Raw genomic sequence first — 50581 nt, 5'->3', positions numbered from 1 at the left:
CCTTTTAGCCTCAACCCCCGGACTCTGTCCGGGGGTTGAGGCATTTTTGCGTTCAGCCCCATTCCCTGAGGCCCGGTTCTCAGACCGGCAGATCGTCATGTGGCCAGCGGGCGCGGGCCTGTTCGCGGGAGCGGAGCAGGGCGAGCGTGGGCAGGCCCGACTCGGTGCCCATGGCGAGGAGTTCGGGCAGCTGGGGCAGCGGGGCGACGGCGGCGACATCGTCGAGGATCAGCGAGAGTGGTGGGTCGAGCCGACCGGAGGATGACCGTGCGGCCACGCGCCGGCCGTGCTCGACCACGCTTGATGCGAGCGCCGTGAGGAGCGGCATGGCTCCCGGCGCCGACTTCGGATCCTCGATGGGTTCACCCACCACGTACAGAGTGCCCCCCTCGGCGATGAAGGAATCCAGGGCGAGCGTGTCCGTGCGGTGCGGGGTGCAGGCCTCGCGGATGTGCACCGAGAACAGGGCGGAGAGGGCGCGGGCCGTCAATTCCTGGGCCATGTCCCGGCGTTCGGGGTACGCGGTGAGAGCCGCCTCCAGCTCGCCGCCGGACCCTGAGGCCGCCTTGCCGCTGGTCCTCAGGACGCGTACCGCCTCCTGGACCTGGCTGCCCTGGGACCAGCGGTGCACATGCTTGAAGGGGCGGCCGTCGACCGCGGCGGCGTGCAGGTAGCTGCGCAGCAGCGTCTCGGCGGTGCTTGCGGTGACCGCGTCGAGTCTGGCGGTGGGGCGTACGGGGGCGAGCAGGGCCCTGGCGCGGGCGGCGGCGGTGTCCCGGTCCTCGCAGCCGGTGGTGGGGGACCAGTGCAGGCGGGCGGGAGTGTCGCAGCGGTGCTCGGGATCGTAGAGGAGTACGGGGCCGAGCTTGGCCCGTGCGTCCTTCGTGTCCTGCCACAGGGTGGGGTCCGAGGTGAGGACCAGGGCTGGGCCCTCGGACTCCTGGACGGCCTGTACGGCGGGGGGTTTTCTGGAAGCTGCGGGGGCGAAGAGCAGGGGCGTACGGGGAGTGGGCACGGCGGGTGTTGACAGCGCCGCCGACTCGGTGGACGTGCTTCGCACCTCCGGTGCGGGGGCGTCGACCGGGCCGGGCCCTTCCTCCACCGCACCCGGCGCCGGGGGCTGTGCCCACCCCTTCCGCCCCGCGGAACGATTGCCCCCAGCGGGGACGGGGTGAGCGGGATCCGCCGGCAGCGCAGCCGCGGTCCGGGCGCGCTGGGACTTTCGTACCGCCCGCCACCGCGCCACCGTCCCCATCACGAACACCACCAGCACCGTCAGCACCATCAACTGCCCGATGAACAGCCCCCAGAAGAGGCCGTAGCCGGAGAAGGACGCGGCGGGGGAGTCGGGCCAGGCGCCGGGGATGTCGTGGGGCTGGGAGATGAGGTGCCGTAGGGCGAGGGGGGTGCGGGTGAAGGTGACGCCGGCAGGCCAGGCGCCCTTGGCCAGGAGGGCGGAGAGGCCGGTCGCGGTCCAGACGAGGAGGGTGAGGCCGAGGAGGAAGGCGAGCAGGGCGACGAGGAGGCCGTCGGGGATGCCGCCGTCCTCCCGGCGCTCGGGGTGCGGGTCGCGCATGTCAGGCCACCGTTGCGTCCGGGTCGCCGAGTTCCGCGTGGGCCGCGTACCGCTCCATGCGGGCCGCGCGTTCCTCCGCCTCCTGCTCCGCCGCGGCCATGAGGGAGTCCTCCTCGGTGGGGGACGACTCGGTCATGGCGCGGTCGGTGTAGACGAGGGGGCGTTCCATCTCGGTGATGAGGTGTTTGACGACCTGGACGTTGCCGTTGACGTCCCAGACGGCGATGCCGGGGGTGAGGGTCGGGATGATCTCGACGGCCCAGCGGGGCAGGCCGAGTACGTGGCCGGTGGCGCGGGCCTCGTCGGTCTTCTGGGCGTAGATCGTTCTGGTGGAGGCCATCTTGAGGATCGCGGCGGCTTCCTTGGCGGCGGCCCCGTCCACCACGTCGCTCAGGTGGTGGACGACGGCGACGAAGGAGAGGCCGAGGCGGCGGCCGAACTTCAGGAGGCGCTGGAAGAGCTGGGCGACGAAGGGGGAGTTGATGATGTGCCACGCCTCCTCCACCAGAAAGATGCGCTTCTTGCGGTCGGGGCGGATCCAGGTGTGCTCCAGCCACACACCGACGATCGCCATGAGGATGGGCATGGCGATGGAGTTGCGGTCGATGTGGGAGAGGTCGAAGACGATGAGCGGGGCGTCCAGGTCGATGCCGACGGTCGTCGGGCCGTCGAACATGCCGCGCAGGTCGCCGTCGACCAGGCGGTCCAGGACGAGGGCGACGTCCAGGCCCCAGGCCCGTACGTCCTCTAGGGCCACGTTCATGGCCTCCGCCGACTCCGGTTCGGGGTGACGGAGTTGCTCGACGATGTCGGTGAGGACGGGCTGGCGGTCGACGATGGACTCGTTGACGTAGGCGTGGGCGACCTTCAGGGCGAAGCCGGAGCGTTCGTCCAGGCCGTGGCCCATCGCCACCTCGATGATCGTGCGGAGCAGCGCCAGCTGGCCCGTCGTCGTGATCGACGGGTCGAGGGGGTTGAGGCGGATGCCGGTGTCCAGGGCTACGGTCGGGTCCAGGCGGATGGGCGTTATGCCGAGCTCCTGGGCGATCAGGTTCCACTCGCCGACGCCGTCCTCGCCCTGGGCGTCCAGGACGACGACCTGGCGGTCGCGGAACCTCAACTGGCGTAGGACGTACGTCTTCTCCAGCGCCGACTTGCCGTTGCCGGACTCGCCGAGGACGAGCCAGTGGGGGGCGGGGAGCTGCTGGCCGTACAGCTGGAAGGGGTCGTAGATGTAGCCCTTGCCGCTGTAGACCTCGCGGCCGATGATCACGCCGGAGTCGCCGAGGCCGGGGGCGGCGGTCGGCAGGTAGACCGCCTGGGCCTGGCCGGTGGAGGTGCGCACCGGGAGGCGGGTCGTCTCCACCTTTCCGAACAGGAAGGAGGTGAAGGCGTCGGTCAGCGTGGTCAGCGGATCTCGCATGGGCTTGGCGCCTCTACCTTCTCTGTCATCGCCGTCGTCGGGTGGCCGGGGCTAGCGTCGGATGCCGGTCGCGAACGGCAGCGTGTTCACGAACGCCCGATGGTGCTCGCGGTCGCACCACTCCAGCTTGAGGTACGACTTGCCCGCAGAGGCCCTGATTGTCCGCTTGTCGCGGGCGAGTGCTTCGGGGGTACGGGCGGACACCGTGATGTATCCGACGAGGTTGACGCCGGCCGCGCCGCTCGCCAGGTCTTCGCCGCGCTGGTCGAGGCGGGAGTGGGCGGCGGCGTCGCGGGGGTCGACGGTGCGGTTCATCTTGGCCTGGCGGCTGGCCTCCGCGTCGTCGTTGGTCTTCTCGGTGAGCATCCGCTCGATGGCGACCTCGGTCGGTTCGAGGTCCATGGTGACGGCGACGGTACGGATCACGTCCGGGGTGTGGACGAGCAGCGGCGCGAGGAAGTTGACGCCCACGGGGGTCAGCGGCCACTCCTTCACCCAGGCCGTGGAGTGGCACCAGGGGGCGCGGGTGGAGGACTCGCGGGTCTTGGCCTGGAGGAACGTGGGCTCCATGGCGTCGAGTTCGGCGGGCCAGGCGTTGCGCTGGGTCATGGCCTGGATGTGGTCGATGGGGTGGTCCGGGTCGTACATGGAGTGCACGAGCGAGGCGAGCCGGCCCTGGCCGAGCGGCTGGCGTACGCGGATGTCGGCCTCCTGGAGGCGCGAGCAGATGTCGGTCAGCTCGCGGGCCATGACGACCGCGATCCCGGCGTCCTTGTCGAGCCTGCGGCTGCCCTGCGGACGGGCGGCGCGGGCCACGGCCTGGGCCTCGGCGGCGAGTTCGCGGGTGTAGTGCATGCAGGCGACGAGGTACGCGCGGTGCTGCTCGCTGCTGGTCGACACCATCGACTGGAGTTGGTCGTACGAGCTCTGCAGCCAGGCCGGTGCCTTGTCGTCGCCGCGGGCCGTGACGTCCTTGGCGTGTGCGTCGGGGTCGGCGGGGAGGGTGCGGGCGAGCATCTGGAGGCGGGTGACGAAGCCGTCGCCGTTCGCGACGTGCTTGAGGAGGGTGCCGAAGCGGTCGACGAGGGCTTCCTGGTCCTCGCTGTCGCGCAGGCCGACGCCCGGGCCTTCGATCTCGATGGCGGCGGTGACGGTGCGGCGGTCGGCGTGCAGGAGCACGGCGATCTCGTCGGGGCCGAAGGGCGCGGCCAGCCAGGCGATACGGCCGATGCCGGGCGGCGGCCCGACCTCGACCTCGCGCCCGTCGAGCCGCACTCCGGCCTCGGGGACGGCGGAGCGGTACGCGGTTCCTTGGCGGAGGCTGCGCTTGTAGCTGCGGTTGACCTCGTACCAGCGGTAGAACGTACGGCCCTTGTACGGCACGTACACCGCGGCGAGGGCCAGCATCGGGAAGCCGGTGAGCAGCACGATGCGCAGGGAGAGGACGGGGACGAGCAGGCCGCACATCATGCCGAGGAAGGCTCCGGCGATGATCAGGGCGATCTCGCCGGTCTCGCGGTTCTTGCCGACGATCGCGTTCGGCCTGGCCCGGCCGATCAGATATGTGCGGCGGGGCGCGACCTGGTGGGACTGGGTCGTCAACGCCTCTCACCTCCCGTGCGGTTGGTCGTGCCTCTGCTGCTGTGGGTTCCGGTGCGGGGCGCGGGGGTGGCGCCGGCCGTGCTCGTACTGCTGCGGTTGGCGTGTGCGGCGACGCCGCCGCTGGCCGGGTTGGCGGGGCGGGGGCTGCTGCCGCCGCTGTCGTCGCCGCCGCGGCCGCGGGTGCTGTGGGTCTTGATGCCCTGCGAGACGAGGGCGGCGGGCGAGGAGATGACGGCGGCGGCCTTGCCCTCGGCGCTCTGCATGATGCGGTTGCTGCGGCCGGCGGCGATCTCGTCGCCGAATCCCGGTACGAAGCGGTAGATCATCGCCGACGCGAAGATGGCCAGCAGGATGATGGCGAGGCCGGAGACGACGGCGGAGAACGCGTCCGGCCCGTCGTCGCCGGAGAGCGCGCCGGCGAGCCCGAGCACGATGACGATCACGGGCTTCACGAGGATCACCGCGATCATGATCCCGGCCCAGCGGCGTACGTGCGACCAGAGGTTCTTGTCGACGAGTCCCGCGTACACGACGGTGCCGAGCAGGGCCCCTACGTACAGCAGGGCGGCGCGGATGACGAGCTCCAGCCAGAGGACGCCGGCGGCGAGGATCGACACGAGCGAGACGACGATCAGCATGATCGGCCCGCCGCCGATGTCCTCGCCCTTCTTGAGCGCTTCGGAGAACGAGCCGAAGAAGACGTCGGTCTGGCCGCCGGTGGTCTTGGCGAGGACTTCGGAGACGCCGTCGGTCGCGGAGACGACGGTGTAGAGGATCAGCGGCGTGAACGCGGAGGCGAGCACGGTGAGCCACAGGAACCCGATGGCCTCCCCGACGGCGGTACTGAGCGGCACGCCCCGCACGGCCCGCTTGGCCACGGCGAGCAGCCAGAGGAGGAGGGTGAGGATGGTCGACGCGGCGAAGACGACGGCGTACTGCTGCAGGAACGTCGGGTTGGTGAAGTCGACGTTCGCGGTGTCCTTCACGGCGGCGCTGAGTTTGTCGACGGTCCAGGAGGCGGCGTCGGCACAGCCCTTGGCGAGGGAGGAGAGGGGGTCGAGGGTGTTGAGGGCGTCGTCGGCGGGGGGGGTGGGGGTGGCGTTTTCCTTGCCGTTCTCGCAGTACTTCTTGGCGGGGCCCGCGATGAGTTCGCAGGGGTCGTCCTTGGGTTCGGGAGCTGCGGCAGCACGGCCGGCGAGCCCGATGAACGATGCCTGTACGGCGACGACGGCTGCGGTCAGGGAGAGCGTGCGGCGGGCGTGGCTAGCGGGCATAGGTGAACCCTCCGTACTGCTTGACCGCGTCGGCGATCTCGTCGGCGCCGGAGACCGGGTTGTCTCCGGTGACAGGAGTTGGTCCGGTCTTCTGCCGCGTCTCCAGCACCTTCCAGTCGCCGTTCCACTTCAGCTTTAGCGTCACGGTGAACCAGTTGCTGGTAACAGGGTTGGTGGTGTCCTCTCCGGTGAGGCCGAAGAGCCCGTTGCACCAGACCTCTACGGTCGCCTCACTGTCCGAGTACGACGTGACCTTGGTCCCGGCAGGCATGGTGCGATTGACGAACGTGGAGTCTTTTGGAGCGGAGCCGTCCTCGTTCAGGCCGATCTTCCCCAAGAGGTCCTTGGAGTAGTCCGCGTCGAAACCGGACTGCAGCCGCTGTTGCGCACTGGGGTGGGCCACCGCCTTGACGATCGCGTGCCGACGCCCGGTGTTGAACATCCCGTCCGACCCCAAAGCGGCAGCGTAATTCGCGGCAGCGCTCTGCACACCCTCCCGATCCCGCCCGAACCCCGAAGACACCGGCTTCTGTCCGGACGGGGCCGTCGGGGCCGCGGCCGGGCCCGCGCCCTCCGAGGACGCGGAGTCCGAAGTCCCCTCGCCCCCACCTCTGTTCGCGAACGCGATCGCCGCGACGAGCAGGACGACGACCGACACGACCGTGACGAGGTTGCGCGTGGAGCGGGGCGTGGTGCGGCGGGCCTCGCCGTCCGGGAGGCGGGTGCGGGTGTGGCCGGAGCCGCCGTAGTCGCCGTCGTCGTCGAGGCTCATGCCGCGTACGCCCCCTCAAGGAAGTGCGGAACCACGGTGTACGACGGTAGCCGTGCTGGTTTCCGTGCGGGCGCGGTGTGGTGACTGGACATCAGGGGGACGCAACCTCAGGGGGGCAGGGGTGGAAGCGGGGCTCCCGGGCGGTGGGAACGCCCGGGCCGCGGCCGCGGGACTCGTGCGGGTGGGTCAGACGGCCATCCCGTACACGATGGTGAAGAGCGTGCCGAGGGAGCCGATGATGAAGACTCCCGTCAGGCCCGCGATGATCAGGCCCTTGCCCTGCTCGGCGCTGAAGGTGTCGCGCAGGGCTGTCGCACCGATGCGCTGCTTGGCCGCGCCCCAGATCGCGATGCCGAGACAGAGGAGGATGGCGATGGCCATCACGACCTCGATCATTACGCGTGCTTCGTTGCCCAGGCTTCCGAAGGGGCCCCAGTCCGGGGCGATCCCGCCGATGATGGTCGTGATGTCGCCCTTTTCGGCTGCCAGAAGCATGTAACTCACCGCCCCTATTGGGTAGTTCTGCACCCCCTGCCCGTGTGCAGAGGTCACGCCTATTCTCGCTGAGAATGCCGCTGTCGCATGTCGACTTGGAGTCATTCGTCGGCGGACTTCGTGCGAACTTCGTACGGAGTCTGTACGCGTCGCAGTTGACCGCCCCGCGCGAGTGTGCGGAGCGGTCAACAGAGGCGCGTATGGTCACTCTGTGTATCACGCGGGGTGACGACGGGCAATGAACGGCCGGTGCTCGTTACGGCGCGTATGCCCTGGTCGGAGCTGGGGCCCGGTGGGATTGGCCGGTTCTTTGCGGCGGCTCGCGCGGGGTGCGTGCAAGTGCTGTGCGCATATGGGAGGGGGTTCGCCGGAACGCGGGCCAAGTGGCTTTTGCCCTGGCTTGGGTGGTTCGGGGTTATTTGTCGCCCGTGGCGGGCATGCGGGTCAGTTGTCCACAGGGTGTGGACAGTTGCAGTGTGCGTACGGAATGGACGCCGTTCCGCAAGATCCTTCGCGGGCGCACTACCAGGTCACCGGGGAGGAGAGCCCCAACGCGCTGGTCCGCAAGGCGATTTCATCCGGTTCGCCCATTGGCGGTAACCCAATGGCCTAAGGGTTCAGTCGCCGCGTACACGAGCCGACAACCGGACCATGATGACCACGCAGCCCCTGATCGCCCCCTCCGCCGTCACCGCCCTGCGGGACGCGCTGACCTCGCACGGCTACACGCGCGACGCCATCGTCACGCGCGTCGGCATCGAGGCCGCACAGGGCCTCAACCGCTACGACCCCACCCTGACCCTGCAACTGCTCGGCGAGGACGACCCGTTGGCCGTCCTCATCCAGCTCTTCATGTGCGGGCGCACGGTCCCCCTCGACCGCGCGGAGCCCGCGGTCGTGCCCCTGCTCGAATCCGCGGGCGAGGGCACCGTGCGGGCAGCAGTCCACCTCCATCCGTACGAGAATTGGTGGGCCATCTCCGACTTCCCGCGGTTTCTGCGCCCGGCGCCGCAGGACCGGCGGGCCGAGGCCGTCGTGCCCATCGGCCTCGACGCGTCGCTGCTGCGCCGGGCCACGCTCACGCACCACGTCGGGTCCGCGCTCGACCTCGGCACCGGCGGCGGCGTGCAGGCCCTGCACCTGAGCGCGCAGGCCGACAAGGTCACCGCCACCGACCTGTCGCCGCGCGCCGCCCGGTTCGCCGCCACCACGGCCGCGCTCAACGGGCTCGACTGGGAGATCCTCCAGGGCGACATGGCCCAGCCCGTCGCCGGGCGCCGCTTCGACCTCGTCGTGAGCAACCCGCCGTACGCCGTCGGGCCCGGCACCGTGCACAGCGTGCACCGGGACTCCGGGCGCCCCGGCGACGCGCTCTGCGCCGAACTCGCGGGCGCCGCGCCGGAACTGCTCACCGAGGGCGGGTATCTGCAGTTCCGGTCGAACTGGGTGCACCGCGCGGGCGAGGACTGGCGCGAGCGGCTGGCCGGGTGGATCCCGCGCGGCGCCGGGCTCGACGCGTGGATCGTGCAGCGGTCGGTCACCGGGGTGGTGCCGTACGTCGACCACTGGCTGGAGCTGGCCGGGGGCGAGGAGGCGCTGGGGCAGCGGGAGGCCTGGCTGCGCTGGTTCGAGACGCAGAAGGTGGAGGCCGTCGGCGTGGGCACGGTCGTCGTGCGCCGCTCCGGCCACCAGCAGTCCGTCGTACGGGTGGAGGAAATGTCGTCCGAGGCGGGCGAGTTGACCGGGGCGCAGGTCGCCGGGTGGTTCGGGCGGCGGGACTGGCTGCGCGCGCACGACCCGCTGCGAACCCGCTTCCTGCCCGGCCGGGGCCTGAGCCTGTGGCAGCAGGCCGACCAGCGGGGCGGCACCGGCTGGGAGCTGACGCAGCAGGTGCTCAAGGTCCCCGGGGACGGCCTCAACTGGAGCGACCGGATCTCCCCGCTCGCCGTCGCCCTGCTCGGCGGCGTCGGCCGCGAGGCCACCCTCGGCGAGCAGCTGGCCCGCATCGCCGAAGCCGAGGGCGCCCACGCCGACCGGCTCGCGGAGGTCGCGCTGCCGGAGGTGGCGCGGCTGGTGGAGCGGGGGGCGTTGGTGCCGGTGGAGGGTGCGGAGGGCGGTGCGGAGGGCGCCGAGGCGGGCGTCGAGGAGGGCGGTGCGGAGGGCGTTGCGGATCGGGGCTGACCTGACCGGCCCGTTGACCTGGTCGGCCCGTCGACCTGGCCGGACTGGTTGACCCGTTGACCCGTTGACCCGGCCGGTCCGGTTGGCCCCCGAGTTCCGCGCGCCGACCGGCCGACCGGCCGACCGGCGGAATCTCGCCGTCAGGGCTGGCCTGTGGATAACTCCTTCTGCCCCGCGTCGGCGGCCTAGACTGGCCCAGGCGTACTCCCAAGGAGTGAAGGGTGGTTGACGGTGCGTAAGGCAATGCTGGTCGGGAGTGCCGTCGTCGCCGGACTCACCGCGTTCCTGGGTCTGCTCGTCGTCGGCACGTACATGGCCGCGGGCGGCATCGCCGGCGGCGCGGGCAAGGGGGCCGTGGGCCTCGCGAAGGGGGCGGTGCCGGCCGCGTACCAGTCCCTGGTGCAGAAGTGGGGCAACCTCTGCCCGGCCATCAACCCGGCGCTGCTCGCCGCGCAGTTGTACCAGGAGAGCGGCTGGAACCCGAAGGCGCAGAGCCCCGCGGCCGCGCAGGGCATAGCGCAGTTCATCCCCGGCACCTGGGCCGCGCACGGAGTGGACGGGGACAAGGACGGCGACAAGGACGTCTGGGACCCGGCCGACGCGATCCCGTCAGCCGCCTCGTACGACTGCAAGTTGGCCGGATATGTGAAGGACGCGCCCGGCGATCCCACGCACAACATGCTCGCCGCGTACAACGCGGGGGCGTACGCGGTGATCAAGTACGGGGGCGTGCCGCCGTACAGCGAGACGCAGAACTATGTGAAGACGATCACCGATCTGTCGAAGAGCTTCGCGAGACCCGTGGGCCGCGTGGACCCCTCCCGGCAGGCCGCCGGGGCGATCTCGTTCGCGCAGGAACACCTCGGCGAGCCCTACCTGTGGGGCGGGGACGGCACGCCCGAGGACGGCGGGCGGTTCGACTGCTCGGGGCTGACGAAGGCCGCGTACAAATCGGTGGGCGTGGAGCTGCCGCGCGTGGCCAACGACCAGTACAACGCGGGGCCGCACCCCAAGCGCGAGGAACTGCTCCCCGGCGACCTCGTGTTCTTCTCGGACGACCTGACCAATTCCCGGGCCATTCGGCACGTGGGGATCTACGTCGGCGGCGGGTACATGATCGACGCGCCGCGGACAGGTGCCGTGATCCGCTTCACTGCGATCGACACCCCGGACTACTTCGGGGCGACGCGGGTCACCGAGGACGGCGCGAAGGCGCTGGCCGCTGGACATCCGTAAGGGGGTGGCCGGATCCGTACGTCGGCGCGCGGCTCCGGGCATCGACTGCGAATCACTCTTCGATAACGTCTGGGTGATCTTTCGGTGGACCGAGGAACGTAGACGGGGGAACCGGTCGTTCCCTTGAACAGCGCAGCAGTACCGCAGCAGTACCGCAGCAGCACCGCAGCAACGCCGCAGCAACACCGACCGGCTCTGAGCACGGGGGTTGAGCAGGGCACGCGACAGGAGCGTGCCCGTGGGCACTAGGACAAGGGGTCACGGCACCATGGCTGGACCAGAGGCTGGACCAGGGACCTCGGGGTCGAGTCCCGACGTGGGCCTGCTCTACGAGATCAACGGCGTCGCCAAGGACGCCCCCGCCTGGGTCGACCGAATCGTCGGCTTCGTCGGGGAGTACGGGCTGCTGCTCGCCCTCGTCCTGCTCGTGCTGTGGGCCTGGTACACCGTGCGGCGCGGGCCGGACGCCGAGAACTCCGTCGCCGGCCTGGTCTGGGCGCCGCTCGCCGCGGGGCTCGCCGTGCTCGTCAACGTCCCCATCCGGGAGTTCGTGGAGCGGCGCCGTCCGTTCCTCGACCACGAAGGGCTTGAGGTCCTTGTCGACGGCAAGACCGACTTCTCGTTCGTCAGCGATCACGCGACGCTCGCGATGGCGCTCGGCGTCGGGCTGTTCGTCGCGCACCGCAGACTCGGCCTGATCGGCATCGGGCTGGCACTCGTCGAGGGGTTCTGCCGGGTCTACATGGGGGTGCACTACCCCACGGACGTCATCGGCGGCTTCGCGCTCGGCACGGCGGTCACCCTGCTCCTCGCCCCGCTCGCGATGGCGCTCCTCACCCCGCTGACCAGGGCCATCGCCCGTACGCCGAGGGTGAGTTGGCTCGTACGGGCGCGGGGGCGCGGACCGGTCGTGGCGGACGCGGTCGGACTGCCGGGCCCGCGGACGGAGCCGTCGGCGGAGTCGGGGGAGAACGACCTGGCGGCGTGAGCCGTCGGCGACCGGGTGCGGTCTGCGCCCCGAGCGCCGAGCAGGGCTTCGCTCCCGCCCGAGCCCGAGCCCGAGCCCGAGCCCGAGCCCGAGCCCGAGCCCGAGCCCGAGCCCGAGCCCGAGCCGAGGCGCCGAGGCGCCGAGGCGCCGAACAGCACCCTGACCGCGGTACGCGGCTGCCGCCTCCGCCGACGCCCGCTCAGCTGCGGTCGTCCTGTGCGCTGTCGGCCCGCCGCTGGGCGCGGCGCCTGCGGAGCAGTACGAGTCCGCACCCGCCCGCGCCGGCCGCGATCACCGCGGAGGCGAGGGCCAGCGGGCCGGCCGCAGGATGCTCGGCGGCCGACGGGGGCTGCTCCGCAGACGGCGACTCGGCCGCGCCCCCGCGGGCCTTCGCCGCGTTGCCGCCCGGGCCGATGGGGCTCCAGCCGTCGACGTTGTCGCCGTCGCGCAGGTGGAGCGGATCGCCGTCCTTGTCCGCGAGGACCCTGACCCTGCCCTGCGGGGCGTCGATCAGCGTCAACGCGCCCGGTTCGGTGGGCCGACCGACGGCCAGGGCCGGGGGCGCGGCGAAGGCCAGGAGGAGGGCCGCGGAGGCCAGGCTGCCGAGGACGGCTATTCGGGGTGGCGTCTTTCCGTTCATGAGGGTCCTGCCCTGAGTCGGTCCGGATGGAGGACCGTGAGTCGGGTCCGGATGGACCGTGAGTCGCGTCCGGATGGACCTTCAGGGCATCGCCGCCACGCGGCACGGGCCAGTCGGGGTGCGCCGTACGGGCGGTGCCTGCGCCCGTACGGCCGACTGCGGTTGCAGAACGGGGGGCGCGGGCGCGCGCGGGGGCCGGTTCAGAGGGCCTGCGGGAACGTGAACAGGCGCCCCGGGTCGTACGTCCCCTTCAGCTTCTTCAGGCGCCCGGCCGCCGGGCCGTAGTACGCGGTGCGCCAGTCCTTCAGGGCCGCGTCCGTGTAGTTCTGGTACGCCGCGCCGGACGCGTACGGCCGCATCGCGTCATGCGTGCCGTCCAGCCAGGCGCGGGCAGCGGTGCCCGAGGTGCCGGCCCGCCAGGCGCCCACGTACTGCGCGAGCATCCGCTGGCGCCGGTGCACGAAGGCCGTCGCCGTCGGGTCGACCCGGTTGACGGCGCCGCCGAGCGCGGTCAGGGCCACGCTGCCGGGGCCGCCCGCGACCTGCTCGACGCGGGTGAGCAGGGCCCGTATGCCCGCGTCGGAGAGCGAGCGGGAGAAGAAGTCGGAGCGCGCCGCGTATGTCTCGCGGCCGAGGGCGCCCGCCGGCTCGCGGCCCGGCGTCGAGCCCGGCAGATGACACAGGGTGTCATCACTGAAACCGGCGCACCCCGCGTACACCTCCATCGCGTCCAGGTACGAGTGCCGCTTCAGGGAGACGTTGGAGGCGGAGCCCGGGCCTCCGGGGCCATCGGCGAGGCGGTCGACGGCGTTCTGCAGCTCGCCGTACGTGCCCATCGAGAACACCGCGAGCGAGATCGTCGGGCCGCCGCCCGGCGCGGCCGCCAGGTGCAGGGACGACCAGATCTCGTCGGGCTGCTCCGGGCCCCACTCCTGCCACGCCCTGAGCAGCGCGGTCGCCCTCCGCCAGGGCCAGGTCAGATAGCCGGTGACGCCCTGGGGCGCCGGGTGCGTACGGAACTCAAGCTCGGTGACGACGCCGAAGTTGCCGTTGCCCGCGCCGCGCAGCGCCCAGAACAGGTCTGCGTTTTCGTCCGTCGAGCAGACGAGGCGGCTGCCGTCGGCCGTGATGAGAGTGGCGCGGGTGAGGCTGTCGCAGGTGAGGCCGTACGCGCGCGAGGTGACGCCGTGTCCGCCGCCGAGGGTGAGGCCGGAGACGCCGACCGAGGGGCAGGAGCCGGCGGGCACGGTGACGCCCTTGGCGGCCAACGCCCGGTAGACGTCGATGAGTTTGGCGCCCGCGCCGACCGTCGCCTCGTTCGCGGAGGCGCGTACCGCCTTCAGCCGGGACACGTCGAGGACCAGCCGGCGGTCGCCGGAGGACCAACCCGTGTACGAGTGGCCGCCGTTGCGGATGGATATCGGGGTCTTGCTCTTCCGCGCGAAGGCGAGGGCGGTGCGGATGTCGTCCTCGTGCGCCGGGTAGGCGACCGCGGCGGGCTTCAGGGCGTCGAAGCGCGTGTTGTAGAGCTGGCGGGCCGAGGCCCAGTCGTCGTCGCCGGGGCGGACGAGTTCGCCGTCGAGGTCCTTGGCGAACGCGGTCCAGGCGGGGCCCGTCGGGCGCTGCGAGGCCGTGCCCGTGCCGGTGGCCATGCTGGTGGTGGTGCCCGCCGCGCCGCTGGGCGCGCCGCCCGCGCCACGCGCGCCGGAGCTGCAGGCGCTCACGCCCGCGCCGAGGGCGAGGGCCGCTCCTGCGGTGACGACCCTGCGTCGGCCGACACCCCTGTCCGTCCGGTCTGTGTCGGTTTTGCGGTATCTGTCCGACCTGTGGCCCGTGTCCGAGTACTGGCCCGTGTCCGACCTGTGGCCCGTGTCCGACCTCTGGCCCGTGTCCGTCCTGCCGTCCGTGCGCGTCCTGCGGTCCATGTCGCCTCGCCTCCCCAAGGACGAGACGAGGGCGAGGGCGGCCGGGTTCCCTCCGGACAGGCCGGACAGGCCTGACAGGCCTGACAGGCCGGACAGGCAAGGGGTGTTCAGGGGCGGGCCGCGTGCTCCTCGGCGTCCGAACGCGCCTTGGACCGCGCCCGTCTCGCCGGACCGCGCCAGCCGCAGCTGCACCGTGCCGCGCAGAAGCGGCCCTGCTCGACGGTGGCGGTGCGGTGCTCGGCGGCCTCGGACGGGCCCTGCTGCGCTGACACCCCGCCACCGTAACGGGCCGAGGTGAACACGGAGGGCGGGGCCGGTGAGGAGGCGTGACGGGCGCGGGGCCAGTGAGGAGGCGTGACCGGCGCGGCGGCCGTGCGTGACGGGTTGCGGCAGCCGTCGTTAGGCGGAACGAGAAAAGGGGCCGTGGGACGGCCCAGTGTTGGGGGTAGGCAGGCGATGGTGGTGCAGCAGCGCAGGCGCGGAGGCGGCTCCGCCGTCACTGCCGTGGCGGCCGGGGCCCTGGCCGCCGTGGTGTTGGCCACGACGGGGTGTTCGGGCGGCGGCGCCGCGGCCGAGGACCAGCGGGCCGCCGACCCGGTGGACACCCTGCACCGCGCGGTCGCGGCGCTGCGCGCCGCGGGCAGCGCCAAGGCCCGTACGTCGATGGAGATGGCCAGCGGCGGCACCCGCGTTACCATCCGCGGTGAGGGCGCGTACGACTTCGCGAAGCCGCTCGGCCGCCTGAAGGTGATGCTGCCCGAGGACCCGGCGGGCGTCGACGAGCACCGCCCGATCACCGAACTCCTCGCCCCCGGCGCCCTCTACATGAAGAACCGCGGCGCGGGTGTGCCCGCCGACAAGTGGGTGCGGATCGACACCGCGGGCCTCGCCGACGGCAACCTCGTCACCGGCGGCGCCACCGATCCGCTGGCCGCCGCCGAGCTGCTGCTCGGCGCGAGCGCCGTCAGTTACGTGGGGGAGACGCGGCTCGCGGGCGTGCCGGTGCGGCACTACCGGGGTACGACGGAGATCGGGCGCGCGGCCGAGCGGGCCTCCGGCGCCAACCGGAAGGTGCTGCGCGCGGCGGCGAAAGGGTTCGCCGAGGACACGGTGCCGTTCGACGCGTACGTCGACGACCAGGGCCGGCTGCGGAAGATCCGGCACCGGTTCACCTTCGCCAATGACCTACGGGCCGAGGACGTACGGGCCGAGGACGTACGGGCCGAGGACGTACGCGCCGACGGCGTCCGGGCGAAGGGGGCGCCCGCCCAGGGTGAGGACGTGGTGGTCACCTCGACGACGCTGCTGTCCGGCTTCGGCACCGCCGTGAAGGCCGAACTGCCCGCCGCCGAGGACATCTTCGCCGGGAAGATCGCCGGCCGGTAACGTCTCGCGGGCCGCGAAAGTGCCCGCGCGGACGGCGAATTCAGGTCGCAAATAGCCCTTCCGTGCCATGCGCGGTGCGTAGGCCACTCCCTACCCTGGGAAGTCGGTGACGGCAGGAAGAGGTGATGTGCGTGGCTATGACGACCGGCAGGGCGGCCAGGGCGGCCACGGTCCACGACCACGTCGCCCTCGCCGAGATCGAGATGTGCGGCGAGTTGATCATCGCCGCGTCCATGGCGGACGAGGAGCGGCTCAGCGCCGACCGGATCGACGAGGTGCTGAAGGTGTACGACGCGGAGGAGTCGCGCGGCCGCCCCTGACGGTCACGTCCGCAGCAGCCGGGCGATCGCCTTCGTCGCCTCCTCGACCTTCGCGTCGATCTCCTCGCCGCCCTTGACCGCGGCGTCGGCGACGCAGTGGCGCAGGTGCTCCTCCAGGAGCTGGAGGGCGAAGGACTGGAGGGCCTTTGTGCTCGCGGAGACCTGGGTAAGTATGTCGATGCAGTAGACGTCCTCCTCGACCATGCGCTGCAGTCCGCGGACCTGGCCCTCGATGCGGCGCAGTCGCTTGAGGTGCTCGTCCTTCTGCTTGTGGTAGCCGTGCACCCCGCGGTCGTGGTCGGTGAGCCGGGTATCGGCGTCGGCGGAGGGCGCCGTGTTCGCCGCCGTGCCGGCCTCGGTGGTCGTCATCGCGTCCTCCTGTTGTCCCGCAAGGGCTTTGATACCCCAGGTGGGTATATGGTAACGGATATTTCGGGTGCCTGTCGGGCCCCGTGCGGAGGACTCTTCTCGATGGGCGACACTGGAGAGCGGCCGGTTAGCCGTGGCCGGATGATGCGCCTAGCATCAGCCTGACCGAATCCAGAGCACCCCGAGGACCCCACGTGCGTTTTCGTCTGACCCCGAGGGAGACGAGCTTCTACGACATGTTCTCCGCATCCGCGGACAACATCGTCACGGGCTCCAAGCTCCTCATGGAACTGCTCGGGGCGGACTCCTCCGCCCGGGCCGAGATCGCAGAGCGTATGCGGGCCGCGGAGCACGCGGGGGACGACGCGACGCACGCGATCTTCCACCAGCTGAACTCCTCGTTCATCACGCCCTTCGACCGCGAGGACATCTACAACCTCGCGTCGTCCCTCGACGACATCATGGACTTCATGGAGGAGGCCGTCGACCTGGTCGTCCTGTACCAGATCGAGGAGCTCCCCAAGGGTGTCGAGCAGCAGATCGAGGTGCTCGCCCGGGCCGCCGAGCTGACCGCCGAGGCCATGCCGCACCTGCGGACCATGGAGAACCTCACGGAGTACTGGATCGAGGTCAACCGCCTGGAGAACCAGGCCGACCAGATCCACCGCAAGCTGCTCGCGCACCTCTTCAACGGTAAGTACGACGCCATCGAGGTCCTGAAGCTCAAGCAGATCGTGGACGTACTGGAGGAGGCGGCCGACGCGTTCGAGCACGTCGCCAACACCGTGGAGACCATCGCGGTCAAGGAGTCCTGAACCTCGTGGACACCTTTGCCCTTGTCGTGACGGTCGGCGTCGCGCTCTTCTTCACGTACACCAACGGCTTCCACGACTCGGCCAACGCCATCGCCACCTCGGTGTCCACGCGGGCGCTGACCCCGCGCGCCGCGCTCGCGATGGCCGCGGTGATGAACCTCGCCGGTGCCTTCCTCGGCAGCGGGATCGCCAAGACCGTCAGTGAGGGTCTGATCGAGACGCCGCACGGCTCGAAGGGGATGTGGATTCTCTTCGCCGCACTGGTCGGCGCGATCGTCTGGAACCTGATCACCTGGTACTTCGGACTGCCCTCGTCGTCCTCGCACGCGCTGTTCGGCGGCCTCGTGGGGGCCGCGCTCGCCGGGGGCATCGGGGTCATCTGGTCCGGCGTGATCTCGAAGATCGTCATCCCGATGTTCCTGTCGCCGATCGTCGGCCTGCTGGTCGGCTACCTGGTGATGTGCGCGATCCTGTGGATGTTCCGCAAGGCCAACCCGCACAAGGCGAAGCGCGGCTTCCGGATCGCGCAGACCGTCTCGGCGGCGGGCATGGCCCTCGGCCACGGTCTGCAGGACGCCCAGAAGACGATGGGCATCGTGGTGATGGCGCTGGTCATCGCCGATGTCGAGAAGCCCGGCGACCCGATCCCGGTCTGGGTCAAGATCGCCTGCGCCGTGATGCTGTCGCTCGGTACGTACGCGGGCGGCTGGCGGATCATGCGGACGCTCGGCCGGAAGATCATCGAGCTGGACCCGCCGCAGGGCTTCGCGGCCGAGACCACCGGCGCCGGGATCATGTTCACGACCGCGTTCATGTTCCACGCGCCGATCTCGACGACGCATGTCATCACGTCCGCGATCATGGGCGTGGGCGCGACGAAGCGCGTGAACGCTGTGCGTTGGGGTGTCGCCAAGAACATCATCCTCGGCTGGTTCATCACCATGCCGGCTGCGGCTCTTGTCGCCGCGGCCAGCTTCTGGGTTGTGAACCTCGCGTTCCTGTAACGCCCCGCACGTACCGAAAGCGAATGGGCCCGCACCCCCGAGGGGGTGCGGGCCCTTGCTGTGCGGTGGCACCGCCATGCAGCACCGCACAGCAGTCGAGGGGAAGGATCAGCCGAAGCGGCCCGAGATGTAGTCCTCGGTGGCCTGGACCGACGGGTTGGAGAAGATCCGCTCCGTCTCGTCGATCTCGATCAGCTTGCCGGGCTGGCCGACGGCCGCCAGGTTGAAGAACGCCGTGCGGTCGGAGACACGGGCGGCCTGCTGCATGTTGTGCGTCACGATGACGATCGTGAAGCGCTCCTTCAGCTCGCCGATCAGGTCCTCGATCGCGAGGGTCGAGATCGGGTCGAGCGCCGAGCAGGGCTCGTCCATGAGCAGCACCTGCGGCTCGACCGCGATGGCGCGGGCGATGCAGAGCCGCTGCTGCTGACCGCCGGAGAGGCCCGAACCGGGCTTGTTGAGGCGGTCCTTGACCTCGTTCCAGAGGTTGGCGCCCTTGAGGGACTTCTCCACGATCTCGTTCAGCTCGGCCTTCTTGTACGAGCCGTTGAGCCGCAGGCCCGCCGCCACGTTGTCGAAGATCGACATGGTGGGGAAGGGGTTCGGGCGCTGGAAGACCATGCCGACGGTGCGGCGGACGTTCACCGGGTCGATGCCGGAGGCGTACAGGTCGTCGCCGTCCAGGAGGACCTTGCCCTCGACGCGGCCGCCGGGGGTGACCTCGTGCATGCGGTTGAGGGTGCGCAGGAACGTCGACTTGCCGCAGCCGGAGGGGCCGATGAAGGCCGTCACCGAGCGGGGCTCGACGGTCATGGAGATGTCGTCGATGGCCTTGTGGCTGCCGTAATAGGCGGAGAGGCCGCTGACGTCGATTCGCTTGGCCATGGGATCACTGCTTCTTTCGAGGGGGGTACGTCGGTCGCTTGATGGCCGCGTCAGCGACCGGTCTTCGGGGCCTTCCAGCGGGCGATGCCGCGGGCCACGAGGTTGAGGATCATGATGAAGCCGATGAGGGCGAGCGCCGCTGCCCAGGCCCGGTCGTACGAGGCCTCGGAGCCCGCCGCGTACTGCTGGTAGATGTACAGCGGCAGCGAGCCCTGGGCGCCGTCGAACGGGTTGGTGTTGATGAACGGGTTCACCCACACCAGGAGCAGCACCGGGGCGGTCTCGCCGGCGATACGGGCGACGGCCAGCATGACGCCGGTCGTGATGCCGCCGATCGCGGTGGGCAGGACGACCTTGAGGATCGTGCGCCACTTCGGTACGCCGAGGGCGAGCGACGCCTCGCGCAGCTCGTTCGGGACGAGCTTGAGCATCTCCTCGGTGGAGCGGACGACCACCGGCATCATCAGGATCGACAGCGCCATGGCGCCGGCCCAGCCGGAGAAGTCGAAGCCCAGGATCAGGATCCAGAAGCTGAGGACGAACAGACCCGCGACGATCGACGGGATGCCCGTCATCACGTCGACGAAGAAGGTGACGGCCTTCGCGAGCTTGCCGCGGCCGTACTCGACCAGGTAGATCGCGGTGAGCAGGCCGATCGGCACGGCGATCAGGGAGGCCAGGCCGACCTGCTGGAGCGTGCCGATGATGGCGTGGTTGATGCCGCCGCCCACTTCCCGGTCGGCGACGACGCCCATCGAGTGGGACAGGAAGTACGGGCTGAAGACCTCGCTGCCGCGCTCGACGGTCTCCCAGATCAGGGAGGCCAGCGGGATCACGGCGACCAGGAACGTCACCCAGATCATCGAGGTGGCGAAGCGGTCCTTGGCCTGCCGCCTGCCTTCCACGGCGGTGGCGAGGACGTACGAGGCGATCACGAAGAGGATCGCGGCGATCAGGCCCCACTGGACACGGCTGTGCAGACCGGCGCCGAGGCCGATGCCCACGGCGGCCGCGACCGAGCCGACGGCGACGAGCGGCGAGGCCCAGCGGGGCAGGCGGGGTGCGCGCAGGGTGTCGGGCGTGACGGCCTGGGCGGTGGGTGCGGTGGTGCTCATGCGTTGGCCCCCGAGTACTCCTTGCGGCGGGCGATGATCATGCGGGCCGCGCCGTTGACCAGCAACGTGATGAGGAACAGGACCAGACCGGAGGCGATCAGGGCGTCCCGGCCGTACACGGTGGCCTCGTTGAACTTGCTGGCGATGTTCTGCGCGAACGTGCCGCCGCCCGGGTCGAGCAGCGAGGTGCCGATCAGGAAGTTCGGGGAGAGCACGGTGGCGACGGCGATGGTCTCGCCGAGCGCGCGGCCCAGGCCCAGCATCGAGGCGCTGATGATGCCGGAGCGGCCGAAGGGGATCACCGACATCCGGATGACTTCCCAGCGCGTGGCGCCGAGGGCCAGGGCGGCCTCCTCGTGCATCTTCGGCGCCTGCAGGAAGACCTCGCGGCTGACGTTGGTGATGATCGGCAGGATCATGATCGCGAGCAGGATGCCCACGGTCATCAGGGAGCGCGGGGCGCCGCCCTCGTAGGAGAAGATCCCGGTCCAGCCGAGCACCGAGTCGAGCCAGCTGTACAGGCCGGTCAGGTTGGGCGCGACGACGAGGGCGCCCCACAGGCCGTACACGATCGAGGGCACCGCGGCGAGCAGGTCGATCACGTACGCGATCGGGCCGGCCAGCTTGCGCGGGGCGTAGTGCGAGATGAACAGGGCGATCCCGACGGCGACCGGAACGGCGATCACCAGGGCGATGATCGAGCTCACGACGGTGCCGAAGGCCAGGACCGCGATGCCGAACTTCGGCGGGATCGCGTTGGCGTCCCACTCGAAGGTGGTCAGGAAGTTCCCCGTGTTGTCCGACAGCGCGATCGCCGACCGGTAGGTCAGGAAGGCCGCGATGGCGGCCATGATCACGAGGAGCACGATGCCCGAGCCTCGGGAGAGGCCGAGGAAGATCCGGTCACCCGGCCGGGTCGCGCCGCGGGAGGCGCGCTTCTGCTCGGTGGTGACGGGCGGCGGTGGTGGTGGGGCTGTCTCAGTCTGCGTAGCTATATCCATGGGATTCTCCGGTCTGCGGAGCCTTGGCACGGGATGGCCGTACGGGGGACTCCTGGCGGCGGTGCACCGGACGGTGCGGCCCGGCTCGTCACTGCGAGCCGGGCCGCACTCGGGTCAGCTCAGGCCCGCGACGGTCTCGCGAACCTTGGTGATGATCTCGTCGGGGATCGGCGCGTAGTCGTTGTCCTTCAGGACCTTCTGGCCGTCCTCGCTGGAGATGTAGTTGAGGAAGGACTTGGTGGTGGCGAGGGTCTCCGCCTTGTTGCCCTTGTCGCAGACGATCTCGTACGTGACGAGGGTGATCGGGTACGCACCCTCGGCCTGCGGCTTGTAGTTCAGCTCCAGGGCGAGGTCCTTGCCCTTGCCGGTGACCTTGGCCTCGGCGATCGCCTTGGAGGCGTTGTCGACGGTGGCCTCCACCGGCTTCTTGGCGTCGGTCTTCAGGTCGACGGTCTTGATGCCGTCGCCGTAGGAGAGCTCGAAGTAGGAGATGGCGCCGGGCACCTGCTTGACCTGGCTGGAGACGCCGGAGGAGCCGCTGGCGGACTGGCCGCCCTTGGCCTCCCAGGTCTTGCCGGGCTCGTGCGGCCAGGCCTCGGGGGCGGCGCCCTTGAGGTACTTGGTGAAGTTGTCCGTGGTGCCGGACTCGTCCGAGCGGTGGAAGGCCTGGACCTTGGTGTTCGGGAGCTTGGCGTCCGGGTTCAGCTTCTTGATCGCCGGGTCGTCCCAGGTCTTGATCTTGTCGTTGAAGATGTCGGCCAGGGTCTTGGCGTCCAGGACGAGGTTGTCCACGCCGGGGACGTTGTAGCCGACGGCGATCGGGCCGCCGACCATCGGCAGGTCGATGGCCTGGCCGCCCTTGCAGATCTTCTTCGACTTCTCGATCTCCGCCGGCTCCAGCGGGGAGTCGGAGCCCGCGAAGGCCGTCTGGCCCTGCAGGAACGCGGTGATGCCCGCGCCCGAACCGGTCGGGTTGTACTGCACCTGAACGCCCTTGCAGGCCTGGGAGTAGGCCTTGGTCCAGGCGTCGATGGCGTTCTTCTGGGCGGACGAGCCGGAGGCCGCGAGCTGGCCCTGGGCGTCGCCGCACTTGATGTTGGCGGCGTTGGTCTCCTTGCCGCCTTCGCCACCGGTGCCGCCGGTCGCGTCGGAGCCGCACGCCGTGAGGGCCAGGGCGCCGGAGACGGCGAGAGCGCCGAGGGTGAGGGCCCGCCGGTTCTTGCGCTGAAGCTTCACTTTCGGGAGTTCCTTCCAGGAGCCGCCGGAGGGGGACGGCGTGCGAAGTCGTTTCGTTCATGTGCCTCTGCGGGGCGGCCGGGATGACCGCGCCACGCGTCGCGCAAGTACGAAATTAGGCAGGACAGGTGAAGCGGCCGAACGTCGAGAGTGAACGGCGGGTGAACCTCGGAGGGCGGTGCGGTTAGGTCACGGCGCGGTTACGTGTACGGGTTCCGTTGCCGTGGTCGTGCGGCACCCCCGGGGCCCCGCCCTCAGCCCCGCCCCGGCCCCGCCCCCGGCCCTGCTCCTCAAGCGCCGGAGGGGCTGGAGCCGGCTCGCCGGGAACTTTGGGAAGCCATGTCGAGAACCCCTGCGTGGCTCCGCCCCGGGGGCGGAACAAGGACCAAGGATCAAGGACCAAGGATCAAGGAACTGGAACAAGGACCAGGGAACGCGGACCAGGGAAACGCGGACCGAGGAAACGCGGACCAAGAGAACAAGGACCACGGCCACCAACGGCCGTGCCCCACCGAGGAGGAATCATGGCCAAGTACCTGCTGCTGAAGCACTACCGGGGCGCGCCGGAGGCCGTCAACGACGTGCCGATGGACCAGTGGGAGCCGGACGAGGTCACCGCCCACATCCAGTACATGAACGACTTCGCCGCCCGGCTTGAAAGCACCGGCGAATTCGTCGACAGCCAGGCCCTCTCGCCGGAGGGCACCTTCGTCCGCTACGACGGCGAGGGCCGGCCCCCGGTCACCGACGGCCCGTTCGCCGAGACCAAGGACCTGATCGCCGGCTGGATGGTGATCGACGTCGAGACGTACGAGCGGGCCCTTGAGCTGGCCGGGGAGCTGTCCGCGGCGCCGGGCGCGGGCGGGAAGCCGATCCACGAGTGGCTGGAGGTGCGCCCGTTCCACGGTGAGCACGCCTCGGCCACCGAGTGAGGTCTACCGAGTGAGGTTCACCGAGTGAGGTTCACCGAGTGTCGTCACAGCACCTCCCCGGTCGCGTGAAGGGCGCTGAGGAGCGCGTCGACCAGACCTTTGTCCCGGGGTTGGGTGAGCTGGGCTCGGGCGGCGGTGGGGGTGAGCCACAGGAGTTGGCTCACCTCGCGGTTCGGGGTGAAGGTGCCGTGCGTGGCTTCGGCCGCCCAGTAGCGGACTTCCTTGGGGTGCCCCTCCACCTCGTACCGGACGGTGGGCAGCTCGGGGCCCAGTTCGCACGCCATGCCGGTCTCTTCGAGCACTTCCCGGACCGCACCGTGACGGGCGTCCTCGTGTCGCTTCAGCTTGCCCTTCGGGTGGGACCAATCTGCCCACTTCGGCCGGTGGACCAGGGCAAGCTCGATGCTGTCGCTGGAGGCCGAGCGTCGCCACAGCACACAGCCCGCGGCCAGGATCGGGGACGGGGACGGGGACGGGGACGGGGACGGGGAGGGGGACGAGGACGGGGACGGTGACGGCGACGACGACGGGTCCGTGGTCATGGGGTGGTCACCGCCCGGTCGGGGGCGCGGCGCCAGACCGCCTGGAAGGCGAAGCGGGCCGCCTCGACCTCGTGGCGCTGGTCGGCGTGCAGGACGCCGAGGGCGTAGGCCGTGGCCGGGGCGATGCGCGGGGTGCGGGCCGCGGAGGCCGCGGCGGTGGCGGCCCCGGAGGCGTCGCGGTGGCGGTCGAGGGCCTGGCCCGCGCCGAGGAGGCGCAGGTCGTGGCCGGGTTCGGTGCCGTTCGTCTCCTGTGCGTACCGGTGCAGCCGGAGCAGCAGCCGCACCTGGTGCCACGGCGCGTCCTGGGACTCCGGCGCGGCGTCGGCCCCCAGGCCGTGGAGCAGCGCCTCGGCGTTGTACGGATGCCCGGCCCGTACGAGTGGAAGCGCCGCCACCGCTTCGCCCAGGCGGGCCTCGACGTCCGCCGCGAACGGCGCGAGCGGGTGCCCGGAGGCGTCCCGGCGCAGCGGCACCTCGCTGGCGAGCACGGCGACCCCGTCCGCGACCGCGTGGAACCGGGACGAGCCGAGCGCCTGCAGGGCCGTGGAGTGGGCGCGGGTGCGGGCCAGGGTGAGCTGGCGCTCGATCAGCGCGCCCGCCTTGGCCGCGCCGACGGTCAGGCCGCCGTGCTGGGCGGGTACGGAACCGGAGCGTCCGGGGCCGGGCCCGGACGGGGAGAGCCGGTGAAGGGCGCCGATGAGCCGGTCGAGCCGCGACGCGTACGCGTGCTCGCGCGCCAACGTGCCGGAGAGCCAGGCGAGTTCGGTGCGCAGCTCGTCCGACCAGTCGGCGTCGAGCAGCGGCCGGAAGGTGTGCAGGGCGCCGCTGATCCGGCGGGCCGCGGCGCGCAGCGCGAGGGCGGGCTCCGCGGCCTCCTCCGTACTGCTCTCCCGGTGCTGGCGCAGGGCGCGCAGGAATTCCGTGGCCTGTTCGCGCAGGTAGCGCGCGAGTGCCTCCCCGGCCACGGGCTCCCCGGCCACGGGCACCTTCCCGGCCACGGGCACCTCCCCGGCCACGGGCACCTTCCCGGCCACGGGCATCTCCCCGGCCGCCCGAGCCTCCCGGGCCGCCGGAGCCTCCCGGGCCCGGGCCACGGGGGTGTCGCTGTCAGGGTGTCGCTGAGCCACGCCGGCGCCTCCGGGCGTCTATGAGCATCTCCTGTACGTTCCGCAGCGGCCGCCCCTCGGGGTCGATGGCCTGCCGGGTCCAGTCGCCGTCCGGGCCGAGGTGCCAGGAGGCGGTGGTGTCTGACATGCCGGTCTCAAGGAGGCGGTTGAGGGCCGCGCGGTGGGCCGGGTCCGTGACCCTGACCAGTGCCTCGATACGGCGGTCGAGGTTGCGGTGCATCATGTCGGCGCTGCCGATCCACACCTCGGGTTCGCCGCCGTTGCCGAAGGCGAACACCCGGGAGTGTTCGAGGAAGCGGCCGAGGACGGACCGGACCCGCATGTTCTCCGAGAGTCCGGTGACGCCGGGCCGGATCGCGCAGATCCCGCGCACCCAGATGTCGACGGGGACGCCCGCCATCGAGGCCCGGTAGAGCGCGTCGATGACGGCCTCGTCGACCATCGAGTTGACCTTGATGCGCACGTGCGCGGGGCGGCCGGCCCGGTGGTGCTGGACTTCCTTCTCGATCCGCGAGACCAGTCCGTCGCGCAGCGACCTCGGCGCGACCAGGAGGCGGCGGTAGGTCTCGCGGCGCGAGTAGCCGGAGAGCCGGTTGAAGAGGTCGGAGAGGTCCGCGCCGACCTGCTGGTCGGCGGTGAGCAGCCCGAGGTCCTCGTACAGGCGGGCCGTCTTCGGGTGGTAGTTCCCGGTGCCGACGTGCGAGTACCGGCGCAGCGTCTCGCCCTCCTGGCGGACCACGAGCGACAGCTTGCAGTGCGTCTTCAGGCCGACGAGCCCGTACACCACATGGCAGCCGGCCTCCTCCAGCTTGCGGGCCCACTTGATGTTGGCCTGCTCGTCGAAGCGGGCCTTGATCTCGACGAGGACGAGGACCTGCTTGCCGGACTCGGCGGCGTCGATGAGGGCGTCCACTATCGGGGAGTCGCCGGAGGTCCGGTACAGGGTCTGCTTGATGGCGAGGACGTCCGGGTCGGCGGCGGCCTGCTCCAGGAAGGCCTGGACGGACGTGGAGAAGCTGTCGTACGGGTGGTGCAGGAGGACGTCGCGCTCGCGCAGGGCGGCGAAGATGTCGGGCGCGGAGGCCGACTCGACCTCGGCGAGGTCGCGGTGGGTGCCCGCGACGAACTTCGGGTACTTCAGCTCGGGCCGGTCCTGGCTCGCTATGCCGAAGAGGCCGGTGAGGTCGAGCGGCCCGGGCAGCGGGTAGACCTCGGCCTCGGAGATCTTCAGCTCGCGGATGAGCAGGTCGAGGATGTGCCGGTCGATGGACTCCTCGACCTCCAGGCGGACGGGCGGGCCGAAGCGGCGCCGCATGAGCTCCTTCTCCAGCGCCTTGAGGAGGTTCTCGGCGTCGTCCTCCTCGACCTCCAGGTCCTCGTTCCTGGTGACCCGGAACATGTGGTGGGCCTCCACCTCCATGCCGGGGAACAGCTCCTCCAGGTGGGCGGGCGCGGCGATGACGTCCTCCACGGGGACGTACCGGCCGGGCGAGGCCTCCAGGAAGCGGCTGAGCAGCGGCGGCACCTTGACCCGGGCGAAGTGCCGGTGCCCGCTGACGGGGTTGCGCACGACGACGGCGAGGTTCAGGGACAGGCCGGAGATGTACGGGAACGGGTGCGCGGGGTCGACGGCGAGCGGGGTCAGGACGGGGAAGATCCGCTGCCGGAACAGTGTGAAGAGCCGGGCCTGCTCCTTGTCGGTGAGCTCGGCCCAGCGGATGATCCCGATGCCCTCGTCGGCGAGCGCGGGCGCTACGTCCTCCTGGAAGCAGGCGGCGTGCCGGGCCATGAGCTCGCGCGTACGGGTCCAGATCAGGTCGAGGACCTCGCGGGGCTGCAGCCCGGAGGCGGAGCGGGTGGCGACGCCGGTGGCGATGCGGCGCTTCAGTCCTGCCACGCGGACCATGAAGAACTCGTCCAGGTTGGACGCGAAGATCGCCAGGAAGTTGGCGCGCTCCAGGAGCGGGGTGTGCGGGTCCTCGGCGAGTTCGAGGACCCGCTCGTTGAACGCGAGCCAGCTGCGCTCCCGGTCCAGGAACCGCCCCTGCGGCAGCTCGGCACCTGCCCCGCTCTCGACGTACCGCTCGTATCCCTCGTACGTGTCGAGGTCGGCGTCGATGTCCGGTTCGAGGTCGGAGACGGCGGCGGCGACGGTGTGCGGGCGGTGGGCCGCGATGGAACCGACTGACGGCTGGGCGTTCTGGGTGTGCTGGGCGGCTGCCTGGGCGCTGGCCTTGTTCATGAACCCATTCTTCCGCGTCCCGGCGGTTCCGGGCGCGCCGAATCCGCCCCCTCTCGGGGACGGAAGTTCGGGGTCGGGCGCGGCGGGCTGCATTCCGTGAGCGTGCCAAGGCCGCCTGAACCGTTGGTTACGGCGACATGACGTGCGGGACATCGGCGGGCGACCCCGGGGCGTCCGCCGATGCCCTTTGGGCGGTGGGCTCAGGCCGTACGGCGGCGCAGCACCCGGAACGCGGCGTACGCGGCGGCCGCCGCCAGGGCGAGGACGATGCCGGTCTCGACGAACTGGGTGTACCAGAAGTGGGAGCGCGGGTGGTAGTCGAGGAACCAGCCCGTGATCCGGGTGTCCGAGGGGCACGGGAAGTGTGCCATCTGGTCCGGGGTGCACTGGCGGGCGATGAAGCGCTCGCCGGCCGCGTTGGTGACGCCTGTGTCGGTCATGAAGGAGCCGGGCGGCCGGGCCTTGATCCAGTGCGGCTCCATGGTGGTCGCGGGCCCGGAGACCTGGACGACCGGCCAGAGCTGCCAGCGCACGCTGCCGAGGACGGCGAGCACGGCGCCGGTGACGAGCCCGGTGAGCGAGGCGGCGAGCAGGGTGCGGCGCACGAGCAGCCCGGTCAGGGTGCCTACGGCCACGGCGAACAGGCAGTACGCGACGAGGACCGGGCCGGAGCCCTCGTAGACGCCGCGGTCGGCCCAGCTCATGTTCCAGCTGCCGCGGAGATCGGCGGAGCCGAAGCGGAAGACGGCCATCGCGGCGAGGGCGAACCCGGTGCTCAGGGCGGCGGCGGTGGTCAGCCGGGAGGCGAGCCAGCGGGCCGGGGTGACGGACTGGGTCCAGGCCAGCTGGTGCGTGCCGGACTCCAGCTCGCGGGCGGTGTACGGGCCCGCGACGAAGAAGCCGACGAGCAGCGGGAGCAGCAGCAGCGCGTGGGACGCCTTGTTCATGGCCTCCCGGAGCAGGTGCTCGCCGTCGGCGAAACCGAGGAAGGTGGGCTCGCAGGGGCCGAAGCAGTCCACGTCGACGGGCGGGTACGCGCTCGCGCCCCAGCGCAGGAAGACGGTGAGCGCGGCGGCGAGCAGCAGGGCGGCGAGCGTGGCCCGCAGGGCGGTGCGGTGCAGGCGCAGTTCGACCCAGCGGGGGCCCTTGAGGAAGCCGCGGGGGCCGTTGAGGAAGCCGCGGGGGTTGTTGTCCAAGCCGCGGGGGCCGTTGAGGAGGGGAGTGCTCATGCCGTCACCTCGTTCCCGGTGGCCGGGCTCGCGTCCTCGGTGAGGAGCGCCGGGGCGTCGGGGGAGCGGAGATGGGCGAGCAACAGGTCCTCCAGGGACGGTTCCCGGGCCTCCCAGCCCGCGTCGACCGGGCCCGCGGGGCGGATCAGGGCGGTGGTGCCGCGTCCGCTGGCGCGGGACTCGACGACGGTGTGCGGGGCGAGTCCGGCGGCGGGGCGGCGCCCGGTGACGAGGGAGTGCGCGGCGAGCAGGTCGTCGATGGGCCCGCCGAGGCGGATACGGCCGCCGGAGACGAGCAGCAGCTGATCGCAGGAGTCGGCCAGCTCGCCGACGATGTGCGAGGACATCACGACGGTGGTGCCGTGCTCGGCGGCCTGGGCCATCAGGGTGCCCATGAGCTGGTGCCGGGCCAGGGGGTCCAGGTCGGCCATCGGCTCGTCGAGGAGCAGCAGCTCGGCCCGCTTGCCGAGGGCGAGGGCGAGCGCGACCCGGGTGCGCTGCCCGCCGGAGAGCGCACGGACACGTACGCCCGGGTCCACCTCCCCTTCGGCCACGACGCGTCCGGCGAGCGCGGCGTCCCAGCGGCCCGGGTTGAGCTCGGCCCCGAGGCGGAGCGTGTCGGCGACGGAGAGCTGCGGGTGCAGCGGCTTGTCCTGGGCGACGTACGCGAGGCGGGCGCGGGCGGCCGCCGGGGTGGTGCCGAGGACGGTGAGGCGGCCCGCGGTGGGGCGGGCGAGTCCGGCCGCGAGGGCGAGGAGCGTGGACTTTCCTGCGCCGTTCGGGCCGACGACGGCGCAGATCCGGCCGGCGGGCAGCCGGAAGGTGCAGTCGTGCAGGGCCGGGGCGCGGCGCCCGTACGTCTTGCTCAGCGCGGCCGCCTCGATGGCGGTTCCGGTCATGCGGGGTCCCCCTTGGATGTGCCGTCAAGCTGCGTGAACTGCTCGTCCAGTACGGCCGCGAACAGGGCCTCCACGTCGCCGCGTTCGAGTCCCGCGGCGCGGGCGCGCTCGGCCCAGCGGCTCAGCTCGCCGGGCAGCGGGGAGTCGGCGGGCGCGGACCCCAGCGACCTGGTCACGAAGGTGCCGAGGCCGCGGCGGGCCTCGACCAGGCCCTCGCGCTCCAGCTCGCGGTAGGCCTTCAGGACCGTGTTCGGGTTGATGGCCGTGGCCTCGACCACCTCGCGGGCGGTGGGCAGCTTGTCGCCCGGCGCCAACAGGCCGAGGCGCAGGGCCTGTTCGGTCTGCTGCACGAGTTGGACGTACGTGGCGACACCGCTGCGCCGGTCGATCCGGTACGCGAACATGTGCGCTCAACCCCCTTTCACTAATCAAGTAGTGAAAGGGTGATCCAAAGAAGGGGCGGCGTCAAGGGCAAGATCCTCGCGAGGAGGTCCGAGGAGGTCCTTCGACGCCGCCCCAACTCCCGTTCAGGTGCGGGTGATCACGTCTCCGTGCGGTACATCAGGTCCGTCTCGTGGGTGGCGAAGCCGAGGCGTTCGTAGACCGAGACGGCGGCCTTGTTGTCCGCGTCCACGTACAGCATCGCCGTCGGCAGGCCCGCGGCCGCCAGGTGGCGCAGGCCGATCGCGGTGAGCGCCTTGCCGAGGCCGGTGCCCTGGGCGGCGGGGCGGACGCCGACGACGTACACCTCACCGAGCCTCCCCGAGACTTCGTCCGGGGGTGCTCCCGCGGCCGCGTGCACCTTCGTCCAGTGGAAGCCGAGCAGCTCGCCCTCGGCGTTCTCGGCCAGGAAGAAGCCGGCCGGGTCGAACCAGGGCTCGGCCTTGCGGTCGTCGAGGTCGCGCTGGGTCAGGGCGCCCTGCTCGGGGTGGTGCGCGAAGGCGTCCGCGTTGGCCGCCAGCCACTCCGCGTCGTCCTGCCCGGGCACGAAGGTCCGTACGGTCACGCCCGCGGGCAGGGCCGGCTCGGCGATCGCGTCCGGGCTCAACGGGCGCCGCATCTGCCGCAGTTCGCGGAAGAGAGTGAGGCCGAGGACCTGGGCGAGGTGCCGGGCGGCGGCGTGCCCGCCGTGCGCCCAGACCCGCAGCCGCTTGCCGGAGGCGGCGAGCAGCGCCGTGCCGAGCGCGCGGCCGTGCCCGTGCCCCCGGTGGCCCGGGTGGACGACGAGTTCACCGGCCGGGGCCTCGACCGGGTCGGTGTCCTCCAGCTGGGCGTACCCCACGAGTTGGCCGTCGGCGAGGAGCAGGAGGTGCCGCACGCCCTCGCGCGGGCCCCCGCGCAGCTGCAGCCGGCCCTGCTCGGACACGGCCTGCTGGCCGTCGGTGCGGGCGGCTTCAGCGAGCAGCGCGAGCACGGCGTCGGCCTGTTCCTCGGTGAGCGCGTCGAGGGTCTGGATCGAGCGCGGCGGAACCGCGGGAGCTGCGTCTGTCATGCCCTTGAGCGTACGTCGGTTTGCGCCGGGAACCCATGGAACTCCGGCCCGGGAACCATGGACGCGGCGCCCTCGCACGGCCGGCCGCGGCGCCCTCGTACGGCCGGCCGCGGCGCCCTCGTACCGACGGGGTCGATCTGCCCGCCACCCGCCACCCCCTGTTGCGCTACGCGCGTTGACTCTAGGCTGCCGCTCGACCGCGTGGACTGTGGAGGGGATCAGATGTCAGGCAGAGCTCAACGGCGCCGTATCGGGGGCCGGTTGATGGTGGGCGTCGTGGCGCTCGGGGCGAGTGCCGGGGTGTTCGCGGCGGCGCTGCCCGCGGGGGCCGAGGGGGCGCGCGGGGCGGACCGGGGGCGCACGGTGGATGTGCAGCTGCTCTCGTTCAACGACCTGCACGGAAACCTGGAGCCGCCCGCGGGTTCCTCGGGCCAGGTGACCGAGCGCCGGCCGGACGGCAGCGAGAAGAAGATCGACGCGGGCGGGGTGGAGTACCTGGCGACGTCGCTGCGCGAGGCCCGCAAGGGCCACCCGTACAGCGCGACCGTCGCCGCCGGCGACCTGATCGGCGCCTCGCCGCTGCTGTCCGGCCTGTTCCACGACGAGCCGACGGTCGAGGCCCTGAACAAGCTGGACCTGGACGCCAGCAGCGTCGGCAACCACGAGTTCGACGAGGGCCGGGCCGAGCTGCAGCGCATCCAGAACGGCGGCTGCCACCCGAAGGACGGCTGCTACGAGGAGGGAAAGGAGTTCGAGGGCGCGGACTTCCCGTACCTCACGGCGAACGTGACGGACGAGAAGACCGGCAAGCCGCTCCTGAAGCCGTACACGGTGTGGAAGAAGAACGGGGTGAAGATCGGCTTCATCGGCCTCACCCTGGAGGGCACCCCGGACGTCGTCTCGGCCGAGGGCATCAAGGGCCTGAAGTTCCACGACGAGATCGAGACGATCGACAAGTACGCCAAGGAGCTGGACGAGCAGGGCGTGAAGGCGATCGTGGCCCTGGTCCACGAGGGCGGCGAGCCGGCCTCGCAGGCGTACAACTACGACTGCGACAGCCCAGGTCCCGGCGACGGCGTCTCCGGGCCGATCAGCGAGATAGCCAAGGGCGTCAGCCCGAAGGTGGACGCCTTCGTCACCGGCCACACCCACCAGGCGTACGTCTGCAGCATCCCGGACCCGGCGGGCCGGCCGCGCCTGGTCACCTCGGCCTCCTCGTACGGGAAGCTCTACACCGACACGACGCTGACGTACGACCGCAGGACCAAGGACATCGTGCGCGCGGGCGTGCACTCCGCGAACAAGGTCGTACGCCGGGACGTGCCGAAGGCCGCCGACATGACCTCGCTGATCGAGCGCTGGAACAAGCTGGCCGCGCCGGTCGCGAACCAGCCGGTCGGCTACATCTCGGCCGACATCCCGGGCCGCGGCGCGGGCACCCTGGAGCAGCCGCTCGGCGACCTGATCGCGGACGCGCAGCTCGCGCACGCCAAGTCCCTCGACGACAAGGCCGTGCTGGCCCTGATGAACCCGGGCGGCATCCGCTCCGACCTCGTGCACCGGGCGAGCGGCAGCGAGGGCGACGGGGTGGTGACGTACGGCGAGGCGTTCACCGTGCAGCCGTTCAGCAACACCGTGAACCTGGTCGACCTCACCGGCGCCCAGCTGGTCACCGCGTTGAAGCAGCAGGTCAGCGGCGCGAACGAGGCGTCCCCGAAGATCCTTCAGGTCTCCGAGGGGCTGACGTACACCCTCGACATGACCAAGTCGGGCGCGGACCGGGTGGTGGCCGACTCGGTTCTGCTGAACGGCAAGCCGATCGACGAGTCCGCCACCTACCGGGTCGCCCTGAACGCGTTCCTCGCGGGCGGCGGCGACGGCTTCACCGAGCTCGGCAAGGGCAAGAATCCGCTGGTCGGCGGCGACGACCTGAAGGCGCTCAACGACTACCTGACGGCCAACTCCTCGGCCGACAAGCCGATCGCGCCGCCGAAGGCGGACCGGATCACGGTCGTGAAGTGACGCATTTCCTCCGCTACCGGTAGGAGGGGCGTGCTGCGGGGGGTGGCGCGCATGGTCAGATGTGCCGATGCGCACCACCCCCCACCACATATCCACACAACATCCGGACCACGTTCACGAGTGCGAGGACTCCCGCGAGGGGCCGTACGGGAACCCGTACGAGGCCTCAACTCCCCTCTCTCCTCCCGCATTTGTCACTTCGGCATCTGTCGTCACACCCGCCCCCTGTGCTTCGCTCCCTGTCATGACCACGCACCGACTGGATCGACGGGGATTCCTCAAGGGAGCGGCGGCCCTCTCCGCCGCCGGGCTGCTCGGTTACGCGGGCACGGCACCCGCGTACGCCCGCAGCCCCGGCACCCAGGACTGGCTGGCGGGCCTCGGCGACGGAACCGCCCTGCGCGCCCTCACCCTCCCCGGCACGCACGATTCGGGGGCGCGCTTCGGCGGCCCCTGGACCGAGTGCCAGAACACCACGATCGCCGAGCAGCTGAACGCGGGCATCCGCTTTCTCGACGTGCGCTGCCGCGCCATCGACGGCTCCTTCGCCATCCACCACGGCGCGTTCTACCAGGAGTTGATGTTCGGCGACGTCCTGATCGCCTGCCGCGACTTCCTCGCCGCGCACCCCTCGGAGACGGTGCTGATGCGGGTCAAGCAGGAGTACTCGGAGGTGGCCGACGCCGACTTCGCCGCGATCTTCACGGACTACCTGGACGTACGCGGCTGGCGCTCCCTGTTCCACATCGGGGACACGCTGCCCACGCTCGGGCAGGCCCGCGGCAAGGTGGTGCTGCTCGCGGACAACGGCGGCCTGCCGGGCGGGATCCGCTGGGGCGATCGATCCGTCTTCGCCATCCAGGACGACTACATGGCGGAGCCGTTCGCCAAGTGGCCCCTGATAGAGGCCCACTTCCGGAAGGCGGCCGCCGAGCCGGGCCCCTGCTACATCAACTTCGTGAGCACGGCAGCGGCGCTGCCGCCCCGCTGGAACGCGGACCGCCTCAACCCCCAGGTCCACGACCTGCTGAACGGCGAGGGCGCCGGCTGGCGGGGGCTCGGCATCGTACCGATGGACTACCCGAACACGAGGTCAGGCCTGATCGCGTCCCTGATCCGCCACAACGGCACCTGAGCCGAGCCTGTCGCCTCCGCAGCGGAGGGGAAGGAGCACAGGAGCACCCCTTGGACCGTACGGTCTTAGTGGTGGAAGGCCGTCGCCTGAGCGGGGTCCGGGCGCACCGGTCCCCGCTGCGCCCGCAGCTCCGGGAGCAGCCTCCGCAGCTCCGACAGCAACAACCCCGCCAGATCGGCCGAGAACCCGTTGCGGCACACCACCCGCAGCACCGACAGGTCCTCCCGGTGCGCGGGAAAGGTGTACGCGGGCACGAGCCAGCCCCGCTCGCGAAGGCGGCGCGACACGTCGAAGACGTCGTAGGCGGTGACATCCGGCGCCGTCGTGAACGCGAACACCGGCAACTGGTCGCCGCGCGTGAGGAGCCGGAAGTCGCCCAGCGCCTCGATCCGCTCCGCGAGCCCGCGTGCGACGTTCCGCGAGGCCTGCTGGACGGCCCGGTAGCCCTCCCGGCCGAGCCGCAGGAACGTGTAGTACTGCGCGACCACCTGCGCGCCCGGCCGGGAGAAGTTCAGGGCGAACGTCGGCATCTCCCCGCCCAGATAGTTCACGCGGAACACCAGCTCCTCCGGCAGCTCCTCCGCCGACCGCCACAGCGCCCAGCCGACGCCCGGGTAGACGAGCCCGTACTTGTGCCCGGATGTGTTGATCGACGCCACGCGCGGCAGCCGGAAGTCCCACTCCAGGTCCGGGTCGAGGAACGGTGCGACCATCGCGCCCGACGCGCCGTCCACGTGCACGGGGATGTCCAGGCCCGTCCGCTCCTGCAACGCGTCGAGCGCGGCGCAGAGTTCGGCCACCGGCTCGTACGAACCGTCGTACGTCGAGCCGAGCACCGCGACGACGCCGATGGTGTTCTCGTCGCACAGCTCGGCCGCCGCCTGCGGGTCCAGGTGGAAGCGGTCGCCCGCCATGGGCACCTGGCGGGCCTCCACCTCCCAGAAGTTGCAGAACTTCTCCCAGCAGACCTGCACGTTGATGCCCATGACCAGGTTCGGGCGGGCCTCGCGGGACGGGTAACGGGCGGCGTTGGCGGGCCGCTTCGCCCAGCGCCGCTTCAGCGCCATCCCGGCGAGCATGCACGCCTCGCTGGAGCCGGTCGTCGAGCAGCCCACCGCCGCGTCCCGGTCCGGCGCGTGCCACAGGTCGGCGAGCATCGCCACGCAGCGCCGCTCCAGCTCGGCGGTGCGCGGGTACTCGTCCTTGTCGATCATGTTCTTGTCCCGGCACTCCGCCATCAGGACGGCGGCCTGCGGTTCCATCCAGGTGGTGACGAAGGTGGCGAGGTTCAGCCGCGCGTTGCCGTCCAGCATCAGCTCGTCGTGGACCAGCTGGTACGCGGTCGCGGGCGGCAGCGGCCCGTCGGGGAGCCGGTGCCTGGGCGGCGCCCCGGTCATGCCGCCGACCGGGTTCGCCTCCCCGAAGAACGGGTTCAGGGCGAGGCTGCGCAGCCTCGCGTCCGCGTCCGCCTCCTGGCTGCTGCCCTTGTGCAGGGACATCGCGGGGCCTCTCTCTCGTCTCTCTCGTACGCCCTGGTCCGTGGGCTCACGATAACGGGGCATATCAGGCATAAGCCTGTCGAGGCTGCGGGGTTGCGGGGCTTGCGCCTCACGTGGCGTGAGGCCTCAAGGTGAGGGACGTACCGAGAAACACACCGGAAGGAGCGGGCGGCGATGAGCCATTCCGTGGGGCAGGTCGCGGGTTTCGCGGGCGTCACGGTGCGCACGCTGCACCACTACGACGAGATCGGCCTGCTGGTCCCCGGCGAACGCAACCGCGCCGGTCACCGGCGCTACAGCGACGCGGACCTGGACCGGCTGCAGCAGATCCTGTTCTACCGGGAGCTGGGCTTCCCGCTCGACGAGGTGGCGGCACTCCTGGACGACCCGGGCGCGAACCCGCGCGAGCACCTGCGCCGGCAGCACCGGCTGCTGACCGGCCGGATCGCCCGGCTGCAGGAGATGGCCGCCGCCGTCGAGACCGCCATGGAGGCGAAGAAGATGGGCATCAACCTCACGCCCGAGGAGAAGTTCGAGGTCTTCGGCGACTTCGACCCCGACCAGTACGAGGAGGAGGTCGAGGAGCGCTGGGGCAACACGGACGCGTACGCGCAGTCGAAGCGCCGCGCGGCCTCGTACACCAAGGAGGACTGGCTGCGGATCCAGCGCGAGGCCGACGACGTCACGCGGCGCTTCGTCGAGCTGATGGAGGCGGGCGCCGCCCCGGAGTCCGAGGAGGCGATGGACGCCGCCGAGGCGCACCGCCAGTGGATCTCCCGCAATCACTACGACTGCTCGTACGAGATCCACACCGGCCTCGGCGAGATGTACGTGGCCGACCAGCGGTTCACCGTCAACATCGACAAGGCCAGGCCGGGCCTCGCGGCCTACCAGCGGGAGGCGATCCTGGCCAACGCGATCCGGCACGCGTGACGGGTGCCTGGGGGGCCGGGCTCCTCGGGGGGCGGGGCCTCGGGTGGCGGGGCCTCGGGTGGCGGGGCTCCTCGGGCGACGGGGTGTCGTATGCCTAATTTTGTCCTGGTATGGGGCGGCTGTATCCCGAGTCACCCGGTGGAACCTGGCCTCCGTCCCTGGCGTTGGTAACTTTGAACGGCCACCAAGGCCGTTTTTCTCTCCGCCTTTCGCTCTCCACCGACACCCCCAGGAGCCCGGACCCGTGATGACGACGCTTGCGCTCGGACCAAGCTGGCTCGATCCGGAACTTCTGCTGAACAAGTTCGGACTCATCGGCCTGCTGGTCATCGTGTTCGCCGAGTCCGGACTGCTGATCGGCTTCTTCCTGCCGGGCGACTCCCTGCTGTTCACCACCGGCCTGCTGGTGACGACGGGCGTGCTCGACCACCCGCTGTGGCTGGTGTGCACGCTGGTCTGCGTGGCGGCGATCCTCGGCGACCAGGCGGGCTACCTCTTCGGCCGCAAGGTCGGACCGGCGCTGTTCAACCGCCCGGACTCGCGCCTGTTCAAGCAGGAGAACGTGACGAAGGCGCACGAGTTCTTCGAGAAGTACGGCCCGAAGTCGCTGGTCCTGGCCCGCTTCGTGCCGATCGTGCGCACGTTCACGCCGATCATCGCGGGCGTCTCCCGGATGAACTACCGCTCGTTCATCACGTACAACATCATCGGCGGCGTCCTGTGGGGCGCGGGCGTCACGCTGCTCGGCGCGTGGCTCGGGCAGATCGACTTCGTACGCAAGAACATCGAGCCGATCCTGATCCTGATCGTCCTGATCTCGGTCGTGCCGATCATCATCGAGTTCCTGCGGGCCCGCTCGAAGAACAAGAAGGCCGCGGCCGAGGCCCCCGCGCAGACCGCCCAGACCGCCCAGACCGCCCAGACCGCCCAGACCGCCCAGACCGCCCAGACCGCCCAGACCGCCCAGACGGCGCAGGCCACCCCGCCCGCCCCGGCGCCGGGCGTCGACCACCCCACCCAGCAACTGCACGCCCACCGGCCGCAGCCCGGCCAGCCGCAGCCGCCCCAGCGCGGCGGCCGCCACGCCAAGCGCTGACCGCGCCCTGACGCACAGGAGGGGCGGCCGTACACCGCGCAACACCGCGTACGGCCGCCCCTCGACGTATGCCTGATCGGTGACGTATGTCCGATTCGCTAGAAGCCGCGCGTACGCTTCGCCGACTTGCGTCCGCCCGCGATGCCCTCCCCGCCCGGCACCTTCAGGAACAGCCGGGCCAGCTCGCCGCCCAGGTTCACGCCGATCGCGATGGCCAGGGCGAGCGCGGCCGCCTTGGAGAGCTGCGTGAGCCCCGCATTGAGCTCGTTCTGGGCGATGTTGAGCAGCCCGAAGTACGTCGAACTACCGGGCAGGAGCGGCCCGATCGCCGCCGTCACATACGGCAGCGCCGAAGCGAAGCGGTAGCGCGAGAGCAACTGGCCGAAGAGGCCGACCAGACCGGCCGCGACGGCCGTGGCCGCCACCGGTGACAGCTGGCCCGCGTTGGCCATCGCCCCGTAGATCACCCAGGCCACGCCGCCGTTGAGCGTCACGAGCAGCACCGTCGACCGCTCCTGCTGCAGCAGTACCGCGAACGCGAGGGACAGCGCCATCGCCGCCAGTATCTGGATCACCGGCCGGTCCACGCTGTGGACGGTCGTCTCGGGGTTGAGCCCCGCGTCCAGGCGTACGCCCAGATAGAGCACCGTGAGCACGCCGATCACGATGCCGACGACGAGGTAGCCGACCTCCAGGAGGCGGGCCGCGGCGGTGATGTAGTAGCCGGTCAGCCCGTCCTGCACGCCCGCGACCAGGGCCCGCCCCGGGATCAGGGCGAACAGGCCACCGGTGATCACCGCGGAGGCCCGTACGTCCGGCAGGTTCAGGAGGCTGATCGCGAGGCCCATCCCGCCGGGCGGCATCGCGGCGGCGATGAACTGGTAGAACTCCGGCAGCCCGCGCCCCGCGCACAGCCAGGCGAGCCGGTCGCCCAGCATCGCGCCGATCGCCGCCGCGATGAACACCACGGCCGTGCCGCCGACCAGCGTCGCCGCCGCCCCCGCGAGCAGCCCGGCCGCCGCGGTGAGCGCCCAGCCGGGGTACGGGTGCCGGTTGCGGCGGATCTCCGCGAGGCGCCGGTAGGCCTCCTCCAGGGACACCTCGATGTCCTCGGAGCCGATGTCGTCGACGAGCCGGTACACGGCCGCCAGACGGGTGTAGTCGGTGCCGCGCCGGCGCACCGTGCGCGAGGACGTGACCGGGTCGTCCACCAGGGACGGCTGGTGCGAGATGGAGAGCAGCGTGAAGGTGACGGTCGGCTCGCAGCGGTCCAGGCCGTACGACCGGGTCACGGCGAACATCGCCGCCTCCACGTCCTCGGCGCCCTCGCCGCCCGCGAGCAGCAGCTCGCCGATACGCAGCGTCAGGTCGAGCACGCGCGGGACCGGAGGGCCCGCCTCCTCGTCGTGCTTCTGTGTCGCCTCGGGCGCCGGCCGGTCGGCCACCGGGGTGCGCAGCATCGTGCGCATCCGGTCCTGCCAGGGCGCCTCCTTGGTCAGCTTGACCAGGGGGACGCCCGAGGGCGGCGTGAACCCGACCGAGATCTGCGGCTCGTAGTTGGGCGGCGGCTTGAACGCCGACGTCTCCTGGTCCTCCGGGGCGGGCGGAATCCGCAGCCCCTCCGGAATGGTGAACTCGGAGGTCGGATGCTCCTCCTCCGGCACGGCGGGAGTGCCCACTCCACCGACAGGTGCGAACGCGCTGTGCGCCTCGTCCGACTGCGGTTTGCGGTCTTCCTCCTCCGCGGTGTCAGCCACCGTCCTCACCTTCTGCATGGCCCGGGCCGACGAGTGGTGGCAGCCCTTGCGGCCCTCGTACGCACCTCCGACAAGGCCAGTATGAGCATGGACACGCGAAGAGGCCGCGCGGACCCCCGCCAGGGGTGCGCGCGGCCTCTTCGGCGGCTGAACGGTGCGGGAGGTCAGTGACCGCCCTGCTCCTCGAAGCGCTTGTACGAACGCTCGATCTCGGTCTCGGCCTCGGTGCGGCCCACCCAGTTGGCGCCCTCGACGGACTTGCCGGGCTCCAGGTCCTTGTAGACCTCGAAGAAGTGCTGGATCTCCAGGCGGTCGAACTCGGAGACGTGGTGGATGTCGCGCAGGTGCTCCACGCGCGGGTCGGAGGCCGGGACGCAGAGCAGCTTGTCGTCGCCGCCCGCCTCGTCCGTCATGCGGAACATGCCGATGGCGCGGCACTTGATGAGGCAGCCGGGGAAGGTCGGCTCGTCCAGGATGACCAGGGCGTCCAGCGGGTCACCGTCCTCGCCGAGGGTGTCCTCGACGAAGCCGTAGTCGGCCGGGTAGCTGGTCGAGGTGAACAGGCGGCGGTCCAGACGGATACGACCGGTCTCGTGGTCCACCTCGTACTTGTTCCGCGAACCCTTCGGGATCTCGATCGTGACGTCGAACTCCACCGGATGCTCCTCTAGTGATCAACACAGACAACGGGCGATGCTGCGTCCTCCCGTGGGACGCCGCTGTGGTCAGCGGCTACTCCGCGGGCACCAACTCCGGCCTTTTTATGTGGCCGGACCCACCGCGGTGCGATCCCGCGGCAAGACGCAGTGATTAAGTGTCCCTCACGCAGGTGTGTGATCGCGAAAGGGGCTGGTCGTGGTGCCCGAGCTCAAGGTGCGGCGGCTGTCCTCGCTGCGGCGGCCGCAGCGGCCCGTGAAGCTTCCTCCGCTTCCTGGGCCGTCCGGCTCCCCGCGGCTCGGCAAGCTCACGACCTGGCAGCTCACGGCGTGCGCGGCCACGGTCGGCCTCGCGATCTCGGCCGTGGCGGTGACCGCGGCCGGCCCTTGGGACTCCGGCCAGCGTACGGCCGAGCGGGCCCTGAGCAACGCCGCGGACCGGGACGGTGGCGCAGATCACGGCAACGGCGCCGCGCCGAACGCCGCCCCGAGCGCCCCCGGCGTACTCATCGGCCTCAGCGCCCCCTCGGGCGGCGCCCCCGCCCCCACCGGGCGCGCCCTCGCCGACGTACTCGACCCCCTCCTCAAGGACCCCTCCCTCGGCACCCGCCGCACCGCCTCCGTCGTGGACGCCGCCACGGGCAAGGAGATCTACGGGGCGAAGGCGGGCGACGCCGTCACGCCCGCGTCGACCATCAAGATCGCCACCGCCGCCGCGGCCCTCTCCGCCCTCGGCCCGGACCACCGCATCCCCACCCGCACCGTCCTGGAGAAGGACCGCGTCACGCTGGTCGGCGGCGGCGACCCCACCCTCACCGCGCGCAAGGGCAGCCTGGGCAACGCCAGCCTGCACACCCTCGCCGACGCCACCGCCCACGCCCTGCGCACCAAGAACCTGGACAAGATCAAGCTCTCGTACGACACCTCCGCGTACTCGGGACCTGACCGGCACCCCATCGGCCCCAACAACAACATCGCCCCCGTCAGCCCCCTGATGGCCGACGAGGGCCGCCTCGACGACTCCACCAGCGGACCCGCCCCGCGCACCGCCGAACCGGCCCGCGACGCCGCCCGCACCTTCGCCGCCCTGCTGCGCGACCGCGACATCGAGGTCGACGGCGAGCCGGACGACAGGAAGGCGGGCAAGGGCGCGAAGGAGCTCGGCACCGTACGGTCCGCGCCGCTCGCCGCCCTGGTCGAGCGCATGCTGACGCACAGCGACAACGACATCGCCGAGCACCTCGCCCGCCAGACCGCCCTCGCCGCGGGCGAACCGGCGAGCTTCGACGGCGCCGCGAAGGCCGTCAAGAGCGAACTGAAGAAGCTCGGACTCCCCCTGGGCAAGGCGAAGTTCGCCGACGGGAGCGGTCTCAGCCGCGAGGACCGGGTGAGCGCCGAGCTGCTCACCGCCCTCCTCGCCCGCGCCGCCGACCCGGACCACCCCGAGCTGCGTCCGGTCCTCACCGGCCTGCCCGTCGCCGGGTTCACGGGCACCCTGCGCAATCGTTACGCCGCCGGCCAGGCAAGCGCCGCCGGCACCGGTCTGGTCCGCGCCAAGACCGGCACCCTGACCGGCGTGAACACCCTCGCCGGCGCCGTCGTCGACGCCGACGGCCGCCTCCTCGTCTTCGCCTTCACCGCCTCCGGCACCGGCGACGCCAGGGCCGCCCAGTCCACCCTGGACCGCCTCGCCGCCGCGGTCGCCAACTGCGGCTGCCGCTGACGCCCGAGGCCGCGGGATCCGTTTCCGTACGGTTTCAAGGACCTCCGTCCGCAGGTTCGAGCACGTACGGTTGACGCATGACGAGCATCGGTGGTGCCGCATCTGCAGGGATGGTCGACTGGAATCTCGCGGTGGCGACCGCGACCCGGCTCGTGCGGCCGGGGCCCGAGGTCAGCCGGGACGAGGCGCGGGCCGTCGTCGCCGAGCTGCGCAGGCACGCCGAGTCCTCGGAGGAGCACGTCCGTTCCTTCACGCGGATGGCGACGGACGCGGGCAGGGACACCCCCGTCCTGGTCGTCGACCGGGCCGGCTGGGTGCGCGCCAACGTCGCCGGGTTCCGGGAGCTCCTCAAGCCGCTCCTGGACAAGATGCAGGACCGCCGCGGCGGCGGCCCCGGCAACGCGATGCTCGGTGCCGTCGGCGGCAAGGTCACCGGCGTCGAGCTCGGCATGCTCCTCTCCTTCCTCGCCTCCCGCGTCCTAGGCCAGTACGAGACCTTCGCCCCGCCCAGCCGCGACCTCCCGGCGGCCCCGGACGGCGGCGGGCGGCTGCTCCTCGTCGCGCCGAACATCGTGCACGTGGAGCGCGAACTCGACGTCGACCCGCACGACTTCCGGCTCTGGGTCTGCCTGCACGAGGAGACCCACCGCACCCAGTTCACCGCCGTGCCCTGGCTGCGCGACCACCTTGAGGGCGAGATCCAGTCATTCCTCGCCGAGACCGATGTCGACCCGATGACCGTCCTGGAGCGCCTGCGCGAGGCCGCCTCGTCCCTCGCGGGCAACGGCAGGGCCGAGGAGGACGACGAGGGCGGCCGGTCGATCGTCGAGCTGGTGCAGACTCCCGCACAGCGCGAGGTCCTGGGCCGCCTCACCGCCGTGATGTCGCTGCTCGAAGGGCACGCCGACTTCGTGATGGACGGCGTGGGGCCCGCCGTCGTCCCGTCCGTCGCGGAGATCAGGGAGAAGTTCAAGGAGCGCCGGGCCAAGGGCGCCTCCCGCCTCGACCTCGCCCTGCGCAAGCTCCTCGGGCTCGACGCCAAGCTGCGCCAGTACCGGGACGGCGAACGGTTCGTGCGCGCCGTCGTCGAACAGGTCGGCATGGACGGCTTCAACCGCGTCTGGACCTCGCCCAACACCCTGCCCACCAAGGCGGAGATCGCCCGGCCCGCGGACTGGGTCGCGAGGGTGCACCGTAAGGCAGAGTCGTGAGTGCCGCGCCGCCCGTGGCAGATTCCGGCCCCTGTAATCACCCTTCCGAGGGACCGTGAGTCATGGGTAGGCGTGCAATGCTCGGGTAGCCGCTCGGCTCTGTCACCATCGACACACTCTGAGTGACGGTTCGCCGTCAGGGCTCGGAGTGCACCGATCCAAGTGACTCGATCCGAGGCACACCCCCCGAACTTCACGAAGGGAACCGGACAATGGGTCCCCATCCTGCGGTCGCGGCGATACGCCTGGCGGTCCGCCGCGTACTCCACGACGTACTCACCGACCTCGACGCGCACGCCCCCGGTGGCGTTCCTGCCGCGCCCGCGCACGCCCCCGGTGGCGTTCCCGCCGCGCACGCCCCCGAGCCCGGCCGCGCCCCGCTCGTCCTCGTCGCCTGCTCCGGCGGCGCCGACTCCATGGCCCTCGCCTCCGCCCTCGCCTTCGAGGCCCCCAAGCTCGGCATCCGCGCCGGCGGCGTCACCGTCGACCACGGGCTGCAGCACGGCTCCGACCTGCGCGCCGCCGAGGTCGTCGCCCGCATGACCGCCCTCAGCCTCGAACCCGTCGAGTCCGTCGCCGTCCGTGTCGGCCGCGAGGGCGGACCCGAAGCCGCCGCCCGTGACGCCCGGTACGCCGCCCTCGACACCGTCGCCGAGCAGCACGGCGCCGACGCGATCCTCCTCGGCCACACCCGCGACGACCAGGCGGAGACCGTCCTCCTGGGCCTCGCCCGCGGCTCCGGCATCCGCTCCCTGTCCGGCATGGCCGCCGTCTCCGCCGGACCCGGCGCCCGCGCCCGCTACCGCCGCCCCTTCCTGCAGCTCGACCGCCAGACCGCCCGCAAGGCCTGCATGGTCCAGTCGCTGCCCGTCTGGGACGACCCGCACAACGCCGACCCGGCGTACACCCGCTCCCGGCTCCGCCACGAGGGCCTGCCCGCCCTGGAGAAGGCCCTCGGCAAAGGAGTCGTCGAGGCTCTTGCCCGCACGGCCCGGCTCTCCCGCGACGACGCCGACGCCCTGGACTCCTGGGCCGCCGAGGCCGAGCAGTCCGTACGCGACGAGAACGGGCTCCTCGACTGCGCGGCGCTGTACGCCCTGCCGCCCGCCGTGCGCCGCCGCGTCCTGCGCCGCACCGCCGTGTCGGCGGGCGCACCCGCCGGTTCGCTGTTCGCCCGGCACATCGAGGAGGTCGACCGGCTGATCACCGGATGGCGCGGCCAGGGAGCCATCAATCTCCCCGGCCGGGTGGAGGCCCGACGTCAGGGTGGCAGACTTGTCATCCGGCAGGGCTGACACACGGCGAACCGAAAGTGATGTGCGGGTGGACGCGAAAGACATGGGCACCGACCTCGAATCGGTGCTCATCACCAAGGAAGAGATCGACGCGAAGCTGGCCGAGCTGGCCGCCAAGGTCGACGCGGAGTACGCGGGCAAGGACCTGCTCATCGTCGGAGTCCTGAAGGGCGCCGTGATGGTGATGGCGGACCTGGCGCGCGCGCTGTCCACCCCGGTCACGATGGACTGGATGGCGGTGTCCTCGTACGGCGCCGGAACCCAGTCCTCCGGTGTGGTGCGGATCCTCAAGGACCTCGACACCGACATCAAGGGCAAGCACGTCCTGATCGTCGAGGACATCATCGATTCCGGCCTGACGCTGTCCTGGCTGCTCTCCAACCTCGGCTCCCGCGAGCCCGCCTCCCTTGAGGTCTGCACGCTGCTGCGCAAGCCGGACGCCGCGAAGGTCGCGATCGACGTGAAGTGGGTCGGCTTCGACATCCCCAACGAGTTCGTCGTGGGGTACGGCCTGGACTACGCGGAGAAGTACCGGAACCTGCCGTTCGTCGGCACGCTCGCCCCGCACGTGTACGGCGGCTGAACTCCGCAGAACTCTTCGCGCTCGGACCCGGGCGGCACGGGAACCCTCACGGCGTTCCCGCCGTTGGAGCAGGGGAAGACGGGTTTGCCCGCCGTCCCCCGCGGCTTCGGGTGACAATGCTGGGGTACCGTCCGAAGAACAGTCTTATAACTCGCCTTTATCAAACTCACTATGGCAGGAGGGACGGGGCGACACCGCTCCGTATGGATGGACGTGAAGCGATACTTCCGTGGGCCGGTCATGTGGATCGTGCTGGCCGTCCTCGCCGTGGTCGTGTTGATGCAGGTCGTCGGCTCGTCCGGCGGCTTCAAGACGGTGGACACCGCGCAGGTCATCAAGGCCATCGACGACAAGCAGGCGCAGACCGCCAAGCTCACCACCGGTGACGAACAGACCATCAAGGTCGAACTGAAGGACGACGCAGACAAGGGCAAGTACGGCGGCAGCGCCAAGATCCAGGCGAGCTACATCGGCGACCAGGGCGCCCAGCTGGCCACCAAGCTGCAGCAGAACTACGAGAACGGCGACATCAAGGACGGGTACACCGTCTCGCCCTCCAAGCAGAACCCGTTCGTCGGGATTCTGCTCTCGCTGCTTCCCTTCGTCCTCATCGTCGTCGTCTTCCTGTTCCTGATGAACCAGATGCAGGGCGGCGGCTCCCGAGTCATGAACTTCGGGAAGTCCAAGGCCAAGCTGATCACCAAGGACACCCCCAAGACGACGTTCACCGACGTCGCCGGCTCGGACGAGGCCGTCGAGGAGCTCCACGAGATCAAGGAGTTCCTGCAGGAGCCGGCCAAGTTCCAGGCCGTCGGCGCCAAGATCCCCAAGGGCGTGCTGCTCTACGGCCCGCCCGGTACCGGCAAGACGCTGCTCGCGCGTGCCGTCGCGGGCGAGGCGGGCGTGCCGTTCTACTCGATCTCCGGCTCCGACTTCGTCGAGATGTTCGTCGGCGTCGGCGCCTCCCGGGTCCGTGACCTCTTCGAACAGGCCAAGGCGAACGCCCCGGCGATCGTCTTCGTCGACGAGATCGACGCGGTCGGCCGCCACCGCGGCGCCGGCCTCGGCGGCGGTCACGACGAGCGCGAGCAGACCCTGAACCAGCTGCTCGTCGAGATGGACGGCTTCGACGTGAAGGGCGGCGTCATCCTGATCGCCGCCACGAACCGCCCGGACATCCTCGACCCGGCGCTCCTGCGCCCCGGCCGCTTCGACCGGCAGATCGCCGTCGACCGCCCGGACATGCAGGGCCGCCTGGAGATCCTCAAGGTCCACCAGAAGGGCAAGCCGGTCGCCCCGGACGTCGACCTCTCGGCCGTCGCCCGCCGCACCCCCGGCTTCACCGGTGCCGATCTCTCCAACGTCCTGAACGAGGCGGCCCTGCTGACCGCCCGCTCGGACGGGAAGCTGATCGACAACCACTTCCTGGACGAGGCGATCGACCGTGTGGTCGCGGGCCCGCAGAAGCGGACCCGGATCATGTCGGACAAGGAGAAGAAGATCACCGCGTACCACGAGGGCGGTCACGCCCTGGTCGCGGCGGCCTCGCCGAACTCCGACCCGGTCCACAAGATCACGATCCTGTCCCGCGGCCGCGCCCTCGGGTACACGATGGTGCTCCCGGACGAGGACAAGTACTCGACCACGCGCAACGAAATGCTCGACCAGCTCGCGTACATGCTGGGCGGGCGCGCGGCCGAGGAGCTGGTCTTCCACGACCCGACCACGGGCGCCGCGAACGACATCGAGAAGGCCACGACCACGGCCCGCGCCATGGTCACGCAGTACGGCATGACCGAGCGTCTCGGTGCCATCAAGTTCGGCGGTGACAACACCGAGCCGTTCCTCGGCCGTGAGATGGCGCACCAGCGGGACTACTCGGAAGAGGTCGCCGCGCTGGTCGACGAAGAGGTCAAGAAGCTCATCGAGACCGCGCACAACGAGGCGTGGGAGATCCTGGTCGAGAACCGTGACGTCCTCGACAACCTGGTCCTGCAGCTCCTGGAGAGGGAGACGCTGGGCAAGGAGGAGATCGCCGAGATCTTCGCGCCGATCGTGAAGCGCCCGGCCCGCCCGGCGTGGACCGGCTCGTCGCGGCGTACGCCGTCGACGAGGCCCCCGGTGCTCTCGCCGAAGGAGCTGTCGCTCACCAACGGCGCCAACGGCACCCCCGCGGTGACGGCGGCGACGGAGGCGACGACTCCGGCGGACCTGACGAAGTCCCCCGCCCCGGAGGACCGCCCGGAGAGCTGATCACCGGTTCCCGGCCGTCACGGCAGGCCCGGAATGTATGCCGCGCCCCTCTGGTTCTAGCCTTGAGGGGCGCGGCTTTTTGTGTGCGCACACGGCAGACGTAGAGGAACGCTGCCCGTCGTAACAGGAACGAGGCACAGATGACCGACCCGGTGACGCTGGACGGCGAGAGCTCGATCGCCGAGTTCGACGAGAAGCGAGCCGAGAACGCCGTACGAGAACTCCTCATCGCGGTCGGCGAGGACCCGGACCGGGAGGGGTTGCGGGAGACGCCGGGGCGGGTTGCGCGGGCGTACAGGGAGATATTCGCGGGCCTCTGGCAGCAGCCGGAGGACGTGCTCACCACGACGTTCGACCTGGGCCACGACGAGATGGTCCTCGTGAAGGACATCGAAGTGATGAGTTCCTGTGAACATCATCTGGTCCCCTTCGTCGGTGTCGCCCACGTCGGGTACATCCCGTCCACGGACGGCAAGATCACCGGCCTGTCCAAGCTGGCCCGGCTCGTGGACGTGTATGCGCGCCGCCCTCAGGTGCAGGAGCGGCTGACCACGCAGATCGCGGACTCCCTGATGCACATCCTGGAGCCGCGCGGGGTGATCGTGGTCGTGGAGTGTGAGCACATGTGCATGACGATGCGAGGCGTGCGCAAGCCCGGCGCGAAGACGCTGACCTCGGCGGTGCGCGGGCAACTGCGGGACCCGGCGACCCGGGCCGAGGCGATGAGCCTGATCATGGCCAAGTGAGGCCCTGATCATGGCCAAGTGAGGCCCTGATCATGGCCAAGTGAGGCGACGGGTCGGTCTGACGGGTCTGACGCGTCGGGCAGGTCTGGCAGGTCTGGCGGGGGTGCCCCGGAGCGTTTGGTTCCGGGGCACCCCCGTGGCCGTGGGCATGCCGAAGCAGGCCTCGGGGAGTTCGGGACGGTCAGGCCGCCGCCCCCACCTCGTCGTCGTCCCCGTCCCCGTCCTCCGGGAGCTTGCAGACGCGCTCCAGGAACAGCGCCGCCGCGATCACGGCCGCGCCGGCCAGGACCGCGAAGCCGGCGTAGATGGCCTGGTCGCGGCGTGCCGGGACCTCCAGGAGGCTGAGCAGGAAAACGCCCGCCCCGCCGTACACCCCGGTGACGAGCGCGGCGACGAGGGCGCTGGCCTGGCCGAAGACCAGGGCGCGGGCGGCCATCATCGGGTCCACGCCCTTCGCGCCGGGGCGGCGCTCGCGCTGGGCGCGGAGCCGGGAGCGGATGGAGAGCGCGGTCGCGAGCAGCACGGCGGCGATCACGCCGAGCACGATCGGCGCCGCCAGCGGGACGCTCGGCAGCTCCCCGAGCGAGTCCCAGAGCCGGGCGCCCGCCCAGGACAGCACCCCGGCCGCCAGGAACAGGCCGATCAGCGTCCGGATGCGCAGCTGCTTCACGGTGGCGGTCGCCTCTTTCGTCATGCTTCGTCCGGGTCCCCGGGCCCTGGCGCGGGCCCCGTGCTGACCCTAACGACTACTCGGGCAGCCGGAGTTCCAGGTCCACGCGGGGCGTGACGCCCGCGCGGGTGACCTGGCCGAGCAGCTCGGCGACGGGGCCGCGGCCGGGGATCTGCGCCTCGGGGTCGACGTCGTACCAGGGGGCGAGGACGAAGGCCCGCTCGTGCGCCCGCGGGTGCGGGAGGGTGAGCTCGGGGTCGTCGGAGACGACGTCCTGGTACGTCACGATGTCGACGTCGATGGTGCGCGGGCCCCAGTGCTCGTCCCGTACGCGGTGAAAGGCCTCCTCGACCGCGTGTGCGCGCTCCAGGAGCGAGGACGGGGGCAGGGTGGTCTTGATGACGACGACCGCGTTGAAGTACGAGGGCTGGCTGCCGGGCTCGACGCCCCAGGGCTCCGTCTCGTACACCGGTGAGACGGCCTTTACGCGCAGGCCGGGGGTGTCCTCCAGGGCGTCGACGGCACCCTGGAGGGTCTCCAGGCGGTTGCCGAGGTTGCTGCCGAGGCTGATCACGGCGAACTTGGGGTTGTTGAGGGTGGCGTCCGCGGCATCCACCTGTGCCACCACGGAGGCGGGCACCGGCTGCACGGTCGGGTCGCTCTGCGCTTTCATGCGTTGCTCCGGGTGATCGTGATGGTGACGTCGTCGAAGGGGACCGTGATGGGGGCGTCCGGCTTGTGGACGACCACCTCGACCTCCTGGACCCCCGCGTGCTTGAGGCACTGCTGTGCGATGCGCTCGGCCAGGGTCTCGATGAGGTCGACGGGCTCGCCCTCGACGACGGCCACGACCTCCTCGGCGACGATGCCGTAGTGCACGGTCTTCGCCAGGTCGTCGTCGGCCGCGGCCGGCCTGGTGTCCAGGCCGATGACCAGGTCCACGACGAAGGTCTGGCCCTCTTCGCGTTCATGGGCGAAGACACCGTGGTGCCCGCGGGCCTTGAGGCCGCGCAGCGCGACACGATCCACGCGAATCACTCCTGCAATCGTCGGTTCGGCGGGTCCGGGCCGAGTGCGGTCGGCTCGCGGGACCCATTCGAATCTACCTGCGGGTGCTGACAGTGCGTGCCCATGGGGGCTCTGGACATGCCGGTCTTGGGCTGGTAGCCGCCCATACCCCGGCGGCGGGGAATCCAATCCCGGCAGGGCGCCTACCCACTCAGGCGGGTGTTTCGCCGCCCTCGGAGCTGCCGTCGCCCTCTTCGTCCTCGGTCTCGGCGAGCACCGGCGAGGCGTGGTGCGACCACAGCTTCCAGCCGTCGGGCGTGCGGTGGAACACATTCGTGGCGACCACGAGCTGGCCGACCAGCGGGCCCAGGTCGGCGCCCTCCTCGGCGGGGCCGCCGCTGAGGATGTTCTCCGTACAGCTGACCAGGGCGGTGTCGGCGTGCACCGAGACCTTCACATCGGTGAGGAAGAACTGGATGTATTCGGTGTTCGCCATGATCAGGGCGTACGACCTGAGGACCTCGCCGCGTCCGGAGAGGGCGGGCCAGCCGGGGTGCACGCAGGAGACGCCGACGCTCTCCTCGTCGTCCGCGGCGCCGGGCTCGTCGCGCAGCCAGAGGTCCGAGACCGCCTCGAAGTCGCCGCGCTCCAGAGCCTCGTAGAAGGACGTGTTGGCGGTCTCGACGGCTTCGATGTCGGTACGGGGCGTCACTGGGCTCCTTCTACGGCGCGGGCTACGCGGACGGCGTCGGCGGTGGCGCGCACCTCGTGGACGCGGACCGCCCAGGCGCCCTCGTGGGCGGCGATGGCGGAGACCGCGGCGGTGGCGGCGTCACGTTCACGCGCGGGCGGCGGGGCGGAGTCCGGCCCTGCGGCCAGGACCCGGCCGAGGAAACGTTTCCGGCTGGCGGCGACCAGGACCGGCAGGCCGAGGGAGCGCAGTTCCTTCATGTGGGCGACCAGGGCGAGGTCGTGCTCGGCGTCCTTGGCGAAGCCGAGGCCGGGGTCGAGGACGATCCGCTCGGGGGCCACCCCGCCCGCGACAACCGCCTCCACGCGCGCGTGCAGCTCGCTCACGACCTCGCCGACGATGTCCGCGTACACCGCGCGGCTGTTCATGTCCTCGCTGAAGCCGCGCCAGTGCATGACGACGAACGGGGCGCCGGCGGCGGCGACGGCCGGGATCATCGCGGGGTCGGCGAGGCCGCCGCTGACGTCGTTGACGAGGCGGGCGCCCGCGGTGAGCGCGGCCTCGGCGACGGCGGCGCGCATGGTGTCGACGGAGACG

47 protein-coding genes (1 of these 47 only partly in view) are annotated in these 50581 nt (G+C 71.2%); 18 read left to right on the top strand and 29 right to left on the bottom strand.

Going from position 1 to position 50581, the window contains the following annotated elements; translation table 11 throughout:
- Positions 1-79: 79 nt before the first annotated feature.
- The 6 genes from QIS99_RS22640 to QIS99_RS22615 form a co-directional block, all read right to left on the bottom strand.
- Positions 80-1576 (bottom strand): type VI secretion protein, encoded by a 1497-nt coding sequence (locus QIS99_RS22640; protein WP_282515420.1) that lies wholly within the window; start codon positions 1574-1576, stop codon positions 80-82.
- Between the two features lies 1 nt (position 1577).
- Entirely contained in the window at positions 1578-2999 is a 1422-nt protein-coding gene (locus tag QIS99_RS22635; RefSeq protein WP_282515419.1) for an ATP-binding protein, read from the bottom strand.
- A gap of 51 nt (positions 3000-3050) precedes the next feature.
- Positions 3051-4601: an SCO6880 family protein gene (locus tag QIS99_RS22630; protein ID WP_282515418.1), complete on the bottom strand. Its 1551-nt coding sequence runs from the start codon at positions 4599-4601 to the stop codon at positions 3051-3053.
- On the bottom strand, positions 4598-5875 hold the full coding sequence (locus QIS99_RS22625) for a hypothetical protein (RefSeq protein WP_282515417.1): 1278 nt from the start codon (positions 5873-5875) through the stop codon (positions 4598-4600). Before QIS99_RS22625 ends, QIS99_RS22630 begins: the two co-directional genes overlap by 4 nt.
- Positions 5865-6647: a hypothetical protein gene (locus tag QIS99_RS22620; RefSeq protein WP_282515416.1), complete on the bottom strand. Its 783-nt coding sequence runs from the start codon at positions 6645-6647 to the stop codon at positions 5865-5867. Before QIS99_RS22620 ends, QIS99_RS22625 begins: the two co-directional genes overlap by 11 nt.
- Positions 6648-6833: 186 nt before the next feature.
- Positions 6834-7142 carry a hypothetical protein gene (locus QIS99_RS22615; RefSeq protein WP_055700904.1) on the bottom strand — a complete coding sequence of 103 codons (309 nt, stop codon included), beginning with the start codon at positions 7140-7142 and terminating at the stop codon, positions 6834-6836.
- A 651-nt stretch (positions 7143-7793) separates the two neighbouring features.
- Between QIS99_RS22615 and QIS99_RS22610 the strand changes: the two genes are divergently transcribed.
- The 3 genes from QIS99_RS22610 (at position 7794) to QIS99_RS22600 (ending at position 11547) form a co-directional block, all read left to right on the top strand.
- A complete protein-coding gene (locus QIS99_RS22610) occupies positions 7794-9323 on the top strand; it encodes a DUF7782 domain-containing protein (protein ID WP_282515415.1) in 1530 nt (509 codons plus the stop codon).
- Positions 9324-9554: 231 nt separating this feature from the next.
- Positions 9555-10559, top strand: a complete 1005-nt coding sequence (locus QIS99_RS22605) for a bifunctional lytic transglycosylase/C40 family peptidase (RefSeq protein ID WP_282515429.1) — start codon at positions 9555-9557, stop codon at positions 10557-10559.
- Between the two features lie 268 nt (positions 10560-10827).
- Positions 10828-11547, top strand: coding sequence for a phosphatase PAP2 family protein (locus QIS99_RS22600; protein ID WP_282515414.1), 720 nt, complete (start codon positions 10828-10830; stop codon positions 11545-11547).
- A gap of 199 nt (positions 11548-11746) precedes the next feature.
- On the opposite strand, the gene QIS99_RS22595 is transcribed toward QIS99_RS22600, so the two are convergent.
- The 3 genes from QIS99_RS22595 to QIS99_RS22585 all read right to left on the bottom strand — a co-directional run bounded on the left by QIS99_RS22595 (position 11747) and on the right by QIS99_RS22585 (position 14384).
- Positions 11747-12187, bottom strand: a complete 441-nt coding sequence (locus QIS99_RS22595) for a hypothetical protein (RefSeq protein WP_282515413.1) — start codon at positions 12185-12187, stop codon at positions 11747-11749.
- Positions 12188-12387: 200 nt separating this feature from the next.
- A complete protein-coding gene (locus tag QIS99_RS22590; protein WP_282515412.1) occupies positions 12388-13911 on the bottom strand; it encodes an FAD-binding oxidoreductase in 1524 nt (507 codons plus the stop codon).
- Between the two features lie 308 nt (positions 13912-14219).
- Complete coding sequence (locus tag QIS99_RS22585; protein WP_282515411.1) at positions 14220-14384, bottom strand: hypothetical protein; 165 nt, start codon at positions 14382-14384, stop codon at positions 14220-14222.
- Between the two features lie 184 nt (positions 14385-14568).
- On the opposite strand from QIS99_RS22585, the gene QIS99_RS22580 reads away from it, so the two are divergent.
- Together QIS99_RS22580 and QIS99_RS22575 are read left to right on the top strand one after the other, a co-directional pair.
- The gene (locus QIS99_RS22580) at positions 14569-15498 is read left to right on the top strand and encodes a hypothetical protein (RefSeq protein ID WP_282515410.1); all 930 of its coding nucleotides are present in this window, start codon (positions 14569-14571) and stop codon (positions 15496-15498) included.
- A gap of 137 nt (positions 15499-15635) precedes the next feature.
- Positions 15636-15818, top strand: a complete 183-nt coding sequence (locus tag QIS99_RS22575; RefSeq protein WP_282515428.1) for a hypothetical protein — start codon at positions 15636-15638, stop codon at positions 15816-15818.
- A gap of 3 nt (positions 15819-15821) precedes the next feature.
- Here QIS99_RS22575 and QIS99_RS22570 read toward each other — a convergent pair whose 3' ends face one another.
- Complete coding sequence (locus QIS99_RS22570; protein ID WP_282515409.1) at positions 15822-16187, bottom strand: metal-sensitive transcriptional regulator; 366 nt, start codon at positions 16185-16187, stop codon at positions 15822-15824.
- 194 nt (positions 16188-16381) lie between these two features.
- On the opposite strand from QIS99_RS22570, the gene QIS99_RS22565 reads away from it, so the two are divergent.
- Together QIS99_RS22565 and QIS99_RS22560 are read left to right on the top strand one after the other, a co-directional pair.
- Positions 16382-17002, top strand: a complete 621-nt coding sequence (locus tag QIS99_RS22565) for a DUF47 domain-containing protein (RefSeq protein ID WP_282515408.1) — start codon at positions 16382-16384, stop codon at positions 17000-17002.
- A 5-nt stretch (positions 17003-17007) separates the two neighbouring features.
- On the top strand, positions 17008-18006 hold the full coding sequence (locus QIS99_RS22560) for an inorganic phosphate transporter (RefSeq protein ID WP_282515407.1): 999 nt from the start codon (positions 17008-17010) through the stop codon (positions 18004-18006).
- 108 nt (positions 18007-18114) lie between these two features.
- Here QIS99_RS22560 and pstB read toward each other — a convergent pair whose 3' ends face one another.
- From pstB to pstS, 4 genes are all read right to left on the bottom strand, one after another.
- Positions 18115-18891, bottom strand: coding sequence for a phosphate ABC transporter ATP-binding protein PstB (gene pstB / locus QIS99_RS22555; protein ID WP_282515406.1), 777 nt, complete (start codon positions 18889-18891; stop codon positions 18115-18117).
- Between the two features lie 50 nt (positions 18892-18941).
- Positions 18942-20006, bottom strand: a complete 1065-nt coding sequence (gene pstA / locus QIS99_RS22550) for a phosphate ABC transporter permease PstA (RefSeq protein ID WP_282515405.1) — start codon at positions 20004-20006, stop codon at positions 18942-18944.
- Complete coding sequence (gene pstC / locus QIS99_RS22545) at positions 20003-21007, bottom strand: phosphate ABC transporter permease subunit PstC (protein ID WP_282515404.1); 1005 nt, start codon at positions 21005-21007, stop codon at positions 20003-20005. The genes pstA and pstC overlap by 4 nt, the downstream gene beginning before the upstream one ends.
- A gap of 114 nt (positions 21008-21121) precedes the next feature.
- Positions 21122-22243, bottom strand: coding sequence for a phosphate ABC transporter substrate-binding protein PstS (gene pstS, locus QIS99_RS22540; protein ID WP_282515403.1), 1122 nt, complete (start codon positions 22241-22243; stop codon positions 21122-21124).
- A 524-nt stretch (positions 22244-22767) separates the two neighbouring features.
- Between pstS and QIS99_RS22535 the strand changes: the two genes are divergently transcribed.
- Entirely contained in the window at positions 22768-23175 is a 408-nt protein-coding gene (locus QIS99_RS22535) for a YciI family protein (protein WP_282515402.1), read from the top strand.
- 44 nt (positions 23176-23219) lie between these two features.
- On the opposite strand, the gene QIS99_RS22530 is transcribed toward QIS99_RS22535, so the two are convergent.
- The 7 genes from QIS99_RS22530 to mshD all read right to left on the bottom strand — a co-directional run bounded on the left by QIS99_RS22530 (position 23220) and on the right by mshD (position 30706).
- Positions 23220-23717: an NUDIX hydrolase gene (locus QIS99_RS22530; RefSeq protein WP_282515401.1), complete on the bottom strand. Its 498-nt coding sequence runs from the start codon at positions 23715-23717 to the stop codon at positions 23220-23222.
- The gene (locus QIS99_RS22525; protein ID WP_282515427.1) at positions 23714-24757 is read right to left on the bottom strand and encodes a CHAD domain-containing protein; all 1044 of its coding nucleotides are present in this window, start codon (positions 24755-24757) and stop codon (positions 23714-23716) included. The genes QIS99_RS22530 and QIS99_RS22525 overlap by 4 nt, the downstream gene beginning before the upstream one ends.
- Positions 24758-24824: 67 nt before the next feature.
- Positions 24825-27179, bottom strand: coding sequence for an RNA degradosome polyphosphate kinase (locus QIS99_RS22520; protein ID WP_408909607.1), 2355 nt, complete (start codon positions 27177-27179; stop codon positions 24825-24827).
- A 107-nt stretch (positions 27180-27286) separates the two neighbouring features.
- Positions 27287-28315: an ABC transporter permease gene (locus QIS99_RS22515; protein ID WP_282515399.1), complete on the bottom strand. Its 1029-nt coding sequence runs from the start codon at positions 28313-28315 to the stop codon at positions 27287-27289.
- On the bottom strand, positions 28312-29214 hold the full coding sequence (locus QIS99_RS22510; protein WP_282515398.1) for an ABC transporter ATP-binding protein: 903 nt from the start codon (positions 29212-29214) through the stop codon (positions 28312-28314). Before QIS99_RS22510 ends, QIS99_RS22515 begins: the two co-directional genes overlap by 4 nt.
- The gene (locus QIS99_RS22505; RefSeq protein ID WP_282515397.1) at positions 29211-29618 is read right to left on the bottom strand and encodes a GntR family transcriptional regulator; all 408 of its coding nucleotides are present in this window, start codon (positions 29616-29618) and stop codon (positions 29211-29213) included. Before QIS99_RS22505 ends, QIS99_RS22510 begins: the two co-directional genes overlap by 4 nt.
- 137 nt (positions 29619-29755) lie before the next feature.
- Positions 29756-30706 (bottom strand): mycothiol synthase, encoded by a 951-nt coding sequence (gene mshD / locus QIS99_RS22500; RefSeq protein WP_282515396.1) that lies wholly within the window; start codon positions 30704-30706, stop codon positions 29756-29758.
- Positions 30707-30928: 222 nt separating this feature from the next.
- Between mshD and QIS99_RS22495 the strand changes: the two genes are divergently transcribed.
- Together QIS99_RS22495 and QIS99_RS22490 are read left to right on the top strand one after the other, a co-directional pair.
- Positions 30929-32728, top strand: a complete 1800-nt coding sequence (locus QIS99_RS22495) for a bifunctional metallophosphatase/5'-nucleotidase (protein ID WP_282515395.1) — start codon at positions 30929-30931, stop codon at positions 32726-32728.
- A 244-nt stretch (positions 32729-32972) separates the two neighbouring features.
- Positions 32973-33863, top strand: coding sequence for a phosphatidylinositol-specific phospholipase C (locus QIS99_RS22490; RefSeq protein WP_282515394.1), 891 nt, complete (start codon positions 32973-32975; stop codon positions 33861-33863).
- Positions 33864-33928: 65 nt separating this feature from the next.
- On the opposite strand, the gene QIS99_RS22485 is transcribed toward QIS99_RS22490, so the two are convergent.
- A complete protein-coding gene (locus QIS99_RS22485; protein ID WP_282515393.1) occupies positions 33929-35362 on the bottom strand; it encodes a glutamate decarboxylase in 1434 nt (477 codons plus the stop codon).
- Between the two features lie 174 nt (positions 35363-35536).
- Between QIS99_RS22485 and QIS99_RS22480 the strand changes: the two genes are divergently transcribed.
- Together QIS99_RS22480 and QIS99_RS22475 are read left to right on the top strand one after the other, a co-directional pair.
- Positions 35537-36295 (top strand): MerR family transcriptional regulator, encoded by a 759-nt coding sequence (locus QIS99_RS22480; RefSeq protein ID WP_282515392.1) that lies wholly within the window; start codon positions 35537-35539, stop codon positions 36293-36295.
- A 247-nt stretch (positions 36296-36542) separates the two neighbouring features.
- Positions 36543-37391, top strand: coding sequence for a DedA family protein (locus QIS99_RS22475; RefSeq protein WP_282515391.1), 849 nt, complete (start codon positions 36543-36545; stop codon positions 37389-37391).
- A 98-nt stretch (positions 37392-37489) separates the two neighbouring features.
- Here QIS99_RS22475 and QIS99_RS22470 read toward each other — a convergent pair whose 3' ends face one another.
- Both QIS99_RS22470 and QIS99_RS22465 read right to left on the bottom strand, forming a co-directional pair.
- The gene (locus QIS99_RS22470; RefSeq protein WP_282515390.1) at positions 37490-39166 is read right to left on the bottom strand and encodes a threonine/serine exporter family protein; all 1677 of its coding nucleotides are present in this window, start codon (positions 39164-39166) and stop codon (positions 37490-37492) included.
- A gap of 146 nt (positions 39167-39312) precedes the next feature.
- The gene (locus QIS99_RS22465; RefSeq protein WP_282515389.1) at positions 39313-39804 is read right to left on the bottom strand and encodes an inorganic diphosphatase; all 492 of its coding nucleotides are present in this window, start codon (positions 39802-39804) and stop codon (positions 39313-39315) included.
- Positions 39805-40006: 202 nt separating this feature from the next.
- On the opposite strand from QIS99_RS22465, the gene dacB reads away from it, so the two are divergent.
- From dacB to folE, 6 genes are all read left to right on the top strand, one after another.
- Positions 40007-41527: a D-alanyl-D-alanine carboxypeptidase/D-alanyl-D-alanine endopeptidase gene (gene dacB / locus QIS99_RS22460; protein ID WP_408909609.1), complete on the top strand. Its 1521-nt coding sequence runs from the start codon at positions 40007-40009 to the stop codon at positions 41525-41527.
- 77 nt (positions 41528-41604) lie between these two features.
- A complete protein-coding gene (locus QIS99_RS22455; RefSeq protein ID WP_282515388.1) occupies positions 41605-42738 on the top strand; it encodes a zinc-dependent metalloprotease in 1134 nt (377 codons plus the stop codon).
- A 212-nt stretch (positions 42739-42950) separates the two neighbouring features.
- Entirely contained in the window at positions 42951-44033 is a 1083-nt protein-coding gene (gene tilS / locus QIS99_RS22450; protein WP_282515387.1) for a tRNA lysidine(34) synthetase TilS, read from the top strand.
- 43 nt (positions 44034-44076) lie between these two features.
- A complete protein-coding gene (gene hpt, locus QIS99_RS22445) occupies positions 44077-44616 on the top strand; it encodes a hypoxanthine phosphoribosyltransferase (RefSeq protein WP_282515425.1) in 540 nt (179 codons plus the stop codon).
- 207 nt (positions 44617-44823) lie between these two features.
- Positions 44824-46869 carry an ATP-dependent zinc metalloprotease FtsH gene (gene ftsH, locus QIS99_RS22440; protein WP_282515386.1) on the top strand — a complete coding sequence of 682 codons (2046 nt, stop codon included), beginning with the start codon at positions 44824-44826 and terminating at the stop codon, positions 46867-46869.
- 140 nt (positions 46870-47009) lie between these two features.
- A complete protein-coding gene (folE, locus tag QIS99_RS22435; RefSeq protein WP_282515385.1) occupies positions 47010-47615 on the top strand; it encodes a GTP cyclohydrolase I FolE in 606 nt (201 codons plus the stop codon).
- 181 nt (positions 47616-47796) lie between these two features.
- On the opposite strand, the gene QIS99_RS22430 is transcribed toward folE, so the two are convergent.
- The 5 genes from QIS99_RS22430 to folP all read right to left on the bottom strand — a co-directional run.
- Positions 47797-48285 carry a DUF3180 domain-containing protein gene (locus QIS99_RS22430; protein ID WP_282515424.1) on the bottom strand — a complete coding sequence of 163 codons (489 nt, stop codon included), beginning with the start codon at positions 48283-48285 and terminating at the stop codon, positions 47797-47799.
- Between the two features lie 76 nt (positions 48286-48361).
- The gene (gene folK, locus QIS99_RS22425; protein WP_282515384.1) at positions 48362-48958 is read right to left on the bottom strand and encodes a 2-amino-4-hydroxy-6-hydroxymethyldihydropteridine diphosphokinase; all 597 of its coding nucleotides are present in this window, start codon (positions 48956-48958) and stop codon (positions 48362-48364) included.
- Positions 48955-49314, bottom strand: coding sequence for a dihydroneopterin aldolase (folB, locus tag QIS99_RS22420; protein ID WP_282515383.1), 360 nt, complete (start codon positions 49312-49314; stop codon positions 48955-48957). Before folB ends, folK begins: the two co-directional genes overlap by 4 nt.
- A 190-nt stretch (positions 49315-49504) precedes the next feature.
- Entirely contained in the window at positions 49505-50005 is a 501-nt protein-coding gene (locus QIS99_RS22415) for a nuclear transport factor 2 family protein (RefSeq protein ID WP_282515382.1), read from the bottom strand.
- Positions 50002-50581 carry the 3' portion of a dihydropteroate synthase gene (gene folP / locus QIS99_RS22410; protein ID WP_282515381.1) on the bottom strand. 284 nt of this gene lie beyond the right edge of the window, so 580 of the gene's 864 nt are visible here — the last part of the coding sequence; its start codon lies beyond the right edge, outside the window; its stop codon occupies positions 50002-50004. Before folP ends, QIS99_RS22415 begins: the two co-directional genes overlap by 4 nt.

The organism is Streptomyces solicavernae (genome assembly GCF_029968095.1).
Taxonomy (GTDB): domain Bacteria; phylum Actinomycetota; class Actinomycetes; order Streptomycetales; family Streptomycetaceae; genus Streptomyces; species Streptomyces solicavernae.
This window is presented reverse-complemented; position numbering and strand designations above follow the sequence as displayed.

What these genes read in the sequence shown, in the direction of transcription:
- QIS99_RS22640 (WP_282515420.1), bottom strand. Translation starts at nt 1,576, where the DNA reads ATGCGCGACCCGCACCCCGAGCGCCGGGAGGACGGCGGCATCCCCGAC.
- QIS99_RS22635 (WP_282515419.1), bottom strand. Translation starts at nt 2,999, where the DNA reads ATGCGAGATCCGCTGACCACGCTGACCGACGCCTTCACCTCCTTCCTG.
- QIS99_RS22625 (WP_282515417.1), bottom strand. Translation starts at nt 5,875, where the DNA reads ATGCCCGCTAGCCACGCCCGCCGCACGCTCTCCCTGACCGCAGCCGTC.
- QIS99_RS22620 (WP_282515416.1), bottom strand. Translation starts at nt 6,647, where the DNA reads ATGAGCCTCGACGACGACGGCGACTACGGCGGCTCCGGCCACACCCGC.
- QIS99_RS22615 (WP_055700904.1), bottom strand. Translation starts at nt 7,142, where the DNA reads ATGCTTCTGGCAGCCGAAAAGGGCGACATCACGACCATCATCGGCGGG.
- QIS99_RS22610 (WP_282515415.1), top strand. Translation starts at nt 7,794, where the DNA reads ATGATGACCACGCAGCCCCTGATCGCCCCCTCCGCCGTCACCGCCCTG.
- QIS99_RS22600 (WP_282515414.1), top strand. Translation starts at nt 10,828, where the DNA reads ATGGCTGGACCAGAGGCTGGACCAGGGACCTCGGGGTCGAGTCCCGAC.
- QIS99_RS22595 (WP_282515413.1), bottom strand. Translation starts at nt 12,187, where the DNA reads ATGAACGGAAAGACGCCACCCCGAATAGCCGTCCTCGGCAGCCTGGCC.
- QIS99_RS22580 (WP_282515410.1), top strand. Translation starts at nt 14,569, where the DNA reads ATGGTGGTGCAGCAGCGCAGGCGCGGAGGCGGCTCCGCCGTCACTGCC.
- QIS99_RS22575 (WP_282515428.1), top strand. Translation starts at nt 15,636, where the DNA reads ATGACGACCGGCAGGGCGGCCAGGGCGGCCACGGTCCACGACCACGTC.
- QIS99_RS22570 (WP_282515409.1), bottom strand. Translation starts at nt 16,187, where the DNA reads ATGACGACCACCGAGGCCGGCACGGCGGCGAACACGGCGCCCTCCGCC.
- pstB (WP_282515406.1), bottom strand. Translation starts at nt 18,891, where the DNA reads ATGGCCAAGCGAATCGACGTCAGCGGCCTCTCCGCCTATTACGGCAGC.
- pstA (WP_282515405.1), bottom strand. Translation starts at nt 20,006, where the DNA reads ATGAGCACCACCGCACCCACCGCCCAGGCCGTCACGCCCGACACCCTG.
- pstC (WP_282515404.1), bottom strand. Translation starts at nt 21,007, where the DNA reads ATGGATATAGCTACGCAGACTGAGACAGCCCCACCACCACCGCCGCCC.
- QIS99_RS22535 (WP_282515402.1), top strand. Translation starts at nt 22,768, where the DNA reads ATGGCCAAGTACCTGCTGCTGAAGCACTACCGGGGCGCGCCGGAGGCC.
- QIS99_RS22530 (WP_282515401.1), bottom strand. Translation starts at nt 23,717, where the DNA reads ATGACCACGGACCCGTCGTCGTCGCCGTCACCGTCCCCGTCCTCGTCC.
- QIS99_RS22525 (WP_282515427.1), bottom strand. Translation starts at nt 24,757, where the DNA reads ATGCCCGTGGCCGGGAAGGTGCCCGTGGCCGGGGAGGTGCCCGTGGCC.
- QIS99_RS22520 (WP_408909607.1), bottom strand. Translation starts at nt 27,179, where the DNA reads ATGCAGCCCGCCGCGCCCGACCCCGAACTTCCGTCCCCGAGAGGGGGC.
- QIS99_RS22515 (WP_282515399.1), bottom strand. Translation starts at nt 28,315, where the DNA reads ATGAGCACTCCCCTCCTCAACGGCCCCCGCGGCTTGGACAACAACCCC.
- QIS99_RS22510 (WP_282515398.1), bottom strand. Translation starts at nt 29,214, where the DNA reads ATGACCGGAACCGCCATCGAGGCGGCCGCGCTGAGCAAGACGTACGGG.
- QIS99_RS22505 (WP_282515397.1), bottom strand. Translation starts at nt 29,618, where the DNA reads ATGTTCGCGTACCGGATCGACCGGCGCAGCGGTGTCGCCACGTACGTC.
- mshD (WP_282515396.1), bottom strand. Translation starts at nt 30,706, where the DNA reads ATGACAGACGCAGCTCCCGCGGTTCCGCCGCGCTCGATCCAGACCCTC.
- QIS99_RS22495 (WP_282515395.1), top strand. Translation starts at nt 30,929, where the DNA reads ATGTCAGGCAGAGCTCAACGGCGCCGTATCGGGGGCCGGTTGATGGTG.
- QIS99_RS22490 (WP_282515394.1), top strand. Translation starts at nt 32,973, where the DNA reads ATGACCACGCACCGACTGGATCGACGGGGATTCCTCAAGGGAGCGGCG.
- QIS99_RS22485 (WP_282515393.1), bottom strand. Translation starts at nt 35,362, where the DNA reads ATGTCCCTGCACAAGGGCAGCAGCCAGGAGGCGGACGCGGACGCGAGG.
- QIS99_RS22480 (WP_282515392.1), top strand. Translation starts at nt 35,537, where the DNA reads ATGAGCCATTCCGTGGGGCAGGTCGCGGGTTTCGCGGGCGTCACGGTG.
- QIS99_RS22475 (WP_282515391.1), top strand. Translation starts at nt 36,543, where the DNA reads ATGACGACGCTTGCGCTCGGACCAAGCTGGCTCGATCCGGAACTTCTG.
- QIS99_RS22470 (WP_282515390.1), bottom strand. Translation starts at nt 39,166, where the DNA reads ATGCAGAAGGTGAGGACGGTGGCTGACACCGCGGAGGAGGAAGACCGC.
- QIS99_RS22455 (WP_282515388.1), top strand. Translation starts at nt 41,605, where the DNA reads ATGACGAGCATCGGTGGTGCCGCATCTGCAGGGATGGTCGACTGGAAT.
- tilS (WP_282515387.1), top strand. Translation starts at nt 42,951, where the DNA reads ATGGGTCCCCATCCTGCGGTCGCGGCGATACGCCTGGCGGTCCGCCGC.
- hpt (WP_282515425.1), top strand. Translation starts at nt 44,077, where the DNA reads ATGGGCACCGACCTCGAATCGGTGCTCATCACCAAGGAAGAGATCGAC.
- ftsH (WP_282515386.1), top strand. Translation starts at nt 44,824, where the DNA reads ATGGACGTGAAGCGATACTTCCGTGGGCCGGTCATGTGGATCGTGCTG.
- folE (WP_282515385.1), top strand. Translation starts at nt 47,010, where the DNA reads ATGACCGACCCGGTGACGCTGGACGGCGAGAGCTCGATCGCCGAGTTC.
- folK (WP_282515384.1), bottom strand. Translation starts at nt 48,958, where the DNA reads ATGAAAGCGCAGAGCGACCCGACCGTGCAGCCGGTGCCCGCCTCCGTG.